The organism is Leifsonia sp. Root1293 (genome assembly GCF_001425325.1).
GTDB lineage: Bacteria > Actinomycetota > Actinomycetes > Actinomycetales > Microbacteriaceae > Orlajensenia.
On the sequence record NZ_LMEH01000001.1, the window covers coordinates 1,262,548 to 1,316,483 of the forward strand.

Genomic DNA, 53,936 nt, shown 5'->3' on the forward strand with positions numbered 1-53,936 from the left:
AGTCTTCGGCCCGGGGTGACGCGCCGAGCTCGACGGGAGTGAACCGGGCCACGGTGGCACCCTGATGGTTCACTCGCTCCTCCCACATCGACGCAGGACGCACCCAGAGGCGCCCGTCGGCCGAGCTGTAGACGACCACGCGCTGCTCCGTCTCGGAGTCGGTCGCCTCGCCCACCACTGTGTAGAGGCCGCCCTTGAAGTGACGATAGAGGCCCGGTTCGATCATGAACCCATCCTCCACCACTCCATCCCGCCGGAAGCCATGCCGGGCGGGCGACACTGAACCGCGGAGGGGAACGGCTGATCAGCGCGGCGCTATTGACAGCGCCTTCGATTCGGGCCTACGGTCCGAATCGGGCCTGCCGGCCGAACAGAGGAGGTCAGGTGTCCACACCCCCGAGCGCGCCGATGGGCAGGCGAGCCCTCATCGTCCTCGCCGTTCCAGCGCTGGCGATCGGGGTGGCGTCCGCGTTGATCCTCTGGTTGCTCAACGAGGTCTCCGGACTTCTCCAGACGCAGATCTGGACCACCTGGCCCGATGCCCTGGGCCTTGAGCCATACAGCCCGTGGTGGACCTTCGGGGTGCTCACGCTGACGGGCGCCGCCGTCGGCCTGGTCGTCTGGCTGATGCCGGGCCACGCGGGTCCCGACTCTGCGACGACCGAGCTGTCAGCGCCACCCCTGCCCCTTCGCGTCCTGCCGGGGCTCATCATCGCGGTCACGCTCTCGCTGGCCGGCGGCGTCAGCCTGGGGCCGGAGAACCCGATCATGGCCATCAACGCGGCCGTCGCCGTTGCGGCAATGGCACGGATCGCGAAGGCCGTGCCGCCGCAGCTCGTGGCCCTCCTGGCCGCCGCGGCGACGATCGGTGCGCTCTTCGGCACCCCCGTCGCTGCAGCTCTCGTCTTCACCGGCATGGTCGCCGCCCTGAAATCCGGCGGATCACTCTGGGACAGGCTGTTCCTGCCGGTGGCGGCGGCAGGCGCCGGAGCGGTGACCATGCACCTGCTCGGCTCGCCGCCGCTCGAGTTCCACGTCGCGCCCTTCGGGACCCCGGAGCCGATCGACCTTGCCACGGGAACCCTCGTCGCCGTCGTATCGGCCGGCCTCGGCATCCTCGCCGTCTACGCCTTCCCCCTCATCCACCGGGCGTTTCACGCGCTCAAGAACCCCGTCGTGTTCACCACCCTGGGTGGCGCCGTCCTCGGTGTGCTCGCCATCATCGGCGGACCGCTGACGATGTTCAAGGGCCTCGCTCAGGCCGGGCAGATCATCGACAACCCGGAGGACTACTCCGCGGGGACCCTGGCGCTGCTCGCGGTCGTCAAGATCGTCGCACTGCTGATCGCGGCCTCGGCCGGTTTCCGCGGTGGCCGCATCTTCCCGGCGGTGTTCATCGGCGTCGCGATCGGCCTCTTCTTCCACGCCGTCATCCCGAGCATGCCCATCGGCCTGGCGATCGCGTGCGGCGCTCTCGGCATCGTGCTCGTCGCCACCCGTGACGGCTGGATCGCCCTCTTCCTCGGTGTCGCGCTGACCGGAGACGCCAGCCTCCTGCCGATCCTCTGCGTCATCGTGCTCCCGACCTGGCTCCTGGTGACGGGAGTGCCCGAGCTGCGGATCATTCCCCAGCCGGAACCGACGCCGCATCCGGAACCCACCGACGCGCGGTGAGCTGAGGGAAGACCTCATTTTCGGATCATCACGCTGAGATTCGCTCATCTCGGTCTATCGTTGACGAACCATGAGTGCTCGGACCCGACGAGTGCGCAGGCCGCTGCTGCGGAGTGCGCGATTCTGGGTGCCCGCAACCGTGGCCGCCGTGCTCCTCGGCCTGGCCTGGCTCGCGTTCACGGTGACGCCGTCAGCGCTGGAGGCGAAGGGGGAACTCGAGAAGGCGATCCCCTATGCCGCCGCGGCGCAGAAGGCGGCGACCTCCGGCGATGCGGCCGCCGCCGCTTCAGCCGGCAAGGAGATGCGCAGGCATACGGCGGGCGCCCGGGCAGCCACCCAGGGTCGCGCCTGGACGATGGCGGAGAAGCTGCCGTGGGTCGGAGAGAATCTCGCTGCGGTGAGGGTGGCGGCGGAGGAAGCCGACCGTCTGACCAGCGAAGTCGTCCTCCCGATGGCGGACGTCGGAGTCGACGCCATCCGGCCCGTCGACGGACGCGTCGACCTCGAGGCGGTGAGGACCCTCTCCACGACGGTCTCCCGAGCCCTGAAGGTTGCCGATCTGAGTGCGATGCGCCTGACCTTCATCGACCGGGGGATCCTCCTCCCCCAGGTCGCGGCTGGAGTCGACCGGCTGGCACACGAGATCGACACCCTCCGGCCGTCCATCGTCAGCGCCGACAACGGCCTCAAGGTGCTGCCTGCCATTCTCGGCGGCGACGGGCCGCGCAACTACCTGCTGTTGTTCCAGAACAGCGGGGAGGTGTTGCCGGGCGGTGGCACGATCGACTCCCTCGCCGAGGTGCACGCCGACAACGGCGCGCTCACCATCACGCGTCAGGCATCGGCATCCGCCGAGGCGTTCCCGGGGTTTCCGGGACCTGTCGTCGGGATGCCGCCCGGCTCCCAGGAGACGTACCCGGGCGACCTCGGTAGTCGGGTGCAGAGCGTGGCGAGGACGCCCAGGTTCGACCTGAGTTCCAAGATCGCACACGAGATGTGGAAGCAGCGAACCGGCGTCGCGGTGAACGGGGTCATCGCGGTGGACACCGTCGCGCTGTCGTACATCATGGCCGCAACCGGCCCCATCGCCCTTCCCGACGGGTCGAAGCTCGAGACCAGGAACGCCGTGTCCATGCTTCTGGGCGACCTGTACGCGACGTTCGAACCCGAGCAGGTCGATGCCATCGGCCAGTCTGTCGTGGCGACGGCGTTCGCGCGGATCGCCTCAGGGGATGTCGACATGGCCTCCCTGACCGCAGCCGTCAGCCGCGCCGGCGACGAGCGGCGCATCCGCCTGTGGGGAACGGATGCCGGAGAACAGGCCCTGCTCAAGGGGTCGCCGTTCGAGGGTGAGCCACCGACGAGCAGCACGACGACGGATGCCTTCGGCGTCTACTTCGTCGATTCCACCCCGGGCAGGATGCAGCGATTCATGACCCAGAGCGTCGACATGGCACAGGCGGTGTGCGCGGCAGACGGCAAGCGCCACGTCAGGGTCCGGATCACGCTCGCGAATACCGTGACTCCGGATCAGGCGCTGACGCTTCCCGACTCCGTGACCGGCGGTGGAGCCTCGACGGAAATCGGGAGCATGCGCGTCGACACGCTCGTGTACGCCCCACCCGGGTCGACGATGGTGGGAGCGTCCCTCAACGGCCAGCCGGCCTCGTCGACCGTCACCACCGATGGCGACTATCCGGTGAACAGGATCGGCACCACGATCGCGCCCGGGGCCACAGTGACGCTCGACTTCGACGTCCTCGCCACCGACGACGAACTGCGCACCCTGTCGGCCGAGGTCACCCCGGTGGTCAGCCCGACGTCGGTCTCCACGTCCGAACTCGACTGCGGCTAGAAGAAGAGCCCTGACCAGCCCATGTTCGTCGGTCCCGATTGCTTTCCGGCAAGCAAAAAGCCCCGAACCTGGCGAGAGGTTCGAGGCTTTTCGTGCACCCCCTCGGACTTGAACCGAGAACCCACTGATTAAGAGTCAGTTGCTCTGCCGATTGAGCTAGAGGTGCGTGATCGGCTCGAAAATTGCTTCCCGAACCGAGTGATGACTCTAGCATCCGATCGACGGTGAACGCCAATCGAGGCCACCTCGGAGCCCCGCCGGGTGACGAATGCCGCTCCCCCGGCGTCGCTAGGCTGGCTGTCGTGACTGCCGAAGCCGCTGCATCCGTGCCCCTCGACCATTCCGCCGATCTCGCGCTCGCGCTCGCGATCGCCGATGCAGCCGACGCGATCGCGCTGGACAGGTTCCGGGCGGCCGACCTGGTGGTCGAGACCAAGCCGGATCGCACCCCGGTGACCGACGCTGATCAGGCCGTGGAGCGGGCCATCCGCGATCGGATCGCCGCCGCACGCCCCGGCGACGGCATCTTCGGCGAGGAGTACGGCGTCGAGGGCGACTCGAACCGGCAGTGGATCATCGATCCGATCGATGGCACGGCCAACTTCCTGCGCGGCGTCCCCGTCTGGGGCACGCTGATCGCCCTCACGATCGACGGCGTGCCCGTGGTGGGGGTCGCGTCCAGCCCGGCGCTGGGACGCCGCTGGTGGGGCTCCCGTGGGGCCGGGGCCTGGACAGCGGATGCCGCCGCCGAGGGCGGTGCGCGTCGCATCGCCGTATCGGGTGTGCGCGAGCTGGCCGACGCGTCCCTGAGCTTCCAGAGCATCGCGCAGTGGCGCGACGCCGGCTATCTCGACCGTCTCCTCGGACTCGCCGAGACCGTGTGGCGCGACCGTGCCTACGGCGACCTGTGGTCGTACGTCCTCCTGGCCGAGGGCCTGGTCGACATCGTCGCCGAGTTCGACGTGAAGCCCTACGACGTGGCGGCGCTCGTCCCGATCGTCGAGGAAGCCGGCGGCCGACTCACCAGCGTGACCGGCGACGTGGAGCTCGCACACGGGAGCTCGCTCGCCACCAACGGACTGCTGCACGACGCTGTCGTGAGCGCGCTGCGCTGATCTCGCCCACCGGGCGCGTACCATCGGCGAGATGCACCGTCGCACACTGAACGCCGCCCAGCTCTCCGAGTTCGAGGGTGTGCTGCTGGCGCGGCGAGCGGACGTCGCCGCCCAGCGGTCCCGGCTCGACGGCTCGCTCGCCGACGTGCGCGAATCCCGGAGCGACGGCATGGCCGACGACGAGCACGACCCGGAGGGTCCCACGATGTCGTCGGAGTGGTCGCGCCTGTCCGGCACCCAACGGGCGGTGGACGAGGACCTCGGCCAGGTGGACGCCGCTCTGGAGCGACTGGCTGCCGGCAGTTATGGAACCTGTGTGCGTTGCGGCGAGTCGATCCCGATCGACCGCCTGCGTGCCCGGCCCGAGGCGTCGCTCTGCATCACGTGCGCTCAGGCCGTAGGGGGCTGACCCGCGAGGGTCGATCCGCCGCCCCGACTCCTGTCCACACCGGGAACATGCAGAAGCCGGCCCTCCCCCTGTCGGGGAAGGACCGGCTTCGGAACCGCTCTGGGCTCTCGAGCGCTCAGCGCCTCGAGATCGCTCGCACGATGGCGATCAGCCCCGTCACGGCGACGACGCCGATGGCGATCACGACGGCCGGGTTGCGGCGGTACTGCTCAGTGGTCTCGTCGACGATGCGGGCCGTCGACGCGGAGACGGTGTCGGCGACATCGGAGCCGGCCTGCTTGATGCGGGTGACGACGTCTTCGGCAGCATCCGAGACGGACCCGACGATGTCGGAGGATGCGCCGCCTGCCTCCGAGCCGACCGCCGAGGCCGACTTCTTCACATCATCGACGACGGTCTCCGCGCTCTTCCGAGCTCCGGCGGCAGCCTCGGACGCCGCCTTCTGAGTCTTGGAGGCTGCATCGGTCGCCGCCTTCTTGGCGCTCGATGCGGCCGACTTCGCAGCATCGGTGGCGTTGTCGGCGGCAGTCGCGAGGTTCTCGCGAGCCTCGTCGAACGCGCCGTCGGTGGAATCCGTGGTGTTCTCTGCCATCAGCTCTTCCCCTTCGCGGCTTTCGCGATCTTCTTCTCGGCGGCCTTGGCCGCGTTCTGGGCGTCCTTCAGGGCGTGCTTGCGCGCCTTCTTGACGCGCGGGTCGTTCCACAGCGCGTCGAGCGATGCCATGACATCGCGGTACGGGCCCTTGCCGGCCTTCGAACCGTAGACGTACCCGACGGCGAGGATCGCGGCGACGAACAGCAGGGTGAGAAATCTGCGCATGATGCCCCCATCTGAATCTGCGCACCGGGATGTCCGGTGTCTGCTCGTCGAGCCTAGGCTCGGGCATGGCTCGCGGGGAGGGGATCGCTTTCGCGCGCGGCATCGTGTAGAGCCGACGAATGCCGCAGCTGAGAAGGATGGGATCCAACAACGTGTGATAGCGACCAGAGGTGGAGATGCCGGGAATTGAACCCGGGTCCACTGCTGAGATTCCATGCCTTCTACGGGCGTATCCTGCGAAGTCGTTCTACTCGGCCCCCACCTTTGCCACAGGCGTCTAGGTGGACGGGCCCAGCCTGAGTGCAAGTCCCACGTATCGCTCGAGGCGTCGATACGCAGCCAGTCCTCTAGATGACGTCAGGGTCCGGGGCGAGGTCTAACCCGGTCTGACGGACTTATGGGCTCTACTGCCTAGGCAGCGAGAGCGAAGTCAGTGCGCTTTGAATTGGCACTTGTGTTTTCCAGAGATCGTTTACGAGATAACCCTGGATCCTCGGCCCGCTTCTCACAGTCTCACAGGCAATGTCGAAACCGATCATCCCCATGAGCACTCGCAGTCGTCCTCGAGAGGTCGCTGCACTGAGTGGGTCGCTGTCACACGCTGTTGAATTACCAAGACCGCATCCGCTCATGGAAGAACCGGATGCAGCCCTCAATCATACATCGCAAGCCCGGTGTTCTCCTACTCCAGTCGCGTGGACGCGGCCTAGAGTGATGGAGGCTCACGTCGACGACCGTGACCGGAGAGGATCCCTCCATGACGACCATCACCGTGGCCGGCGAGGCCGAGATCGAGCGTGCGGCGGAACTGGGAACCGTTCGCCTGAGGGTCACCGCCGAAGGAGCGGATCGGCAGGAGGTCATCAAGCGTGCCGCCGGCATCCACAGCGCCGTCGTCGCCGGGATCGTGGCGCTCCACGAAGCAGACGACGCAGTTCTCACACGATGGGCGAGCGACGGCGTCACGGTGTCCTCTGCGCGGCCGTGGAACCAGGACGGCCGGCAGCTGCCCTTCGTCCACACGGCCGCAGCTGCGCTGACGGTCACCTTCGCCGACCCCGGAGCTCTCTCCGAGTGGCTCGGCTCGGTCTCGATGAACGACGGGGTGTTCGTCGACGGCGTGGAGTGGTCGCTCACCGAGCACACGACCGACGAGGTCACCGCCGATGCGCGTGAGAAGGCTGTGAAGTCGGCCGTGCGCGCGGCGGCGACCTATGCCGCGGCGCTCTCCCTCACCGGGCTGAAGCCTGTCGCCATCGCCGATCCCGGGCTGCTCGACACCGGCGCTCCGCAGCCGGGATTCGCACCGATGGCAGCGTCGCTCCGCATGAAGGGGTCGGAACAGGCGATGGACCTGGCTCCCCGACCGATCACCATCGGCGCGACGGTGCACGTGCGCTTCGAGACCGTCTGAGAGCAGTCAGCTGCGCTCGGACTCCAGTTCGCCATCGCTCGCCGCGATGCTGTCAGCGGATGCGGTCCGGCCGGCTCGCTCGATCCGCTCGGCCTCGATCCGCTCCGCCTCGAGGCGCTCGGCCTCGTCGCCGCCGATCGCCTCACCGCGCGCGACCATGCCGGAGACATCCGAGAGGGGGATCTGCTTCATGAAGACGGCGAAGACGAAGGCGATCACGATGAACGGGATCAGGTACCAGAAGACCGGGGCGAGCGAGTCCGCGTAGGCGTTGACGATGCCGTCGCGGACGGCGTCCGGAAGCTCGCTGAGCGCCTGGGGATCCAGAGTGGCCGTTGCGGTGCCCGCCTGATCCGGGGTGGCACCCGCCTGGGTGAAGACATCCGTCAACTTGCTGGAGAGCGAGTTGGTGAAGATGGCCCCGAAGATCGCGACGCCGAGGGCTGCTCCCACCTCCCGGAAGTAGTTGTTCGTGCTCGTGGCGGTTCCGACCATGTCCGGGCTCACGGCGTTCTGCACGACGAGTACGACGACCTGCATGATGAGGCCGAGCCCGGCGCCGAAGAAGAACAGGAACACGCAGATCAGCCAGATGGGGGTCGCCGCGGTGAGCGTCGTGAAGGCCAGCATGGCCAGTCCGGTGACGATGGTTCCGAGGATCGGGTACATCTTGTAGCGGCCGGAACGGCTGATCGCGATACCCGACCAGATCGACGTGCCCATGAGGCCGGCCATCATCGGGAGCATGAGCAGGCCCGACTCGGCGGCCGAGGTGCCCGACGACATCTGCAGGAAGGTGGGGACGAAGGCGATCGCCGAGAACATGCCGAGGCCGAGCGTGAACCCGATGGCCGTCGCATTGATGAAGATCGGGTTCTTGAACAGGGACAGCGGGATGATCGGGTCGTCGGCCTTCGCCTCGGTCCAGATGAACGCGGCCACCGCGGCCAGCATGCCGACACCCCATGCCCAGGTCTCCAGGGCCTCCCAGCCGTGCTGGGCTGATCCGCCGAAGTCGCTGAAGAAGATGAGGCACGTGGTGGCGATCGAGAGGAACACGACGCCCATGACGTCGATGCGACGCTCGGCCTTCTTGGACGGCAGGGTCAGTGCGAACCAGGCGATGGCGAACGCCGCGATGCCCACGGGGATGTTGATGTAGAACGCCCACTCCCAGGTGAGGTGATCGACGAAGTAGCCGCCGAGCAGTGGACCGGCCACAGCCGAGAGGCCGAAGATGGCACCGAGTGGTCCCATGTACTTGCCACGCTGGTTGGCGGGCACGATGTCGGCGATGATCGCCTGCGACAGGATCATCAGTCCGCCGCCGCCGAGGCCCTGAACGGCCCGGAGCGCCACGAAGGTCCAGAAGTCGGTCGCGAAGAAGGCGAGTCCGACCGAGGCGAGCGTGAAGAGCGCGATCGCGATGAGGTAGAGGTTCCGCCGGCCGAGCACGTCGCCGAACTTGCCGTAGATCGGCATCACGATGGTCGTGGCGAGCAGGTAGGCCGTCGTGATCCAGGCCTGGTGCTCGACACCGCCGAGCTGTCCGACGATCGTCGGCATGGCCGTCGAGACGATGGTCTGGTCGAGACTGGAGAGCAGCATCCCGGCGATGAGGGCCGAGAAGATGATCCAGATGCGCTTCTGCGTGAGCAGAACCGGGGCTGCGCCGACGGCTGTCGAGGCTGGGGAGGACATACTGTTCCTGTTCGTGGGGGTTCCGGGTGGATCTGTGGGTGGGCAGGAGGGATCGAGGCGCCCGGCGGAGGGCCGGATCAGCGCTGTGACGTGGCCGAGCCGCCGAAGAGGGTTCGAGCGGCTGCGACTCGCGGAGCGACGATCTCGTCGAGGGTGAGGGTGTTCTCTGGCGTGAAGTAGATCTCGGCCGAGGAGTGCATCAGAGTCGTGACGATGAGCACGGCGACCGATGCCACGGGGTCTCCCGGGTCGAGGCCCTCGCGCCGCGCGACCAGGTCGCTCAGCTGGTCGTTGCGCAGCATTCCCGCCTGCATCATCTTCTGCAGCAGCTGCGGCTCGGTCTCGATGGCGGCGAGGAGATCGCGCAGCTCCTGATGCGATTGCGCCAGCTGCGCGACATGGGCCATCTCGAGGGCGACGAGGTCATCGAGAAGGGTGACGGAGACACCGTCGCCGGGCGGGCGCATGGCCAGGAACATCTCGACGGCGTCGCCGTCGAACCATTCATGAGGGTGACCGATGATGGCCTGCTCTTTGGCGTCGAAGTAGTTGAAGAAGGTGCGACGCGAGACGCCCACCCGCTCGCAGACCTGCTCGATCGTGAAGCCGTGCAGGCCGTGTGCGGCGGTCAGAGTGCGAGTCGCATGGGAGAGGGCACGCCGGGTCTCGGCCATCCGTCGCTCACGGAGCCCTGTCGTTGCACTCTCCTCCATGCAGTGCATTCTTGCACTACGGATGCCCCAGTGCAATTCAGTGCATCAGCGTTCGACGAGAACCGTCTCCAGGTCGGCCAGCTCGTCGAGGGTCAGACCTGAGGCGAGCAGGTACTGCCGCACCGACCCGTGGTCTCGCTCGATCAGGTCGATGGTCGATGCGAGCGCTGCGGCCGGGCTGCCGCCCATCAGTGTGCGCAGTTCGGGCGTATCGGCCATGCCGTACTCGCCGATCATCGCGATCATGCCCTCGAGCCATGCGCCCGCGAGGTTGGCCTCGGTCGCCGCGTAGTCCTCCAGGACCAGCTCGCGGTCGACGCCGACCGCCAGCAGCGCGAGGGCGACGATGACGCCCGTGCGGTCCTTGCCTGCGGTGCAGTGGACGAGGACGGCACCGTCACGGTGGTGGGCGATGGTGCGGATCGCCTCGATCACGACGGGGGCGTGCTGCGTCACGATGCGCTCGTAGAGCGCCTCCAGGGTGATCGTGTTCTCGGTGTGGGAGGCTCCGGAGCCCTCGAACACCGGAAGGGAGATCGTGTCGACGTCGAGCCCATCGATCGCATCCGGCATCGACGACGTCTCGAATCCGTCGCGCAGGTCGATGATGGTGTGCACGGCGAGGGCGCGCAGTGCGTCTCGCCCGGCGTCGTCGAGACGACCGAGGCCATCCGACCGCAGCAGGACTCCCGACCGCACGACCCCGTCGCGGGCGGGATAGCCGCCGACGTCGCGCAGGTTGTAGGTCCCGGGGACCTTGATGACCTCGTTCGCCGGCATTCTCTACTCCCCCAGGTGCTTGCGACTCGAGATGGCCCGGTCGGATTCGCGCTTGTCCTGGCGCTCGCGGAGCGCCTGACGCTTGTCGTAGTCCTTCTTGCCCTTCGCCACGGCGATCTCGACCTTGGCACGCCCGTCCGAGAAGTAGATCTTCAGCGGAACGAGCGTGTAGCCGCCCTCTTTGGTCTTGTGGCTGATCTTGATGATCTCCGCCTTGTGCAGCAGCATCTTGCGCTTGCGGCGAGGCGGGTGGTTGGTCCAGGTCCCCTGGCTGTACTCGGGGATGTGCACGGCGTCGAGCCACATCTCGCCGCCCTCGATGAAGGCGTAGCCGTCGACCAGGGAGGCGCGACCGGCACGCAATGACTTCACCTCGGTGCCCGTGAGCACGAGGCCGGCTTCATAGGTCTCACCGATGAGGTAGTCGTGACGCGCCTTGCGGTTCGTCGCGACGACGTTCTCTCCGCGTTCCTTCGGCATGATTCCTCCTCCTCGGTGGATGGCACTGGGCGCCCGGCTCGGGCAGCCGTTCAGTCTAACGGATGCGGCAGGCCGCACTCGCGCACGGCCGCCACCGCGACCCGGAGCCGCGGATGAAGCACGCGCTGCTCGTCATGCCAGATGCATGCGGGCGTCAGCCGCGTCGATCAGGTGCGGGTCGTGGGAAGCGACGAGCACGGCCACGTCGGCGTCACGCTGCGCGACGAGCAGATCGATGATGTCGTCGGCACTGGTGCGGTCGAGGCCTGCTGTCGGCTCGTCGACGATCAGCAGCTGCGGCGAGAGCAGCAGGGCTCTGGCGAGGGCGGCGCGCTGGCGTTCGCCGCCCGAGAGCTCGTCCGGGCGTGCCGACGCGCGATCGGCTATGCCCACCATCTCGAGCAGGCCCAGCGCCCGGTCTCCCAGTTCGCGCACACGTCGGGCGGGAACTGCAGGCACCAGAACATTCTCGAGAACGCTCATTCCCCCGATCAACGAGCCTGCCTGGTCGAGGAAGCCGACCCTGTCGCGACGCAATCTGGTGACGGCGTCGTCGTCGAGTTCAGCCAGGTCGACGCCGTCCCAGCGCACCCGGCCCTCGGTCGGTGCGACGAGTCCGGCCGCAACCCTGAGCACGCTGGTCTTGCCGGACCCGCTCCGTCCGGCCACGCAGTGCAGACGTCCGGGGCGCACGGTGATGTCGCACCCGGACACCAGGATCAGGGGCGCGTCGTGTTGCCGAGGGTAGGCGACTGTGACGTCGTCGAACTCGAGGACTGTGCTCATGGGGCTGTGGCTGCCTTCCTGGTGGCGAGGATCAGGAGCGCCACGACGGCGAGCCCGGCGATCAGGGCCGCCGACACCGCCGTGTCGATCCCCGCGAGCCCGGCCGTGTCGAGAACGAACCAGAGCACGTAGCAACCGAGCAGTGCGGCCGGGAGGCCGACGACGAGCACCTCGGACCTCTCGGCACGGCGGATGTCGCTGCCGACCCAGCCGAGCTCTCGCAGTACGGCTCGCGATCGGGCGCGACCCTGCAGCGCCTGTCTCCGAAGGAGGATGGTGAGCAGCACCCCGGCGCCGACCCCCACGAGACCCAGCGCGAGTTGCGGGGCGAGCACCTGCGCCGAGCCGAACGCTCCGACGAGGCTCGCTCCGGCGCCGGTCCTGCCGAGTCCGAGGCTGAGCACGAAGCAGGCCGTCGTCGCTATGACGATGAGCACGGCGGCCGCATTGCCGAGGGCGACGCCGGCATCGCCGCGCACCAGCCGCAGGCCGAAGCCGGCGAGCGATTCCGCGCCGAGCCGCATCCGTCTGCGTGGACGCCGGGCAGCGGGGACGATCGGCTCGTCCGGCATCGATTCGTCGGGAAGCCCGTAGCCGTCGTACTCGTCGTGCGCCGGTGCGTTCGTCCAGCGCACCTCGGGCCGCTCCTGGGGGCGCTCCCGCAGCAGTTCGTCCGGCGTGGCGAGCCGCATCCGTTCTCCCGACGATCCGGCGACCGCGCGGATGACGGCGATCACCACCACCGCCATCAGAACGGATGCGGTCGTCGAGAGCACGAGGGCGTCGTCGGCGGCCAGCAGCACGGCGACACCGCCGGCGAGCAGGAGTGCGGCGAGGACCGGCCACTGCTCGGCGAGACGCCAGCGCACGATGCGTCGGCGAGGCCATCCGACGGCGCGCAGAGTGGCGGCCTCCGACCGGCGCGTCCGCGCCGACGAGAGCGAGGCCACGGCGAACAGGGCCAGGGTCGCGGCGATCACCGTGGCCAGGAGGGAGAGGGTGGCGGCCGAGACGCTCGTTCCGAGGCGAGCGGCGGCGCCCAGGGCCGACCAGTGCTGCTCGACTGTTCCGAGCGGGCCGACGCTCTGCTCTCCGTCGGCATCCGTCGTACCGAAGGCGTAGCCGTCGACGGCCAGCTTCACCGTCTGCGGACTGGAGCCCGCGACGATGGTGGCGGCGAGGCCGAGCTTCTCGATCTCGTCGGCGACGGCGCCGACCTTCGCGACGCCGTCGCGGTCGTAGCGCTCGACCCCGCTCACGCGAACGCGTACTGCGTCGACGTCTCGGTCGTTCAGCGATTCGGAGAGTGCGCCGATGTCGGCGATGGCGGAGGTGCGCGCACCGACGAGACCGAGACCTCCGGCAGCAGGGAGCAGGTCGACGGGGTCGATCTCCCCACCCGTCGCATCCGCGACGAGCGAGGTCTTCGCCGGGTCGTAGGCGCCGAGCGGCACGTAGGAGAGCGGGTCGTCCGGCAGCGCGATGGCGTCGGCGTCGAAGTCCGCGATGGGCAGCATGAACGTCCCGCCGCTGTCGCCGGTCTGCTGCAGTTGCTCTGCCGCGACGGTGGCGTAGGTGGACTGGGCTCCCGGCGTGGTCCCGGGGCCCTTCTGGATCCAGTAGCTCGGGTCTCCGCCCCAGTAGATCTCCATCGAGGTGCCGAGATATCCCGTCGGTTCCAGGGTGCGAACGCCGTTCTTCTTCGTCGGTGCCGTCATCGTCGAGCGTGCGGCCTGTCCGAGGTACGCGCCGGCGTAGCCCTGCTCGCCGGGGACCGGAACGGCATCCGACTCCCCCAGCCACGGAAGCACCAGCGCGTGGGTGGAGAACGGATCGAGCAGCGACCGCACGTCGGCCCTGATGGTGCCGAGCGGCACGCCGGCGACTCCGGCGTCGTCGAGGCTCGGATCCACCCAGTACGCCGACGCCACGTCGGGCAGCTCTCCAGGTCCCATCCCCTCGACATCGACGCGCAACGAGAGCGGCACGTCCTTCACGGGCGCGACCAGAACCGGGACGTACCGCGCCGGAGGGAAGATCTCCTCGGGCGGGCGCGGTTCCTGCCCGAGCTCCTTCTTCTTCGACACGTACTCCTGGTACTCGCCGCTGGACCTCCAGCCCGCGATACTCGCCTGCTGTTGCTCGAGGGCCTTGTCGATGATGCCGGAGAACTCGTCCTCCGGCCGCTGGGCACTCCATTCGGCCAGTTCATCGATCTCGTGCTGCGATCCCGCTCCGACGCTCACGAGCGGGTCCAGGAAGGCGCCCCCATCGCCGAGGAGTTCCTGCTCGGCAACGGGATCGACGAGCGTGATCCTGGTCGGTGGGAGGGCGACGCCCGGAAGCTGGAACACGACCTTTCCGTCGATGACCGTGCTGGAGACGCTCGAGCCTGCTCCCATGTCGACGAGCGCATCGGTCGGCGATTCGTCCTGGATCATCGCCGTGTAGCGCATCTCCGTCGCCGGGTACACGTAACTGCAGTCGACGCTGATGCCGTCGATCTCCGTCGTGCAGCCCTGATCGTCGTAGGCGCTGCGATCGACGGGGATCTCGCGCGGCGCGTTCGAGGTGTCGAGAGTGAGCCTGTAGATCTTCGACAGGGCCAGCCGCTCGCCGAGGCCGTCATCGGTCAGGTACTGCACGCGCAGCCTGTACTGCTGCGGATCGAGCGTGGTCTTCGATTCGTCGACGGGCGCGGCGAAGTCGAGCCTGGTCGAGTCGATGGAGGGCACGACGAGCTGCGAGATCGGCGCCGCCACGTCGACACCGTCGATCGCGCGGATGCGCTCCAGCTCGGCGATCGGCATCCGTTCACTGTCGCCGATCAGCGTGTTCGGCGACAGCAGGTCGTCGTCGGCGGCCTTCGTCGACGTCACCAGGATGTCGTAGGCCCCACGCCAGTGGTCATCGAGGGTCGCCTGCAGCGCGGTCGCGGCGGCACCCTGCAGACCCGCCGTTGCGAGCAGGGTCAGGGCGAGCAGGGCGACGGATGCCGCGAGCAGACGATCGCGCCCGAACCTGGCGAGAGCGCCGGGAACGCGCGGCGGAGAATCCGGTCGCCCTCGACCCGCAGCCCCGCGACCTCCGGACAGGGCCTAGACCTTGAGGTACCGCGTGATCGCGAAATTGGCCGAGAACGCCGCCAGGATGATGCCGACGAGCAGCAGGATCGGCGCGACCACGAGCGCGCTTCCCTCCGTCACGAACGACGTCAGCTGCAGGCGGTCCTTCAGCCAGCCCTGGATGAAGAAGTGCACGATGGCCCAGATGGCCCCACCCGCGAGCAGCGACCCGATGAGCGCCGCGAAGATGCCCTCGAGCACGAACGGCGTCTGGATGAACCTGTTGGACGCACCGACGAGGCGCATGATGCCGAGCTCACGCCGACGGGAGTACGCCGACAGGCGGATCGTCGTGGCGATGAGCAGGGCGGCGGCGACCAGCATGATCGCCGCGATGGCGATGGCCGTGAAGCTGGCGGCGTTCAGCACGGCGAAGATCTGGTCGAGGTAGCTGCGCTGGTCGGTGACAGCCTCGACGCCGGGCAGGGCGGAGAGGCTCTCGACGAGCACGTCGGCTTGGGACACGTCCTTGAGGTTCACCCAGTAGGTCTGGTTGAGCTGATCAGGAGTGACGTAGGCCGAGACCGGGTTGTCCTTGAACTGCTTCTGGAAGTTCTCGTAGGCCTGGTCGTGGTCCTCGAAGTAGAACTTCTTGATGAACGGCGACAGCGTCGGGCCTTCGAGTTCGGCCTTGATGGCCGCGAGCTGCTCCTCGTTCGCCTCACCGCCGACGCAGTTCTCGTTCGAGGAGCCCGAGATGTCGGTGCACATGTAGACGGCCACCTGGGCGCGGTCGTACCAGTAGTCCTTCATCTGGCCGATCTGCATCTGCATGAGCACGGCCGTGCCCACGAAGGTGAGCGAGATGAAGGTGACGAGCACGACGGAGACCACCATGGAGGCGTTGCGTCGCAGGCCGTTCGCGGCCTCAGTGAGTACGAGACCGAGTCTCATCGGGTCGGCCCAACTTCCTGCTCACCGGTGTCATTGGTCTTCGCACCCGGTGCCCTGAGGCCGAGCTTCTCGGCCAGGGTCAACGCGGGCACGTCACTCTCGGTCGCGACAGGCAGCACCGGCCGCGACATGGTCGTGGGCGGCGGCTCGACGGGAACGATGGGGATCGAGCTGGTCGCGGCGGCGGTGATCGCGGCGGCGGCATCCGTCACCTCATCGGTGACCTCCGGCTCGATGTAGAGAGGCTGCGCGTTCTCCATGACCGAGGTCGGCACCTTGGGAGCCGCGGCTGCTGGCGCCTGCTCGACGAGCGGAGTCTGGGCGACGGATGCGGCCCCACCGGCTCCGACCGCGACGGGAGCCTCGGCCGGGTGGACAACCGGCGCAGCGGGCGCTGACTGGCCGTCCTGCACGACGGGAATCGCCGTGGTGGCCCCGTAGCCGCCACGGCGCTCGTCGCGCACGATCTGGCCGGCCGAGAGCTCGATCACGCGGCGCTTCATCTGGTCGACGATGCCGGCCTCGTGCGTGGCCATGACGATGGTGGTGCCTGAGGCGTTGATGCGCTCGAGCAGGGTCATGATTCCGGCGCTGGTGACGGGGTCGAGGTTTCCCGTCGGCTCGTCGGCGAGGAGCACCTGGGGCTTGTTGACGATGGCGCGGGCGATGGCAACGCGCTGCTGCTCACCACCGGAGAGCTCGTGGGGCAGGCGCTGGGCCTTCTCCTCGAGTCCGACCATCTTGAGCGTGTCCGGCACGGCCTCCTGGATGAAGCCGCGCGACTTGCCGATCACCTGGAGGGTGAACGCCACGTTCGCCGCAACGGTCTTGTTCGGCAGCAGGCGGAAGTCCTGGAAGACGACCCCGAGATTGCGCCGGAAGTAGGGAACCTTGCGGTTCGAGATGGAGCCGAGGTCCTGGCCGAGCACGTGGATGGAGCCGGTGCTCGGCTTCTCCTCCTTGAGCATCAGGCGCAGACAGCTGGACTTGCCAGAGCCCGAGGCGCCGACGAGGAACACGAACTCGCCCCGAAGAATCTCGAGGTCGATGCTGTTCAGCGCCGGCCTGCTGGTGCCCGGGTACTTCTTGGAGACGTTGTCGAAGCGAATCATTTCACTCGATGCTAAGCAGAGGACGCCGCAATGTCGCTAGCGACTCGCTCAGTCGGGCGTCCTAGTCTTCGGTCTTCTGCTTGCGCCACCGGATGCCGGCACCGATGAAGCCGTCGATCTCTCCGTCGAACACCTTCGAGGGGTTCCCCTCCTCGTAGTCGGTGCGCAGGTCTTTGACCATCTGGTACGGAGCGAGCACGTACGAGCGCATCTGGTCGCCCCAGCTGGCCGTGATGACGCCGGCGAGTTCCTTCTTCTGAGCCGCCTCGGCCTCCTTCTGGAGCAGGAGCAGCCGTGACTGCAGCACGCGCATGGCGGCGGCGCGGTTCTGGATCTGGCTCTTCTCGTTCTGCATCGAGACGACGGTGCCGGTCGGAAGGTGCGTGATGCGCACGGCGGAGTCGGTGGTGTTGACCGATTGGCCGCCGGGTCCGCTCGAGCGAAAGACGTCGACGCGGATGTCGTTCTCGGGGATCTCGACCTCGCCGGCCTCCTCCATGAGGGGAATGACCTCGACGGCGGCGAAGCTGGTCTGGCGCTTGCCTGCCGCACCGAACGGGCTCATCCGCACCAGGCGGTGGGTGCCTGCCTCGACGCTGAGGGTGCCGAACGCATAGGGTGCCGCGACCTCGAAGGTCGCCGACTTGATGCCGGCCTCCTCCGCGTATGACGTGTCCATGACGGTCACGGGGTACTTGTGCTTCTCGGCCCAGCGCAGGTACATGCGGAACAGCATCTCGGCGAAGTCGGCGGCGTCCACTCCCCCGGCTCCGGAACGGATGGTGATGACAGCGGGGTAGGAATCCCATTCCCCGTCGAGCAGGGTCTGCACCTCGAGCTCGCCGATGACCTTCTGCAGGCTCACGAGTTCGACCCTGGCCTCCTCGGCGCTCTCCTCGTCGCCGGCCTCGTTCGCCAGCTCGATGAGCACCTCGAGGTCGTCGAGTCGCGCGGCGACACTGGTCATCTTGGCGAGCTCGGACTGCCGGTGGCTGAGCGCGCTCGTGACGCGCTGGGCGTTCACCGTGTCGTCCCACAGGTCGGGAACGCCGGCCTCATCGCTGAGGCGGTCGATCTCGGTGCGGAGGGCTTCGACATCGACGACGGAGCTGATGTCACCGAAGGTGACGCGCAACGCGGCGATCTGTTCAGAGAGATCAAGGTCAATCATGTTGGTGCCAGCCTACCGGGGACCCGGCGGCGCCGAGATCGGGCAGACGGCATGATCGGCTCCGAAGTTGCCCCTCGGCCTATTGCCGGTGAGCAATGCTCACTATGCTCGGAGGACGACACCCGAGTCGATGACACGCCTGAAACCGAGGCATTCTGATGCACATTCGCGCCTTCGCCCGATCCATCTCCCTCACCGCGGCAGCGGCGCTGGCCGTCGGCCTCCTGTTGGTGGCCCAACCATCGGCGGCCGACACGTCACCGCCGGTGCCTGGCACTCCTCCGACAGTGTCGACCGACGTCCTCCCGAGCGTGCAGATCGACGGCGTGGTCTGGGACCAGGAGATCGCGGGAAACACCGTCTTCGCCGGCGGCGACTTCCAGACGGCACGCCCGGCCGGCGCCGCCCCTGGTGTCAACACCGTGTCTCGACCGAACCTGCTGTCGTACAACCTGCAGACCGGTGTCTTGAACGCGTCGTGGAACCCCAGCCCGAACGCGCGCATCAGGAACATGGCGCTCTCCCCCGACGGAACACGCCTGTACGTCGTCGGCAGCTTCACGACCATCGCAGGGGCGACCAGGTACCGGATCGCCGCGTTCGACACCGCCACCGGCGCACTGACCTCGTTCCGGCCCGTGCTCAACGGCAAGGTGAACGCCGTCGCCGCAACGAACACCACGGTGTATCTGGTCGGGTCGTTCACCGTCGCGAACGGCGCCGGCGTCTCGGGCGCCGCGGCCTACGACGCGGTCACCGGCCTGCGAGTGCCCACGTGGGCGCCTGCCGTCACCGAAGGACAGGCCATTGCCGTCGCGGTGAAGTCCGATGGCAGTCGGGTCGTGCTCGGCGGCTACTTCCAGAAGGTCAACGGGTCGTCGAACCCCGGCTACGGGCTGGCGATGGTCGACGGGATCACCGGAACGATGCTCCCGTTCAACGTGAACTCCAGGGTGCGCAACGCCGGGAGCAACGCTGCCATCTCGAGCCTGGCCGCAGACGAGGGCGGCGTGTACGGCACCGGGCAGCACTACGGAACAGGCACCTTGGAGGGCACGTTCTACGCCTCCTGGACCAACGGCGACATCATCTGGGTCGAGGACTGCCATGGAGACACGTACTCCGTCTATCCGGCCGGCGACGTCGTCTACACGACCAGCCACGCGCACTACTGCGGGAACATCGCCGGCTTCCCCCAGACGAATCCCTGGGGCATCCACCGCGGGCTCGCGTTCACCAAGACCGTGCAGGGAACCATCACGAAGGATCCACTCGGCTACACGAACTGGGCGGGAACCCCGAGGCCGGGACTCCTGCAGTGGTTCCCCGACATCAACTCGGGAACGTTCACCGGTCTCAGCCAGGGTGGCTGGTCCGTTGCCGGCAACAGCCAATACATCCTGTATGGGGGCGAGTTCACGCAGGTGAACAGCATCAAGCAGCAGGGCATCGTGCGGTTCGCCGTCAGCAGCATCGCGCCGAACAAGGACGGACCCCGCCTCACCGGTGGAAGCTACGTTCCCACTGTGACCTCGCCTGCCGCGCGAACGGCCAAGATCACGTGGAAGGCCAACTGGGACCGTGACAACACCCGCCTCACCTACTCCGTCATCCGGAACGGGAACACGGCATCCCCTGTGTACACCACCACGGCGGACTCGAACTTCTGGACCCTGCCGTCCATGAGCTTCACCGACACCAACCTCACCCCCGGCGCCACCTACAACTACCGCATCCGGGTGACCGATCCACGAGGCAACACCGTGCTCGGCAATCCGGCGAACGTGTCGGTGCAGGGAGCTGCCGCCAAGTTGAGGGCGCCGGACGATCCGCTGCAGGCGGTGACACCGACGCCGTCGGTGACGCCGTCGGTGACGCCGACCCCGCCCGCTGTCGACGAGGAGCCGACGGAGGCGCCGCCCTCCATCGTCCCGCCGGCCGTGGACCCGCTCGAGTCACCGGAACCTGCTCCGACGCCGACCACGGAGACGGAGACGCCCACGCCCACCGTCGCACCGTAGTCAGCGGCCTGCCGGGCGGCACCCGCATCCGTACGCTCGCACCATCCGGCCTGTCCGCACGGCTCGGCGGACGCTCGAGCCGGGCGTAGGGTGGAATGGCCATGACGGATACCGAGCGCCCTTTCAGCCTGCGCTCGGTGGCCCTCGCCGCCTACCTGCCGACCTTCCTGTTCTCGGTCGGTGAGGGCGCCATCATCCCGCTCATCCCCACCGTGGCGAACAACCTCGGCGCCACCCTCGCCGTGGCGGGCCTCATCGCCTCGATGGTGATGCTCGGCGAGCTGGTCGGCGACATCCCGAGCGGCTGGATCGTGAGCCGCATCGGCGAGCGCACGGCCATGATCGGCGGCGCGGTGCTCGCGATCGCCGCGACGATCCTCTGCCTGGTCGCGACGAACGCCTGGGTTCTCGGCATCGGGATCTTCCTCATCGGAATCGCGACGGCGGTGTTCGCCCTGGCCAGGCATGCGTTCATGACGAGCTACGTTCCCCAGCGCTACCGCGCCCGCGCGCTGTCGACACTGGGCGGCATCTTCCGTGCCGGATGGTTCGTCGGCCCACTGCTCTCGGCGGCGGTGCTGCATTTCGTCGATGACACGCAGATCGTGTTCTGGATCTTCATCACAGCGTGCCTCGGCGCCGTCGTGGTACTGCTCGTCCTCCCCGACCCGGAGACGATGTTCGGCCGGGCCGAGCGCGTCACCGCCGCCGACGGAGCGGTCCACACACCGGGCGAGGAGCTCGCCGCCGAGGAATCGCACGGGCTGGGGCGCACCCTGTGGAACAACCGGGCCGTGCTTCTGCGCCTGGGCACGGGAGCCGGTCTCATCGGTGCACTGCGCGCCACGCGCACAGTGCTCATGCCCCTGTGGGCGCTCTCCATCGGGATCACCGAGCGCGACACCGCCATCATCATCGGCCTCGCCGGTGCCATCGACTTCGCCCTGTTCTACGCCAGCGGCCAGATCATGGACCGCTACGGCCGGCTGTGGACGGCGCTGCCCTCGATGATCGGCCTGGGTCTCGGCCTCCTCACGCTGGCCTTCACCCACGACCTATCGACGAATGTGCAGTGGTTCATCGGCATCGCGATGTTCCTCTCCCTCGCGAACGGCATCGGCAGTGGGATCCTCATGACCCTCGGTGCCGATCTCGCTCCACCGGCCAACCCGGCGCCGTTCCTCGGAGCCTGGCGTTTCACCGGCGACCTCGGCGGTGCGGCAGCGCCTCTGGCCGTTGCGGGAATCACGGCCGTCGTCTCGCTCTCAGCGGCATCCGGCGTCATGGGCGTCTTCGGGCTGATCGGCGCCGTCATCCTCGCGCGCTACATCCCCCGCTACGTGCCCCGGCGCCCCCGGCCGGCGCGCACTGCTCCTCCCGCTGATGCGTAGGAGCCTGGCGACGCGCTAGCCGAACACGGAGCGCGCCGTCGATTCCACATCGAGCCGGATGCCGTCCGGCAGAACGAGCACCAGCACCGGCGGTCGCCACCACGCCGACAGCACCACCTCGGCACTGCGGCCATCGGGCGAGCCGGCAGACTCCAGCCGCAGCTGCTCGAGCGACCCGTGGGGCGCTGCGGCGAGATAGTCGGCAGCGACATCCGCCACCAGGCCGCTGTCGAGCGTGGCGCGCAGGCCGTCGTCCGTCGGTGTGACGGCGCTCAGCTCGAAGGCCTCGGCTCCGGCGAGCGCCGCCCCGTCGGCCAGGGTGAGCAGGCGTTTGCGCTCGATGTAGAGGCTCGTCGCGCCCATCACCCCGAGGATGACGACCACGGCGAGGAACATGAAGAAGATCGCCAACGGCAGGGTGGACCCGCTCTCGTCGACGGATGCAGCACGCAGGCGATCGCGCATCCGGATCACCCGACGCCTCCCCGCGAGCCTTCTGCTTGCACTCCGGGTGCTGAATCGGTCCAGAACCTGGAGACCTGCTGGGTGGCGCGCGCCTCGAGGGGGATGCTCGCGACGTCGCGGAGGGCCACCACGTCGGGCACCAGCGGCAGGACGATCCGGAGACGCACCGTCACGGTCACGGTGTTGCCTCGGGAGAGGCATCCGTTCGCCCCATCCGTGCAGCCGACCTGTGCAGATGTATCCGCGGATGCCAACCCGTAGTCGTCGAAGCCCACGGCGAGAGCCCGGTCGATGCGCGCGAGGCCGTCCTCGGGCGTGGTCGCCTGCACGTAGACGCGGGCCATCTGGCGCGCCGTCCCCTCGGCTGCGAGGGATGCGGCCTGAATGGACGACACCGCGAGCACCAGGTAGACCAAGGGCACCAGGAGGATCAGCCCCACCGTGATGAACTCGAGTGACGCCGAGCCCTCCTCTCCGCACCCACCGGGTTCACGGCGCCGATTCGACCGCCGCACGACCGACCACCTCCATGGCGCGATCGGGACCGAGGAGTCCGGCGAGGGGCAGCGGTGTCGTGACGTGCACCTCGGCGCTGGCGAATCCCGCCGTGCGCCCGTAGTTCCCGGAGATGTCACGGGCGTAGTCGGCACCGAGTGCCGTCGTGATGAGCACGCGCGTTCGCTCCTCGCCGTCGGCGAGGGAGTTGTCGGCGAGCGCCGCGTAGCGCGCTCCCTCGGCCGCGGCGTCGATCACGGTGTTGCGCACGTGCAGCGCCAGGGCGAGCTGCACCACGGCCAGGGCGAGCGTCGTGAGGAGGACGGAGACGAGCGTGAACTCGACCACCGCAGAGCCACGTTCGTCGCGGACGAACGGGCCCAGCGCGCGCTTGAAGGATCGGAGCGCCGACGGCCCGGCCATCACGAGGCCGCTCAGAAATCGGAGACGCGGTCGATCGCGTCCTGGAACACGCCCGTGAGGGCCGGCCCTGCGAGAGCCCAGATCAGGACGACGAGTCCGGCCGTCATCAACGTGATGAGCACCCAGCCCGGCACATCTCCCCGTTCCTCGTCCCGCACGCGCACCAGGCGCTCCCGCAGTGCTGTGGAAGCACCGATCATCAGCGTCGTCATCGCCACACCCTTCTCCTGCATTCGTCGTCGAACTCTCCGCCACTCATGTCTTCTGCTCCTCAGCGCTCGCTCGTCGTCTAGAAGCCCGCCTGGAGCACGAACAACCCGGGGAAGATCGCAATGACGACGGTGAGCGGCAGGATCAGGAACACGAGCGGGATGAGCATCGCGATCTCGTTGCGTCCCGCCCGCTCGAGCAGCCGGTTCTTCGCCTCGCCGCGCGCGTCCTGTGCCTGCGCCCGGAGCACACCGGCGAGCGGCGTTCCGCGTTCGAGGGCGGATGTGATCTGATCGACCGCACGGCTCAGGGGCGGCATCCGAAGACCCGTCGACAGTTCGGTCATGGCGCGCCCGAGGGGGACGCCGGCACCGACGCGGGAGAGCACGCCGGCGAACTCGGCTGCCAGCTCGCCCGAGCTCGTGCGGGCCACCCGGCGCAGGGCGTCGTGGATTCCCTCACCTGCGGAGAGACTCAACGTCAGGAACTCGAGCACGGTCGGCAGCTCGTCCGTCATGCGGGAGACGCGAGCCGACGCCGCTCGTCGCAGCACCTGGTCGCGCAACGCAGCACCGGCGAAGGCGGCGAGAACGGGAATGACCACGGTCAGTGCCGGCGGAAGACGCGAGGCAGACAGCAGCACCACGACGATCCCGACGGATGCCCCAAGGAGCGCCGAGATCACCTGTTCGCCACGCAGCCGGTCGACGGATGCCGACGATCCGGCCTGCCGCAGCCGCAACGCGGCAGTCTCGGGCCCGCCGAAGAGACGGGACAGCAGGCTCGAGAAGGCTCCGATCACGGGTGCGGCCAGGGAACCGATCACCGGCAGCGGATCGACGGTACGTCGGCGTACATGCTCACGAGCTGCCGGTGAGACATCGAGGATGTACGGTGCGATGCGGTCGGCGAGCCGGGGGCGCCTGAAGCTCGGCAATGTCGCCGCCAGCGACCACAGGCCGAGGCCGAGAGTGCAGCCGAGCACCAGCGACAACGCCTGCGGCGCGCTCATCGGCTGCTCCGCCGGCCCATCACCGCTTCGACGCCGGTCATTGCGGCATCATGACGTGATCCCGGGTGACGACGCCCGACTTATCCACAGTCATCGGAACCAGCGCTGCTCCTCCGGCAGCTTCCCGACCCGGATCATGAGCAGGTAGGCCAACGCCGACACGACGAGCCCCACCAGGATGAGAACTGCGCCGGCCGGCGAGTTGTAGGCGGCCGCACCCTCCGGACGCGTCGAGAGCATCAGCAGCACGATCCACGGCGCCACGACACCGAGCCTGGCAGCGTTGACGATCCAGGACTGCCGGGCGCGCAACTCGGCCCGCACGACGGCGTCATCGCGCAGGTAGGCCGCGAGGGAGCGCAGCACCTCGCCGAGGTCGCTTCCGCCCACCTCACGGGCCATGCGCAGGGTCTCGAGCAGGCGATCGGCGACGGGGTCGGCGAGATCGTCCTTGAGCTGGTCGATGGAGTGCGAGAAGTTTCCCGTCGCCCGGTACTCCCGCTCGAATGCGGCGAAGCTCGACCGGGTGCCCGCCGGCCCGGTCTGCGCGAGAGAGGCCACGGCATCGGGAAGTGCGATACCGGCACGCACCGCGGACAGCAGATGGTCGACGACGTCGGGCCAGAGTGCCCGATTCGCCACCCGACGGGCTCTGGCGCGCAGCGTCACGACGAGGGCCGGTGCGCAGAAGCCGACGAGTCCGGCGGCGACGGACAGTGCGGCCACTCCGACGATCGCCTGCAGCAGACCCGCGGCGGCGAGGCCGACGAGCCCTGAGATCAGCAGGAGCACGACGGGTGGCACGCCGCCCAGTCCGGCGAGCGCCAGGCGGGCGCGCATCCGTTCTCCGACGGTGTCGGGCCGGCGACGGGAACGCTCATCCGACCGGGGCCAGAGCCACGGTGACAGGAGGAGCAGCACGCCGGCACCGGCCACCAGGGCCACAGCGCTGGCCTGCGCCGAGATCACGCAGCACTCCGCGCGAGGACGATCGACGGATCGAGGCCGGCGGCACGGAACTTCGCGAGCTTGAGCGGGTGGCCTCCTGTGGCATGCAGGAGGCCGTCGCGAAGTTGGAACACCGGGCTCGCCTCGACAACGGACCCCGACACGGCGCCGCTCAGTGCGAGGATCTCCGTCACACGGCGTGCCCCGGCCCGATCGATCTCGCAGTGCACGACCACGTCGACGCAGGCTGCGACGGTGGGAACGACGAAGGCCGAGTCGATGTTGCGGCCAGCGAGCAGAGGAAGGGTGCAGAGTTTCGCCAGCGCGTCGCGCGCACTGTTGGCGTGGATGCTGCACATACCGGGCAGGCCGCTGTTGAGCGCGATGAGCAGGTCGAGGCTCTCGGCCTCCCGTACCTCGCCGACGACCAGCCGGTCGGGCCGCATGCGCAGCGCCTCCTTGATCAGGCGGCGCAGGCTGATCTCGCCGGTGCCCTCGATGCTCGGCTGGCGGCACTGCATGGCCACGATGTCGCGCGCATCGACATCGAGCTCGAAGGTCTCCTCCACGGTCACGATGCGTTCATCGCGCCGCGCACTGGAGAGCAGGGCGCCGAGCAGCGTGGTCTTGCCCGCCTGCGTCGGACCTGATACGAGCATGTTCTGGTCGGCGAGCACGCACATGCGCAGGAACTCCGCGGCCTGCAGCGAGAGCGAGCCCAGTTGCACGAGGCGGCCGAGGTCGCGGAGCCGCCTGGTGAACTTGCGGATGTTCACGGCCCAGTGCTTCTGGGTGATGTCGGGGATCACGACGTGCAGCCGTGACCCGTCCGGCAGGGAGGCGTCGACGAAGGGGCTGGACAGGTCGACGCGGCGACCGCTGGACTGCAGCATCCGTTCCACCAGATCGCGCACAGCACCCTCGGTCAGCACCGTGGGAGTCAACTCGGGGACACCGTTGCGGGCGACGAAGACCCGTGATGGCGAGTTGAGCCAGAACTCACGCTTACCTGTCGACCAATGACGAAAAAGGGCGACTCCCGCCAAAACCCGCGGAAGTCGCCCAAGTTGGTTGATGGCTAGTCACGGCTGGAAACGGTTGTGCTGACGAACGGCTGACGAATCCGCCCGGGCTGCCCGTTGCTGTTGCTGGCTGCCCGAATTGTCGCTCTTGGGGACTAGGTGGGGACTAGCACGTTGTCACGCCACCCGGTGACTGAACCTCCGTCGCGTATGGCCGTCGCCGGCAGTCCAGTGCACCGTGACCATCCGGCTGGGAGGCGAACCGAGGCGCCGAATGAACATGAACTCAACGACTCCGCCCGAGTCGACGTCGACCGGGAACTTCTGAAACTTGATCCACTTTTCGTAGTAGCCCTCAGGAGTGAACAGGTCGACGGCTGTGACATCTTCTCCGGTGGCGTTCGTGACGCTCCAGAGCTGATCCATGTTGGGAGGACCTAGGGCTTCGAAGACCCAAGGAACGATGGGCCGTGCGGCTCGCTCTGCAATCTGCGCCTGCCATTCCAAGGCTGCGGCTACTCGCTCCTGAGCCGCGGCGGCCGCGATCTCGTGCGAACCAGCGCTTCGGTTCGCTCTGCGAGCCTCTGCCGCCTGCCAGATGGCAGCGGCGGCGGCGAGAAGCGCAATGGCGGCCGCCATCCATTCCATGGCCCGCTGAGGCCTATCCGCGACCGCGGGGGTCGTTGCCGGGAGCCACAGTGTCCTTTGCCCTGACTGCACCATTCTCGCCATGAATGAACAGCTCTCCTCCACCGCGAGCCGCAATGTAGGAGCGGGCTGCGTTGATCGCATCAGCTTGGAGGTTGTGCGTCGAAATCACCACACCGTCTTTGACCTGCCACTGAGTACCGCTCGGGACCACATGTGCTGACGCCATCGTCAGCTCCTTTCGTCGAGGATTGACACCGCACACGCTACTCAGCCCTCAGGGGCCCGGATACCACCCACACGGGGGGTGTGGAGAACTCTGACGGCGTCGTCGCAGTGGGGGCTATCCTCGGCGTCGTGGATGAGGTGACAGATCCCGACTGTCCAAACTGTGGCACCCGATGCCGGCCCCGCAGTGCGTCATGGTGGTGCGCGAACTGCCGGGTCTGGGTCGACTGGGCGCTCCTCCCCACCGAGTCATCGTGAGCGGCCGGCGAGCAGTCCTAGTGCTCCTCTTCGCGGCGATCGCCATCCTTACGATCGCGGCGTTCCTGATCTAAGCCAGCCAGGCCCTCGCCGCGGCGTCCAAGCTCGCGAGGGGATGGTCACCCTTGCGCGCCATCTCTTTCAACGCTTTTGTGCGCCGCGGCGAGGGCATGGTGAGTGCGTATGGTGTGATGTGGCTGCCGTCGGGTTCAGTGATCAGTAGATCTCTGTGAAGGTCGTAGCCACTTTCAATTTGCGCAGTCGCGCGGGCCCTCAATGCGTCCAAACTGGCGACCGAGAAGGGCACCTTCTGACCGTCGCGGAACACGATGCGGGCTTCGTCCCAGTCGGCACCATTCCACTGCCGGATGGATGACGCGTGCACGACCGTATTGCGATCCTCGATCACATTGCCTGATGACTTCGTCCATTCAACGAGATCGGGCACAACCACGGTCGACCAGGGTGGTGCGCCATCCGTCTTCAATTTATCTCGGATTGCTCCGAGCATGCTCTTCATAGCCGGCAGCCTCGAGGAATGCTGAAGCAAGCCCATGATCGCTGCGACACCGTAGACGTCGCGCTCGAGCGACCCGACCGTGAGCATCAGTCGACCGAGGGCGAGAGCGATGCTGTCGCGATCGTCCGTCATGGCACGACAATAGATCAATCGACGGTGAAGCCCGCTAGTCAAGCGCTCCGGGATACCACCCAGACGGGGGCCGCGCGCGCCGGTGAAGCACCATAGGCTCCTGATTTATGACCAACCCCGCACGCGAGCTGCTCACCCTCTACGTCGAGTGGCGTGCTGCGCTCGTCAACGGTGACCGGCACATGATGGACCTGGTGCAGCCACATTCTCAGGAGGGAGCACACCAGCTCGAAGGTGCCATGCGGCTGCTACTCCGAATCGATCAAGTTCTCCAGCAGCTCGAGGATGACGGCAAGAGCGTCGCCATCTTCCGCCGGCAATTCCCACAGTGGTCAATGGGCGTGCTCTCCACCGCGATCGGCTGGAATACGAACCTGTCCGGGGAATCCCTCGTGCCGACGATGTACATGGACCAGATCGAAGCATTCGCCAATTTTCTCGACGGCAAAGTGCCAGAGATAGGGCCAGCTCACGTAGAGAATCTCCGAGAGGTATTGGCTCGTGCGCGTACCCTCCTCGAAGAGGATCTGAGCATCGACCCTGAGCTCCAGACCTATCTGCACCGGCTCCTGCAGGAGATGCAGCACGCTCTCGACGACGACGCGATGGGCGCCGGCTATGACTTTTCCGACGGCGCCCAGCGTCTGTGGGTGGCGTTCCAGGCAGCCGAGGCCTCTAGTGCCAAGAAAGAGAAGTGGGCCGACTTGGTCAACAAGATCCTCGTCGGAGTGGTCACCAGTACTGTGATCGAATCCGGTAAGGCCGTGGTCAAGCTCATGCTCGAAGGTTAGGCAGCCGGCGTCGAGCGCGAGCGCCGCACCCCCACCAAGTCGGTCAATCCACCACGATTGGGGGATCGCCCAATGTCGGGCGTCCCGAATAACGTGGCCATGTGCCCAAACGCTCCCTCGCCCGCCGCTCACCAATCGTCGTATACCGAGTGGAGCCGAACCTCGAGCAAACCGACCGCGTGGACATGCGTGCGTGGCTCGGGGACGAATATGGCCGCATGCTTCGACAGCACCCTCTGGGATCAGCCTGGGTCGACGAGATCGAAGGACCACTGCCACGTGGTCAGTGGATCACGACCAAGGAGACCGACAAGATTCATGCGCTCCCCGAGGCCGTGCGGGACGAGCTCTTCGACTTCGACGACGCGATCCGTGAAGCGCTGAAGGCCTAGAGCGTCCCCTGCAAGGGCCGGTGCGTCCACCCAAGCGCCACGGAGCAGCAGTGAGTACCACCTGGCATCCCATCCTTGAGGCCCGCGAACCTGAACCTGGCCGCTGGGTACTCCTCGATTGGATGGACCACGAGTACGCCGAGATCCGCCTCGTCCGACGCGGCCCCGAAGTCGGCTACCGAGCCGAGATGCGCGGCGAGCTCGTCGGATACTTCCGCACCCTCCGCCGAGCCTGCGAGGACGCCCACCACGCCTTCATCCGCGCCCACGCGCCCGGAGGAGCCCCAAACGGTGGCGCCGGGTACCCCGTCAGGCGCTGACCGTTAATTGAGCGGAGCGCGGCTCCGTTCGGCCACCATCAGGCGGTCGCAGGATGAGGAGCCGCTCAGGCCTGCTAGAAGAGATGCATCTCGGCCGGACCCAACGGATCCCTTGGAAGTCCGTCCAGGACATGGTGGAGAGAAGCCGTATTGCGCACCGGAGTCGCTCCGTCAGCCAAGAGCTTCCGATTCCCCGGCGGGGTAGCTTCACCGAAATCGACGACCAGCACGGGTCGACCCAGCTTCATTGCGCCCTCGCCCGCGGCGAGAGTTCCGCCTTTCTCGCCGGCCTCAATCACTACGAGCGCCTTTGACAACCCGAAGATGATGCTGTTGCGAGCCATCGCGGCATGAGCTTGCCAGGTCTGAGACGGGGCGAACTGCGACAACACGAGAGTCCGCGCGGGATCGAAGTCCCTCGTGAATTCTCTTTTCACGCGGAAGTAGTCCATGCCCTCGGCCAGCACGATAACGGTACTGCCACCGGTGCGGAGCGCCGCAAGGTGGGTTGCCGTGTCGACGCCTTTCGCATATCCGGAGATGATGGTGAGCCCGCGCTCGCTGACGGATACTCCACACCGATCAGCCGCCTCGAGGCCCTTAGGCGAAACGTTGCGAGACCCACACATGCCAACACCGTCGGCGTAAAGCAGCGATTTATTGCCCTTATAGAAGATGATCGGCATGAGTGGCTTGCCGTTGGAAACCAGGGACTGCGGAAAATCGGGTTCGCCAAAGACGACCGCGCCTATACCGTCACGTTCCATCTGCTCGGCCTTGACCGTTGCGTCAACTTGGGTGGCGTGATCGAGTCCGTCGAATGCTTCTCGCAGCGCCGCAAGGCCACCGGAGCGCACGGCGGCGGTGATACGACCAGGCGTCCGAAGCGAAGCGAAAGCCCCAACGGCTAGAACCAGTGAGTCAGTCATGGTTGTTGTCATTTGCGGATCGTCCTAGCAACGGCCAAGAACACGACAGTCGTCGCCCCTGCGCGCCGTGCCGCGGCCGCGGCTCCGGTTGCACTCCCGCCGCTTTGGTACACGTCATCGAGGACTATTACGGTCCCCGACAAAGTGCCGTTCACGGTGAACGCCTCGCTCAGATCCTGCTTCGTATCGAATTGCCGTTCACGAGGCCCACCCGGCGACGTGGACTCGACGAAAGAGATGCCAGCCTTGGCCGCGACTTCTCGAGCGAGCTTTTCACCGAAACTGTTGCCATCGGCAAGATGACCGGGAGCGGCGACCATCGCCGTCGCGACAGAGTACCTGGGGTGCCTTTGAATGAAGTCGGCGAGCGTCGCGATCATCTCCCTTCGGCAATTCCGCGAGTTGGAGTAGTCAGGATGGCTGGCATGCTTCGTGAAATTGATCAACTCGCCAGCTCGCGTGTGAATCAACTCATCGTCTTCGTTCGGCACCGTGTACCAATCGAGTGCCATGCACCGATCGACCTGACCAGGCGAGGGGATGCTCAGTGCGAGCTTAAGGAGATCGGCTAGTTCGGTAACCGACGCCGGGACGACTCCGGCGAATCGGAAAGCGTGTGTCCACGTCTTCTTTCCGTCGTCTGAGAGGGCCGCTTCAACACACACCGCGCTGGCGACGATCTTGATCTCGTCAGCCACTTCAGCGGGACCACAGAGGAGGAGAACCTGACCTTCGCCATGCGGATCCTTGATGACCTTGTACTTCAACAGCTTTCCACCCCGGGCGTTGGGAGTGTACGGCCCCAGAAGGGAGGACCAGTCGATCGTCGTCATCACCGAGCCTCCTCTCGTTCTGGAAAGGATACTGGCGCCCAACGACATCCGCCTCTAACGCCTCGCCGTCGGCCGACCCGTCAGGTCGGTCCTCTGCGCTCCCACCCGGGTGAGCCAGGCGGACCCGACGACCTAAGCTCGGGCAAGTGACCGAAGCTACTTGCGCAGTCCTGACCGCGATCTTCCCGCTTATCCTCGTGACAAACACGCTTGAGCGGCGCAGCATCCACATGAACGTACGCCGCATGCGTTTCTTCCGCTACAGCTCACTCTGGACGCTGTCGGCCTGCCTCGTCGGGCTGGTGATCACTGTTCTTGGCGTTCAGTTCCACGGGCTCGGATTCGGCTCCGCATGGGCGGCCTGGGGCGCGGCGCTTGTGGCAATACTCGGCCTTGCCGTCACGCTAGTTGCGGCGACAGCGACCATTGAGGGTGAGGAAGATGCCGGCGCCGTCCCGGAACAGTCTCCAGCTCCAGCTCCAGCTCCAGCTCCAGCTCCAGCTCCAGGTTCAGCCACCGCTGTTGTCGACACGTCAGGCAGTCGGGTGTGAAGCCTTCGCGATGGGGGGGGTAGGTGCCGGGGAGAGAGGACCAGTCAGGCGGGGAGTGGTCCGCACCTCGGGACATCGCTGGATTTTCTGTGCTTCGGGAGTCTCGCCGGCCCCAACCAAGGAGGAGGATCCAAAGGCCGGCGAGAGCCCGTCGCTGCTCCGTGAGGAGCTGGACACGCGGAGCCCCACCCGATGGGGGCGAGTGACCGATCTCCGCGTGTCCACGTTTATCGGGTGGGTGCCGGGTAGCGGGGCCCGGGCGTCAGGAACTCGATGTCATGGAGGTCGGCGTCTTGATCCGCCCGTCCACGCTCGGCGATCTTGCGGCGCACCTCGTCGACCGAGTTGAGGGTGAGTCCCTCCCTAGCAAGGAACAACCAGTCGAGGGAAGCCTGCGGGTTGTGGTCGAGGTGGGCGGCACCGTTGATCGACCAACCTTCACCGACGGCAAACAGGACTGACCAGTCGTTGGGGATCCAGCCCCCGCGAGTCCGTCCGCCGATCGACTGGCGTTCGGCGACGGTAGGCGACAGATCCAGCGACGCCGACAGGAGAGTTCGGATGGCCGCGTAGGGCTGCATGGCCCGGATGAAGCCCGGGACTTCCCTGAACGCCGCGATCGTCGCCGCGTCACGGTCAATGATCTCGTCGGAGGACGTCTGAGACGTGAAGCCGAATCTGGCGACGTGATCGACTAGCTTCGTGGCCGCCTGGTCGAACGGCTTCCGCAGCTGGCCGATCAGGCCGTCGACGTCCCTGACGAGAGCTCGACGAACCTCAGCGAAGAGGTCGTCAAGCACGACGCTGTAGACCTGGCTCCACGCCGGCTCCGAAGCGTCTGGTGATCTCGAGTAGCCGGCTTCGCGGGTGACTCTGTTCTCGAAGTAACGCTCAAGCTCGTCGTCAGGCAGAGTCAGCAGCTCGACCGGTTCCATCACCCGCAGTCGGGTGAGGTTGTCGGCGACCTCGAGACCGCGAACGAGAGCGGGCGGCTTCTCGAGCTTGACCAGGTCGAGCATCGCGGCGAGGGAGGCTGCATCGGTGTGGCGGAAGGTCACGACGCCACCGCCGAGATCGGGCGGATCGTTCCCGCAGCGACCATCTGAGCGATAACGTCGTCACCCACACCTGCCGGCAGTATGCCGTCAGCGTAGACGTAGTGGTTCGTCCACTCGCCACTCGCGTCAGGCGCTAGAACGACCACAAGAGGCGCGGACACCTGGTAGCGGACACGTCCGAAGAGGTAGGTCGAAAGGGCCATCATCGCGGCCTCTCGTCGGGGAAGAGCGCGAGGTACTCCGCGTCATCGTCCCGAGCGATGCGCGCCGGTGCACCAGGTGCTTCATCGGGGAAGAGCGCGTAATACGCTGCGTCTTCTGCCGACACGGGGGCTGCCGTCGCTGCCGCCGCACGCGCAGCGGCCTCGGCGTCGACCGCGGCAAAGATCGTCTCGTTGGACGCGTCTGCAGCCAAGCCGAGACGCGCGGCGATCTTTCGGCGGAAGGTCTGCCAGTTTGATTGGGTCATGATGCTCCGGTGAGTCTTGTCGACTTCACGCGCGAGCACTGCTCAGCGCGCGTTCCCCACCGGGGATCTTGGAACGGGTGGCCCCTGGCTCGATCCGTTCGTATTGTGATCGTACCGACCGTGTCGGCTATTCCGGGGAAGGCGCGCCGAGCTCTGGCCGGCGAAGGAGAAGCATCTCGAGGCGGCGTTCCAGCTCGGGGTAGTTGATCCTCCCGACGGAATCGGTGACGTTCACGAGCCCTATGAAGAGCTCAAAGTCATCGAAGTGGCGCAACCGGCCGCGGAGATGAAATCCGATCAGCTCCTTCTGCATCTCCTTGATGACGACGGCCCGAGCAGCGGCCGTGCGCTTGTTGCGGACGTTGTCGGCGAGCAGCTTCCGCTCCGGATCCCTTCGGTCAGTCATGCTGCCCTCGCTGTCGAATGAAATGGACGCCCTGCTGCATCCGCGATGCGGCTGAGAGATCTACTGAGAGATCTACCTAAGAGATTGAGGGTCACTGTGACCCCACCCCACTGGCGCGTATGACCCCACCCCTGGGGTCATGGTGACCCCACCTCAGTCGAGCGCGGTCTCTGCGATCAGAAGACTCGATCCCGGGATCTGCCGCGTCTCGTCGAAGGACAACTCGAGAGAACCCTCGGCCCAATGGAACGCGCGAACTGGGATCCTCGAGGCGCGTATGGACCGTCGGTCGAACATGGGCAGCAGATACCTGTTCTGGAGGGCGACCGCTGCGCCGCTCATCGCCCAGGGCTCGACGTCCACTATCCCCGCCGTCCGTAGTCCTCTGATCGACCGTTTGACTGTGGGCACGCTCAGCCCCGTCTCGTTGGAGAGCGTGGCCTGGCTTGGCCAAGCGCGGTGCCAGCTGTCGTTGTAGTGATCGGCGATCATGATCAGTACGAACTTCTCGGATGAGCTCAGGCCGGCTTGCTGCTTCGCCCACCGGAATGCCTTCATGCTCATTCACGGCCACTCTCCCTCGTCCTCACGCTGCGGGTTATCACTAGGCCGCCCTCTCGATCGCCGACGACCTGGCGAGTTCTCTCACCGGGACCGTCGTCGAGAAAAGGAAGAGCCGGCTGAACGACTCCGACGAGAACAGGATCATCGCCGCACCCACGAACCCGAGCGACGGCGCCTCTCGCCCGCTCAGGATGCGTCGCAGGCGATCGACGGGCACGAATAGCCGAGCGGCGAGATCTGCCTCGTTGATGCGGCGCTCTTGGCACAGCTCTGTAAGCGCATCCGTGTGCACGGCCATAGCGGAGGTTGCAGGGGCGGCCGTGAGGCACTGTCCGCCTTGGCTGGTAGCGTTGAAATCCACGATCGTTCTCCTTCGTAAGTTGTTGCGGTCTTCGCCCCGGTGTTGTCGCACCGGGGCATTTCATGTCGGTCACTTCGGCTGCGCCGGACGCTGCTCACGCACCTTCGCCCGCGCAAGGATCCCGGCCATCTGTTCTTCGAGCCGGGGCAGAGCCTCCAGGAATGTGTCGGCCGTCACCGGGCCCTTGAGAGTCCGGGTGGTGGCCACGAATCTCGAGGTGCCGGCTTCGACGATGATGCGGGCCTCGCCTTTGCCTGGTCCTGCCATTACTCGGCGTCCGATGCTGCAGCCGCAGCCCGAGCTGCGGCGAGGTCCTCGCGCTCGATGCGCTCAAACTCGGGCAAGAAGATGAGCGCCGCCTTACTCAGGCACTCATCGCGGGTCGGCGGCATCAGGCGGATTCCTCGATCTGCCGCTCGATCCAGGCCTCCACGTCTTCCGGGCGGAACATCCGCCGGCGGCCGACCTTGAGGGACTTCGGCCCGCGCCCTTGTGTGACCCAGAATCGGATCGTGGACGGTGACGCGTTGAGCTGCTCCGCCAGATCACCGACTGTCATCAGCTTCCCCATCTCCACACCTACCTTCGTTATAAGAACGCTATCCGCGCTATTAGGAAGTATCTAGCGCGTGTCGCTATTTGTCAACTACCATCGCAATATGGAAACTGCGCGCCAACGAGGTAATGACATCGGCCCCACCGGAAAGACGGTCGCTGAAAACGTGAAGCGACTGCGCGGCGAGCTCAACCTCAAGCAGAGCGAACTTTCCGAGCGCCTTTCCGCCCTCGGACAGCCCATCCCCACAGCCAGCATCGGCAAGCTCGAGAGTGGCCTCCGGAAGGTGGAGGTAGACGACCTGATGGCGATCGCAGTCGCCCTGAACGTCTCGCCTCTGGCGCTACTCTTGCCCGATACGAGGAGCCCCGAGGCAAAGGTCGACGTGACTGGCGCCGAGAACCAGCGCTCAGGGGACGTGTGGCAGTTCGGGCTGGGCGAGACACCACTCGCCGCGACTGCCCCGCCGGGAGCTCTCGATTTCCAAGAGCGAACCATGCCCTACTGGGCAGGATGGCAGAACCAGGCCCGCGACCAAATGGCAGCCTTTGGAGATGACGATGGCAAGCGTCCGTAAGCTCCCGAACGGCCGATGGCAGGCTCAGTTCCGGGCCGTGCCTGGGGGGAAGCAGATCACTCGGACAGACCTGCGGAAAGCCGTCGTAGAGTCCTGGCTTGACGAGCAGATAGCTGCCAAGGTGACTGGCACCTTTGTGAACCCGCGCGACGGCAAGACAACGTTCTCGAGCTTCTACGCGGAGTGGGCCCCGCGACAGATCTGGACCCACGGCACTAGGCGTGCGATGAATCTCACCGTGAGGTCGGCGAGCTTCCGCGATCTCCCGCTCCGCTCGATCAAACGCGCTCACATCGAGGAGTGGGTGAAGGCAATGCAGACCCAGGATCGCGGCACGAACAAGATCGGCACCATCGTGCAGGGACTCGCCCCGCAGACGATCAAGACGCGCATCGTCAACGTTAGGTCGGTGTTCCGCGCGGCGATCGTCGATCGGAAGCTCACCCACGATCCGACTCTCGGCGTCCGACTCCCCCAGCCCCGGAAAGCATCCAACGCGATGCAGATTCCCTCGAGCGACGAGCTCCGCGCCATCCTCAGCGCGGCTAGCGCACACCAGCGGGCCCTCTTCGCCGTCTGCGCCTTCGCCGGCCTTCGCCTCGGCGAGGCATCCGCGCTGCAGGTCGGCGACGTCGACTTCCTGAAGCGCACGATCTCCGTCCGCCGGCAGGCGCAGAAGACGCAGGGAAAGGTCCTCGAGATCCGCCTGCCCAAGTACGGGTCAGAGCGCACCGTAGCGACCGCAGACGGGCTGCTGCGGCTCCTCAGCGTCCACATCACACTCCTGGGACTGCAGGGGCTTCAGGACGCGTTCCTGTTCCCGTCCGAGAGCGGCGGCCCCGCGGCGCCGTCCACGGTCCACCACGCGTGGGTGAGCGCCCGCGACAAGGCCACGACGGCTCCGTACCACCTGCACGACCTGAGGCACTACTTCGCGTCCGGTCTCATCGCCGGCGGCTGCGACGTCTCGACCGTGCAGCATGCGCTGGGGCACAGCTCCCCCAGCATCACTCTGAACACCTACACGCACCTCTGGCCCAAGGCTGACGACCGCACTCGAGCAGTCGCGCAGACGATGGTGAACGACGTTCTAGGGACTGCTGACGAATATCTGACGAACGGCGTGACCGAATCCGCCTGATTCCGGGCGACAGCGGCTCTACAGCGAGTTGAGCCAGATCTCCTCGATCGTCGGGTCGTCGAGATAGGGCTGCAGCGGACCGAATCCGGTGAGCGATGCGATGACCGCACGCGTGGCCTGCTCCTCGTCGGCGATGAGCGGCCCGGCCCCGGCGACCGAGCGTTCGACGTAGTCGCGCACGGCATCGCGGGTATAGCGCTCGGCGAGGGCGGCATCCGAGGCCAGATCGACGCCGTCGTCGCGCACCCTGGCGCGCACGCGCTCGGTGATGGTGCGAACGGCCTCGGTCATCCGTTCATCGTGCCGCGCTCCCCAGCCGGGGTGCAGGAACTGTCCACAGGGTGGTGCCGTTTACACTGGGACGGCACCGGCGGGAGTGGTGGAATTGGCAGACACGCAGGATTTAGGTTCCTGTGCTTCGGCGTGTGGGTTCGAGTCCCACCTTCCGCACCGTGAGGGCCCACGCGCGACGCGTGGGCCCAGCTGACATCAGGAGACGGGTGCAGACTCCGACTCGGGCTCCGGGCCGAGATCGACGGCCACGACATGGTTCGTGCTCGGCACGGCGCCGGCGCCGTTCGAGTTCGCGGCGAACGTCTGGCCGGCCGCAGCGCCGCCCACGAATGATCCGAGCAGGTCGCGGATGCTGAGGCCCATGGTCGACTTCAGTACTCCGTCGACCTCGGTGAGACCGGATGCCGCGTTCTTCGCGAGCTGCGACGCTCCGTCCGTCGAGATCACCGTGAGCTGATCGATGTTCGACATCGGCGCGGCGAGCTCGCGGGCGATGAGCGGCAGGGCCTCGATGACCTTGAGCTGCAGCAGGGCCTCTGACTGCTGGGCGACGGCCTCGGCAGCGGCCTTGGTGGCGGATGCCTCGGCGTCACCCCGCGCAGCGATGGCCTTGGCCTCGGCGAGACCCTCGGCTTCGAGAGCGTCTGCTGCGGCCTTGCGGGCGTCGCGGGCCGACTGCGCTTCGATCAGCTTGGAGTCTGCCGCGGCCTGCGCGATCGTCTTCACCCGGTAGGCCTCGGCGTCGGCGACGGCCTTGACCTCGGACTCGAGCTCGGCAGCGCGCAGCGAGGCGCGCTTCTGAGCCGTGATCTCCTGCTGGGCGACGACGGCCTGCTGCGACTGGGCCTCGGCGAGCGGTCGGGCGGATGCCGCCTCGGCCGCTGCCTTGTCGGTCTCCTTCTGCAGGTCGGCCTTGCGCAGCGCGAGAGCGTTCTCGGCCTCGGCGATGGCGGTCTCCGCGGCGACGGCGGCCTCGCGGGCCTCCTTCTTGGCACGCGACTCGGCGATCTCCGCCTGCTTGCGCACCTCGGCCTGCTCGGCGCGACCGAGGTCCTCGATGTAGCCGTTGCTGTCCGAGATGCCCTTGATCTCGAAGGAGTCGACGTCGAGTCCCTGGTTCAGAAGCGACTGGCGGGCGATGTCGAGCACGGCCGTCGAGAGCTCGTCGCGCTTGTTGATGATGGTGAGCACGTCGGTGGCGCCCACCGAGGAGCGCAGCGATCCCGAGAGCACCTCGAGGGCGAAGATGTCGATGTTCTTGTCCTGCCCGAGGAAGCGCTGGGCCGCGGCGCGGATCTTCTCGTCGGCGTCGCCCACCTTGACGATCGCCACGGCGTCGACGTTCATCGTGATGCCGTTCTTGGTCTGCGCCTCCGCCTTGATGTCGATGGCCCGCGAGCGCAGCGAGATCTTGTGCGCCTTCTGGAAGAACGGGGTGATCCACACGCCCTGGCCGTGCACGACGCGCTGCCCGGACTCCTCGGCCTCGACGCCGTCGACCACTCGCCGCTTCGATCGCTTCCCCGTGACGACGAGAGCCTCGTCGGGCGACACGTTGCGGTACAGCGCCTTGGCGTAGATGAAGACGACGATGACCACCACGATGACGATCGCGATCGTGCCGAGAAGAGGATTGCTGAACAGGAAGTCGAACACGGAGGTCCTTTCGTCGGAACACTGAAAGTCGCGACCCGCACCGGAGCAGGCAACGCTCCGAAGGCTACTGGAGAGCCGCACCCTGCGCCGATTCCCGTTTCGGGGGTGAGACACACGGCACGGTCGTCCGATACTGTTTAGGTATGCCTAACCTCACTGTCGACGCGACGGATGTCGCCGCCATCGTCCGCGAGCGCACGATGGGCGCCCACAGGTCCGCCGAGAGCAAGCCGTTCATCACGGCCCTGATGAAGGGCGAGCTCGACCTCGCCGCCTACACGCGGTACCTCGCACAGCTCGCGTGGATCTACGAGGCACTCGAATCGCGCCCGGCGCAGCCGAGCGATCCGGCCATCATCGACGCGCACAGCCTCGACAGGTTCGCCGCGATGGAGAGCGACCTCGCCGCCCTCGGGTCCCCGACCTGGCGCACGGATCACCCGGCACTGCCGGCGACGGCCTTCTACGCCGAGCACCTGCGCGCCATCGCTCCCGACGATCTCCCGCGGTACCTCGCCCACCACTACACCCGCTACCTCGGCGACCTCTCGGGCGGACAGGCCATCGCCCGTCTCGTCGCGCGCCACTACGACGCCACCCCAGAGCAGTTGGGCTTCTTCCGCTTTCCGGAGATCGCGGACATCGTGCACTACAAGCGCGCGTACCGTGAGAACCTCAACGCCCTCGGCTTCGACGCCGTGCAGGTCGACGCCTTCGTCACCGAGGCCGACGCCGCCTTCGACTTCAACAGCGCCGTCTTCGACGCGCTCGACGGCTAGACCGTGCTCCGCACGGCGGCACTCGACGGCCAGCTCACCGACCTGCTCGGGCAGGTCGGTGTCGTGGTCTTCTATCTCGTCGTGTGGGGACTCGTCTTCGCCGGTACCGCCCTCTTCGTCGGCGTCTTCGTTCCGTTCGTCACGGGCGACTCCCTCCTGTTCGCCTCGGGGATCATCGCCGCCGGAGCATCCGGAGTCGACATCTGGATCCTCGCGATCGGAACCGGCATCGCCGCCTTCCTCGGCGACCAGGTCGGCTTCCTGCTCGGGCGGCGTTACGGCCGCCCGTATCTCGACAGACGCGGCGGTCCGCGGATGCAGGGGGTCATCGCCCGCACCGAGCACTTCTACCGCACCTTCGGCTGGTGGTCCGTGGTCATCGCCCGGTTCATTCCATGGGGTCGAGTCTTCGTGCCGGTGATCGCTGGCGTCGGGCGCATGGGCTACGCCCGGTTCGTCACGGCGAACATCGTCGGAGCCCTCGCCTGGGGCGTCGGCATCACAGTGATCGGCTACTACGCGGCGTCCATCCCCGGGGTGAGGGTGCTGGCCTACGTGATCGCCGGCGTGTTCATCGCGGCGTCCATCGTCGCCGGCATCAGGGCATGGCGTCTGGAGCGAGCCGATCGCGCAGCGTCTGCACAGACTGACGTCTCCTCGGCCCAGTAGACTGCGGCGCATGCACACCGCCCTGATCCCCTGGCTCGACCCAGAGACCATCATCGCCGGAGCTGGCCCCTGGGCCCTGGTGGTGGTGTGCGCGATAGTCTTCGCGGAGACCGGCCTGTTGGTCGGCTTCCTCCTCCCCGGAGACACGCTGCTCGTCATCTCCGGCCTGCTCACGCATACCTCACTGGTGTTCGGAGTCGACATCTGGTGGGTCTGCCTCGCCATCGCCGTGGCAGCGTTCCTCGGCGGCGAGGTCGGCTATCTCATCGGCCACAGATTCGGGCCACGGGTCTTCGAGAAGAAGGAATCCGGCCTCTTCAGCGTCAAGAACGTCGAGCGCACGAACGCCTTCTTCACCCGCTTCGGCGCGCTCGCGGTCATCCTGGCGCGTTTCGTGCCCATCGTGCGCACCTTCGCTCCCGTTGCCGCGGGAATCGGCCACATGGACTACCGCAAGTACTCGGTGTACAACGCGATCGGCGCACTCATCTGGGGCGCCGGCCTGACCTACTTCGGCTTCCTCATCGGCTACATCCCGCCGGTCGCCGAGTTCGTGCAGAAGTACATCGACATCATTCTGCTGGGCGCGGTCGTGCTCACGCTCATCCCCACCCTCTGGCACTACTTCCACTCCGCCCACCAGGCGCGGAAGGCAGCCGAGGCCGGAGAGGACGTCGTGACGGACGCCGACGAGGCGGCCGAGCTCGCCCTCGACCCCGACGTGTTCGAGAAGCGCCCCGACAGCTTCTAGCCCCGCCTGCGGCATCCGGGGCCATGGCCTCGTCCTGAGAACAGGCCGGATCACCGGAAGCGAGCCGCTACAGGCCGGTTCGGCCTGTCCTCGGTGTTCGGGCCTGTTCTCAGCGGGCGGATGCCGCTAAGCGTGATGCGGCTGCTCGTGCGCCGCGTGCTCCGCGGGCTCGAGCTGGAAGGTGGAGTGCTCCACGTCGAAGTGGTGCGCGAGGCAGTCGCTGAGCTCGTCGAGCAGGCACCCGGAGCGCTCCCCCACGAGCGCCTGCGGCTCCACGACCACGTGGGCGCTGAAGACGTACTCGCCCGAGGTGATCGCCCACACGTGGACGTCGTGCACGTCGACGACCCCGTCGGTGCCGAGGATGTGCTCTCGGATCTCGGCGACGCTCGTGTCCACGGGGACGGACTGGCTGAGCACCCGCACGACGTCGCGCAGCAGCGAGACGGCCCGCGGCACGATCATGATCGCGATGAGCAGCGAGGCGATCGCATCGGCCGCAGCGAACCCCGTCGTGACGATCACGATGCCGGCCACGATCACGGCGATCGAGCCCAGCAGGTCGCCGAGTACCTCGAGGGTCGCGCCGCGCATGTTGAGCGACGTCGTGTCGCCGCGACGCAGCACCAGGTAGGCGACGACGTTCGCGACGAGGCCGATGCCCGCGACGATGAGCATCAGCGACCCCTGCACCTCAGCAGGCCCGGGCTCAATGAGGCGGCGCACGGCTTCGATGCCGACGAACAGCGCAACCACGATCAGGATGAGCGCATTGATGAGCGCCCCGAACACCTCGGCGCGCTGGTAGCCGTAGGTCTGCCGCTCCGAGGCCGGGCGTGAGGCGACGATGGCGGCGACCAGGGCGACGACCAGACCGGTGAGGTCGGAGAGCATGTGGCCGGCGTCGGCGAGCAGTGCGAGCGAGCCGCTCAGAGCCGCGCCGACGACCTCGGCGATGAGCACCACGGAGACGATCCCGATGACGATGAGCAGTCGGGATCTGGTGGAGCTCCGGTGGGAGTGATCGTGGGCCATGGCTCTTCAAGGGTAGGCCGGAACCAAGCCCGATCGGCGTCATCCGCGCAGTTGGGAACGACTCCGGGAATCGTTATCAGCAGCGGCAGCCAGCGTCCCACGCGACCGCGGGTCTGCCGCGATCCGCCTCAGACCAGGCGCTGCAGGATCGGGATGGCGGCCGAGAACGCCCGGGCCCGGTGGCTCTCGGCGTTCTTCACCTCCGGCGCCAGCTCCGCGGCGCTCACGTCGTGGCCATCGGGCACGAAGATCGGGTCGTAGCCGAAGCCGTGGGCACCGGACGGCGCAGCAGCCAGTCGCCCCGGCCACTCGCCGGACGCCACCTCCTCGAAGCCGGGTCGCCCTGCGGCATCCGGGGCCACGATCGCGATGGCACACGTGAAGTGCGCCCCACGGTGCGGCTCGGCGATGTCGCTGAGCTGGGCGAGCAGCAGCTGGAGGTTCTCGGTGCTGTCGCGACCGCCGGCCCAGCGCGCCGAGAAGATGCCGGGGGCACCGCCCAGGATGTCGACGCAGATGCCCGAGTCGTCAGCCAGTGCCACGAGGCCGGTGTGAGCCGCTGCCGCGCGCGCCTTGATGAGAGCGTTCTCCGCGAAGCTCACGCCGTCCTCGACCGGCTCCGGCCCGTCGTAGGCGACCACCGTGATCGACGGCATGACAGCACCGAGGATGCGCTGGAACTCCTCGACCTTGTGCTGGTTGTGCGTGGCCAGCACCACCTCGAGCGTCATCAGGCGGTGGCGGATGCCGCGTCGCCGACGGGAGCGAGGGCAGCGTTCTGCAGGTCGCGCAGGGTGGCGCCGCCGGCGACTCCGAGGTCGAGCAGTGCGTCGAGCTCGCGCCGGTCGAACGGCGCGCCCTCTGCTGTCCCCTGCACCTCGACGAAGAGGCCGCGCCCGGTGACGACGATGTTCATGTCGGTCTCGGCGCGCACGTCCTCCGTGTAGGCGAGGTCGAGCATCGGCGTGCCGTCGATGATGCCGACCGAGACGGCCGAGACGCTGTCGATGAGCGGCTTCGCCTTCTGTCCGATGAACTTGTGCTGGCGGCCCCACTCGATGGCGTCGACCATGGCGACGTAGGCACCGGTGATGGCGGCGGTTCGCGTGCCGCCGTCGGCCTGCAGCACGTCGCAGTCGATGACGAGGGTGTTCTCGCCGAGGGCCTTCATGTCGACGACGGCACGGAGGCTCCGGCCGATGAGACGGCTGATCTCGTGCGTGCGGCCACCGATCCTGCCCTTGACGGACTCGCGGTCCATGCGGCTGTTCGTCGAGCGCGGCAGCATCGAGTACTCGGCAGTGACCCAGCCCTTGCCCTTGCCCGCCATCCAGCGCGGAACGCCGTTGGTGAACGACGCTGTGCAGAGCACCTTGGTGCGTCCGAAGGAGATGAGGGCGCTGCCCTCGGCCTGATCGCTCCAGCCGCGCTCGATGGTGATGGGACGCAGGTCGTCGGCGGCGCGGCCGTCGACGCGGATGAGGTCTGTCACGGTGGATTCCTGTCTGTGGGTGTCGAACGGATGCGGCAGGCGAGGCGGGAGCCTCGGCACGCCTGTCAGCGGATGATGTGCATGGTGCCGGTCTGCACGAGGTCGACGGCATCGATGTCGCGGCCGATGAGGCGATGGGCGAGATCGAGGAAGGCACTGACGCTGGGCCCCGTTGCCTCGTAGTGGTAGCTGGGCGGTGTGCTCGCCGTGCGCTCGAGCTGCTGGGAGACGAGCACGCGATAGACGTCGTTCGCGGTCTCGGTGTCGCTCGAGACCAGGGTCACCTTCTCGCCCATCACGTAGGAGATCGCGCCCCGCAGGAACGGATAGTGGGTGCAGCCGAGCACCAGGGTGTCGATGTCGGCCTCGCGCAGCGGGGCGAGGTACTCCTCGGCGACGGCCAGCACCTCGGCACCGGTGGTGACGCCCGACTCGACGAATTCGACGAACCGGGGGCACGCCGCCGTGAACAGCTCCAGTTCGGGGGCTGCGGCGAAGGCGTCCTCGTAGGCACGCGAGTTGATGGTTCCCGCCGTGCCGATGACACCGACGCGCCGATTCTGCGTGGCGGCCACAGCGCGGCGCACTGCGGGCTGGATCACCTCGACGACGGGAACGCTGTAGCGCTCGCGAGCATCGCGGAGCATGGCGGCGGATGCGGTGTTGCAGGCGATCACGAGCATCTTCACGCCCTGGTCGACCAGGTCGTCGAGCACGTCGAGAGCGTAGCCGCGCACATCGGCGATCTTCTTCGGGCCGTAGGGAGAGTGCTCGAGGTCGCCGATGTAGAGGATCGACTCGTTGGGCAGCGCATCCTTCACCGCGCGGGCCACGGTGAGGCCGCCCACGCCCGAGTCGAAGATTCCAATCGGCGCATCCGTCACGACGTGCAAGCTTAGTCGTGCGGGATAGGGTGATCTTTCGTGACCAGCTCCTCCGCGCTCCTCACGGACCGCTACGAACTCACCATGCTCGACGCCGCCCTTCGCAACGGCACGGCTCATCGCGAGTCGATGTTCGAGGCCTTCGCGCGCCGCCTGCCGGCCGGGCGCCGGTACGGCGTCGTCGCCGGCACGGGCAGGCTCCTCGAGGCGATCAGCCGGTTCCGGTTCACGGATGCCGAACTCGAGTGGCTGCGCGCCGCCGAGGTGGTGCATCCGTCGACCCTGGACTGGCTGGCGAACTACAGGTTCACGGGCACCATCTGGGGCTACCGCGAGGGTGAGGCCTACTTCCCGGGTTCGCCGCTGGTCATCGTGAACGCGACCTTCGCCGAGGGCGTCATCCTCGAGACGCTGATCCTCAGCATCCTGAACTCAGACTCGGCCGTGGCCAGCGCCGCCGCCCGCATGGTGTCGGTCGCCCTCGGGCGCCCCTTGGCCGAGATGGGGTCGCGCCGCACGAACGAGTACGCCGCCGTGGCCACCGCCAGGGCCGCCTACATCGCCGGCTTCAGCGCCACGAGCAACCTGGAGGCCGGTCGCACGTGGGGCGTGCCGACCATGGGAACCGCTGCGCACTCCTTCACGCTGCTGCACGACACCGAGGAGGACGCCTTCAGGGCTCAGGTCGACGCTCTCGGTCCTGCGACGACACTGCTCGTCGACACCTACGACGTCGAGAAGGGCGTCGAGACCGCAGTGTGCGTCGCCGGCACCGGCCTCGGAGCCGTGCGCATCGATTCTGGCGACCTCCCGTCAGTGGTGGCATCCGTTCGCGAACAGCTCGACAGCCTGGGCGCCGTCAACACGAAGATCACCGTGACCAGCGACCTCGACGAGTACCTCATCGGCGCACTCTCGGGCTCCCCCGTCGACTCCTACGGCGTCGGCACCTCGGTCGCCACCGGCTCGGGCTCCCCCACCGCCGGCATGGTCTACAAGCTCGTCGCCCGTCGCGGAGACGACGACGAGTGGGTGTCGGTGGCCAAGGCGAGCGCCGAGAAGGTCAGCGTCGGCGGCCGCAAGACGGCCGTCCGACGCATCGATTCGACCCGCACCGCCCGTGAGGAGATCGTCTACCTCGGCGACGGACCGGACGGCGAGCCCGAGGGCGCCCAGGACGAGTCCCGCGAACGCCCGCTCCAGGTCACCCTCATGCGTGACGGGGTGGCCGATCCCGCCTTCCTCGGCGTCGCGGGCACGAAGGCCGCGCGGGATCACCGGGCGGCTGTGATGCAGGAACTGCCGATCGAGGCGTTCCGGCTGGGTGCCGGCGAAGCGGCGATCCCGACCGTCTACAGATAGGCGTCGAGATTCGCGGAGAGCCCCGTCCGGCGGCTGAAGACGCCTACTCGGCCTTCAGCTTCTCGTAGATCTCCTTGCAAGTGGGGCAGACCGGGAACTTCTCGGGGTCACGTCCCGGGGTCCACTTCTTGCCGCAGAGAGCCTTCACAGGCTTGCCCGACAGGGCCGACTCGAGGATCTTCTCCTTCTTCACGTAGTGCGAGAAGCGCTCGTGGTCGCCGGGTTCGATCGACTCCTGCTCGAGCAGCTCCTCGAGCTCGCGGTCGAGGGTGGACGTGCCGCCTCCGGGTTGCCCCGGGTCGGCGATGCTCGCACGGAAGGTTTCACTCATGGGTTCCAGTGTAGAACGCCCGAGGTCCCATCTGCGGGGTCGGATGCAGCATCGCAGCAGCTCCGCCGGATGCTACGCCCGGATCGCAGACGCCAGGATCTCGGGGCCGCGCCGCGTGAAGGTGTGGGCGCCCCAGGTGACCCCGAGCACGAGCGCGACCACGCCGACCCCGACGCCTTCGATGAGCGTCGCGATGTGCCAGGCGGGGTCGACGAACAGCGCGAGGTATCCGAACACCAGGGCCGGAAGCGTGAGCACCAGCGCCACGAGGAAGGTGAGGGACTGCACCGCCGCGGCGGCCGTGCCCGACGACTGCGGCTGCGCAAACGGGCTCGCGCCGGGCTTCGGCACCGGGTACGGGAACCGGGCCGACGTGTAGCTGGAGCATCCGAGCCCCACCAGGAACAGGCTCGCACAGACGCCGATGAAGGAGGGCAGCACGCTCCAGTCGCGATAGAGCAGCATGCTCACGATCGTGCCGAGGGCGATGAGCGGGATCGAGAGGAAGAACGCGGGTACCAGCCGGCCGATACGATCGGCGAAGCCGCTCACTCCCGACGCCACGTGCAGCCACACGGCCGTCGAGTCGTAGGCCACGTCGTTGTGCACCGTCCATCCGAGGAAGATGCACATCACGGGAACCGGAAGCAGCGCCAGCACTCCTGTCGGGACCTGCACGGCGGCGAGCGGCACGACGAGCAGTACGGGCAGCACCGGGATCATGATGAGCGACACCCAGTACCGGGCATCCCTGATCCAGTACGTCAGCGAGCGGGCAGCGACAGCGCCGGTGGCGCCGGGCAGCATCTTGTCGAACCAGCCGAGACCGTGGTACGCGTGCGACTGGGTCTGGCGCCCGGGGGTGACGAGCGTCTTCGCGACGAGCGCCTGCCAGGCCAGCCAGAGCAGCCACAGCGTCGCGAGGGCGATGAGCAGCTTCAGAACGGCTGCGCCCCACTGGCCGGCGGCTGCATCACCGGGAATCGCCCACATCGCGCCGAGAGGCGTCCAGGAGAGGATGGCGCTCACCTCGCGCACGAGACTCCGGCCCGACGTCGCCCAGTCGACCTGGGCGAGCAGCACGATGATCGGCGAGATGAGTACCAGGACGAGCACGCCGAGCACGCCGCTGACCTCTCGGGCGCGGCGGGTGGCGAGGAACAGGCTGGCGAGCGAGGTCGAGACCCTGGACAGCATGATGCAGGTCGCCAGGGCGAGCACCGCCGCGACGAGCGCGACGATGGTCTCACCGAAGCCGCGCGTCCAGGTGACGACGAAGCCGACGAGGGTGATCGCCAGCACCAGCGCCGGCACGCCGACGAAGGCCGCCAGCGCGAGTCCGAGGGAGAGGTCGCGGTTGCGGAGGCCGAACAGCGAGAACCGCCGCGGATCGAGGGAGTCATCCGAGCCCATGAACAGCGGCACCACGATGAATCCGACGGTGACGATCGACCCCACCAGCACGATGCCGTCGCGGAGGAACTCGACGTCTGGGGCGAAGCGCAGGCCGATGAGCAGTGCCATCAGGAAGAAGGCGATGCCGAGACCGTAGATGAGGCCGACGATGATGCCGACGATCTGCCACGGGCCGCGGCGGAACAGGTTGCCGAAGAGCCGGACTCTCAGTCCGAGAAGCTGTGCAACCATTCCATCCCCTCTGCTACCTTGCGGCCTCCGGCCAGCTCGACGAAGCGGTCTTCGAGTCGTTCGCCGTCGCGCACCTCGTCGAGGGTGCCCGCGGCCAGCACCTTGCCCTGCACGATGATGGCGACGCTGTCGCACACGCGCTCGATGAGGTCCATGCCGTGGCTCGACAGCACGACAGTGCCGCCCGCAGCGACGTAGCGCTGGAGGATCTCGATGAGGTTGGCGGCCGAGACGGGGTCGACGGCTTCGAAGGGCTCGTCGAGCACGAGCAGCCGCGGCGAGTGGATCATGGCGCAGGCGAGGGCGATCTTCTTCGTCATGCCGGCCGAGTAGTCGGCGACGAGACGGTTGATCGCCTCCTCCAGCCCGAAAGCCGAGACGAGATCGGCCGAGCGGGTGCGAACGGTCTGGGCGTCGAGCCCGCGCAGCACGCCGGAGTAGTAGAGCAACTGGGCGCCGGTGAGCCTGTCGAACAGCCGGAGCCTGTCGGGAAGCACTCCCGTCATGTGCTTGGCCTTGACCGGCTCCTTCCAGACGTCGACGTCGTGGACGACGACGGTTCCGGCATCCGGTCGCAGCAGGCCGGTGACCATCGACAGGGTCGTGGTCTTGCCTGCTCCGTTCGGGCCGACGATTCCGTAGAACGAGCCGGTGCGCACCTCGAGGTCGATGCCCGAGACGGCCTGGGTCGCACCGTAGCTCTTGGCGAGGCCCGAGATGCTGAGCACGACCGGGGCGGATGCCGCGGGCGCCTTCGTCGCGGCTGGCAGCTTGCGGGTCGCCCGCTTCTTGCGTGCCGCGGCCTTCGCTGCGGCGGCTGCGGCCTTCGCCTCGTCCTCGTCGATCTGCTCGATCGTGAGCTCCTCGATGAGCTCGAGCTCCGCGATCGCCGCCGCGGTGTCCTCGATGCTGAGCTCTGCCGGTGGGGCGTCGACGATGCCGATGGCGACGAGTTCGTCTTCGGCCGAGATGTCGGGCTCCGTGGGGAACTCGGCCTCCGAGGCCTCGATGACGGCCGTCTCGTCGGAGGTCTCCGGCGATGACGCCGCAGAATCCGATGACCTGGACGCGGACGTGGCCTCGGCCGGTTCGACCACCGTGTCGGTCTGGGCGTCGGTCGTGGCGTCCTTGTCGGTCGCCGACGGATGCCGCGGCTCGGCCGTGGCCGTGTCGCGCGCGACCTGGGCTGCAGCCACCGTCGGCGCCGCCTTCGCCGGCGGAGCCTTGGGCGCGCGCACGGGGCGCTTCCGGGGCGCCGTCGTGGCCTTCGCCGGCGGCGTCGAAGCGTTCACTGTGGCGTCGTTCGCAGCCGTGTCGTTCGCGGTCGTGTTGTTCGCAGTCGCCGTCTCCGCGGTGCCGGCTTCGGTCTCAGCGGTCGCGCTGGAAGCGGCGTCCGTTGCTGCGGCGGCCTTGGCGGCGGCGGCGGCCCGCGCCGGAGTGCTCGTGGAACGTGCGGGTGCCTTCTTGGCAGCAGTGGTCTTGGAGGCAGCTGTCTTCGAAGCGGCGGTCTTCGAAGCAGCGGCCTTCGAAGCGGCCGCCTTCGAGGCTGGAGTCTTCGAGGCTGCTGCTGTTCCGCCGGTCGCCGAGGTCGTTCCGGACGCACCGGTCTTCGGCGCGGCAGGCTTCCGCGGAGTGGCGGCCTTCCGAGCAGCGGGCCTGGAGGCGAGACGGGCAGTCGATTCCGAGGCAACGGCATCCGATGCCGCGACAGATCCCTCGTCGTCGGTCGTCTGCGGGGCCCCAGCAGTCTTCTCAGCGCCGGAATCAGACGCGCCGGACGTCTTCCCGGACGACGCGGGCTTGCGCGCGGCCGGGCGGCGGGCAGCGGGCTTGCGTGCGGCCTGCGATGTCCCCCGAGAGCGTGCGGCGTCGCCGGAATCATCCGTCGCGGAAGCACCCTCGATCACGGCCTCATCGGCCTTCGCCCCCTGGTCGTGCGGGTCTGGGAATCGCTGCGCAGAACTCACGGAGCAAACCTACCAACTCCCCTGCGACAGCCGAACGGCAGATGACGCCCGTCCCTGTGAATACGCTCAGCGACAGGTCACAATCGAGGCACGCCGTCCCCCGTGTCTGGCCCCCGACCGACCCGGCACGATAAGGTGAACCCGGGCATAAAGGCGTGTCTTCACATACACGTGTGGGTGAACCGTGAGTGAACGTCCGATGGAGGATGTTCACGAAACGTACGGTCGACCCGAATTCCATCGAGGAGATCACTATGACCACCCAGGTCGTCATTCTTGCCGCAGGCATGGGCAGCCGCCTCGGCCGCTCCCTGCCGAAGCCGCTGACCGAGCTCAGCGACGGACGCACCATCATGCAGCAGCAGTTCGACAACATCGAGCACGCCTTCGGCCGCAACGCCAAGGTCACGATCGTCGTCGGCTACAAGCTCGAGCACATCATCGAGGCCTTCCCCGACGCGTCGTTCGTCTACAACGAGCAGTACGACCAGACCAACACGTCGAAGAGCCTGCTGCGCGCCCTCCAGGCATCGCAGCCCGGTGGAGTGCTCTGGATGAACGGCGACGTCGTCTTCGACCCGACCGTGCTCGACCGCGCAGCGATGATGATCGCCCGCGACCAGTCCTTCGTCACCGTGAACCACTCCAAGGTCTCCGACGAGGAGGTCAAGTACACGATGAGCGCTGAGGGCTACATCAAGGAACTCTCCAAGACGGTCAAGGGCGGGCTCGGCGAGGCTGTGGGAATCAACTACATCTCCAGCGCCGACAAGGCCACCTTCATCCGCCACCTCACCAAGGTGAACGACCAGGACTACTTCGAGCGCGGCCTCGAGCTCGCGATCGAGAAGGAGCGCATTCTGGTCGAGCCCGTCGACATCACCGACCTCTACGCTGTCGAGATCGACTTCGCCGAAGACCTGGAGCGCGCAAACCACTTCGTGTGATCGCCACGACAGGCCAGATCGGCTGAACGTCACGAAAGCAGGCCCAACGGGCCTGCTTTCGTCGTTCCGGCCTGCTTCCGGCCCCGGATGCAGCTGAGCACCGCGGCGCCGGGCGGTGCGAACGGGAGCACCATGCGCGGGCGCATACGATGGAGCGCGTGAGTTCCTACGCCGAGTCGCGCCCCCAGTGGACCCCGTTCTCGCGCTACCGCCACTCCCTCTGGCTGCTCACCCGCCGCGATCTGCGGGTGCGGTACTCCACGTCGGCCCTCGGCTACGTCTGGTCGATCCTCGATCCCCTGCTGATGTCGGCGATCTACTGGTTCGTCTTCACCGTCATCTTCGAGCGCAGCGTCGGTGCCGAGCCCTACATCGTCTTCCTTCTCACGGCGCTGCTCCCGTGGATGTGGTTCAACGGCACCATCTCAGATTCGACGCGTGCCTTCCTCCGCGAGGCGAAGCTCGTTCGCTCCACCACGATCCCCCGCACCATCTGGGTGAACCGCATCGTGCTCTCCAAGGGCATCGAGTTCGTGGCCTCGCTTCCGGTGCTGGCACTGTTCGCGATCTTCTCGGGCGCTCAGGTCAACATCGACCTGATCTACTTCCCGCTCGCGATCCTTTTGCAGGCGGTGCTGACCGTGGGCATCGGGTTGATCGTGGCGCCCCTCGTGGTGTTCTTCCGAGACATCGAACGCGCGGTCAAGCTCATCCTGCGCCTGCTCTTCTACGCATCGCCGATCATCTACGGCACCACCGACCTGCCAGCCGACCTCCAGGTGTGGGCGGCCTTCAATCCGCTCTCCGGCATCTTCGGCCTCTACCGGGCCGGCTTCTTTCCGGATCAGCTCAACTGGTTCGACGTCGGCGTCTCCGCCCTCGTCTCCAGCGCGTTCCTCGTCGTCGGTCTCCTACTGTTCCGCCGTCTCGAGCGCTCCGTCCTGAAGGAGATCTGATGAGCGACTCCGCCATCGACACCGGCTCCGGCGCCGCCCAGATCGACATCAGAGTGACGGATGCCGGCATCAGGTTCCGACGCAACAAGCGCGGCCGTCGCAACTTCAAAGACCTCTTCGCCGGGCGTGCCCGCCGCAGCAGGCCGGGCGAGTTCTGGGCGCTGCGCAACCTGTCGATCGACGTGCACAAGGGCGAGGCCATCGGGGTTGTGGGGCGCAACGGCCAGGGCAAGTCCACGTTGTTGAAGCTCGTGGCAGGGGTCATGCTTCCCGATGAGGGAAGCGTGACCGTCCACGGTGGTGTCGCGCCGCTCATCGAGATCACCGGCGGCTTCGTCGACGACCTCACCGTGCGCGACAACATCCACCTCACCGCCGGTCTGCACGGCATGACGCGCAGCATGATCGAGGAGCGCTTCGACGACATCATCGAATTCGCCGACATCGGCGACTTCCTCGACACCCCCTACAAGCACCTCTCGAGCGGCATGAAGGTGCGCATCGCCTTCTCGGTCATCTCCCGCCTCGAGGAGCCGATCATCCTCGTCGACGAGGTTCTGGCCGTCGGCGACAAGGCGTTCCGCGAGAAGTGCTACGCCCGGATCGAGGAACTCCTCGCCGGCGGACGCACCCTGTTCTTCGTGTCGCACAACGAGCGCGACCTGCGTCGGTTCTGCACCCGTGGCCTCTACCTCGACAAGGGCAAGCTCGTGCTCGACGGACCCATCGGCGACGTGCTCGACGCCTACAACGCGGACTACGGAACCCCCAAGCCCCCGAAGGCCTGAACCCGCCCGCCGAGATCCCGCGGCCGGCTCAGACCAACGGATCGAGGCCGGCTTCGGCGCGCAGCTCCTGAGCCTCGTCGTCGAGACCGTCGAGCGGCTTGCCCGCGTCGCGTCGCGCCCGGAACCGGCCGCTCAGGAAGGTGAGGTACTGCTCGGTCGGCGCGAGGCTCGCCGTGGATGCCCGCCGAGCTCCGATGGTGTTCCAGCGTTCGGCTCGAGCGAGGTCGCCGTTCAGCTCGAAGGTCTCCGCGATCATCAGCACGATGTGAAGGCCGGCATCCGGAGCCGCTCTCACCTCGTCGGCGAGGGCGACCGCACGATCGGCGTCGCCGCTCGCGAAGGCGAGGGAGATCAGCGTGGGACGCGCTCCGAACGGCTCGGCGGACGGGTGTGCCGCTGCAGTCTCGGCCAGTCGGCGGGCGTCGTCGAGGTCACCGGCCATCTCGAGGTGCTCGGCCCCGACGAGCAACAGGTGCGCCCGCGTGATGCCGTCGTCGACGTCGAAGGCGGCTTCATCCGTCGCCCAGGCCGTCACGGTCTCGGCGACCGCGCGATGCTGGTCAGGCGTCGCGACGGCACGGGGCGCGCGGCGCTCGAGGCCCTCGATGGATTCCCAGGTGATGAGCGTCATGTCTCGAATCTAGTGACACATCATGTGGCCGTGCGCAAGGAGGGGAATCCCCCAGCCTGCGGCAATAGGCTCGTCCCCTATGGCACGCACACCGAAGCCCATCGTCTCCTCCACCGGCGGCACACCCGTCGGCGGCGAGCTTCCGCCGCGGCTGCTCCGCACGATCGACTTCGGCCTCGGCGTGCAGCGACCGGTGGTGCTCGCCCACATCCGCAGCATCCGTCGACGGAATCCGGATGCCACCCCGGCTCAACTCGTGCGCATCCTCGAGCGTCGCTACATGGCCGCGACCACGACCGGCGGCGCGGCCGTCGGTGCCACAGCCGTCATCCCGGGTATCGGCACCGGCATGACGATCGTCCTCTCGGGCGTCGAGACCGCCGGCTTCCTCGAGGCCACCGCCCTCTACGCGCAGTCCGTGGCGGAGGTGCACGGCATCGCCGTGTCCGATCCCGACCGGGCGCGTGCACTCATCATGACGATGATGCTCGGCTCGGAGGGCTCGAACCTCGTGCGACAGCTCGCCGGACAGGTGAACGGCACCGGAGCAGGGCGCAACGCTTACTGGGGCGAACTCGTCACGGCGAATCTCCCGCGTGCGCTCGTGGGGCCGTTGGCCGACAGACTCAAGTCGATGTTCCTCCGCCGGTTCGCCGTGGGTGCGGGGGCCAGCGTATTCACCAAGGCGATCCCCTTCGGCGTCGGTGCCGTGATCGGCGGTGTCGGCAACCGCATCGTTTCCGGGCGCGTCGTGCAGTCGTCGCGGCTGGCCTTCGGCATGGCCCCCGAGAGCCTCCCGCGCGAGCTGGAACCTCACGACATCGTGGTCACGGACTCGCGCGGCAACATCGCAACGCGCGCCATCGGCGGAGTGCACGGCGGTGTCTCGCGCGCGAGCAACGCGATCAATGGGCGGATGCGGGCCATCCGGCCCCGCCGCAAGAGCGCGACGGCGACGGATGCGGCACTCGAACCCGA

The 53,936-nt window shown here is 67.4% G+C and carries 61 protein-coding genes, 2 tRNA genes, 1 other RNA gene and 1 pseudogene (2 of these 65 only partly in view); 22 read left to right on the top strand and 43 right to left on the bottom strand.

Annotated elements, in window-relative coordinates; translation table 11 throughout:
- Positions 1–226, bottom strand: partial view of a DUF1653 domain-containing protein gene (locus ASC59_RS05845; protein ID WP_055819461.1) — the 5' portion only. 2 nt of this gene lie to the left of the window's left edge; only the first 226 of its 228 coding nucleotides appear in the window; the start codon lies at positions 224–226; the stop codon is cut by the window's left edge — 1 of its three bases falls inside, at position 1.
- A 158-nt stretch (positions 227–384) separates the two neighbouring features.
- On the opposite strand from ASC59_RS05845, the gene ASC59_RS05850 reads away from it, so the two are divergent.
- On the top strand, positions 385–1,674 hold the full coding sequence (locus tag ASC59_RS05850) for an ion channel protein (RefSeq protein WP_235492586.1): 1,290 nt from the start codon (positions 385–387) through the stop codon (positions 1,672–1,674).
- A gap of 70 nt (positions 1,675–1,744) precedes the next feature.
- Positions 1,745–3,529 (top strand): DUF4012 domain-containing protein, encoded by a 1,785-nt coding sequence (locus tag ASC59_RS05855; protein ID WP_082513423.1) that lies wholly within the window; start codon positions 1,745–1,747, stop codon positions 3,527–3,529.
- 93 nt (positions 3,530–3,622) lie between these two features.
- Here ASC59_RS05855 and ASC59_RS05860 read toward each other — a convergent pair.
- Positions 3,623–3,695, bottom strand: a tRNA-Lys gene (locus ASC59_RS05860).
- A gap of 136 nt (positions 3,696–3,831) precedes the next feature.
- Between ASC59_RS05860 and hisN the strand changes: the two genes are divergently transcribed.
- Positions 3,832–4,644 (top strand): histidinol-phosphatase, encoded by an 813-nt coding sequence (hisN, locus tag ASC59_RS05865; RefSeq protein ID WP_055819470.1) that lies wholly within the window; start codon positions 3,832–3,834, stop codon positions 4,642–4,644.
- A 31-nt stretch (positions 4,645–4,675) separates the two neighbouring features.
- Positions 4,676–5,053 (top strand): TraR/DksA family transcriptional regulator, encoded by a 378-nt coding sequence (locus ASC59_RS05870; RefSeq protein WP_055819473.1) that lies wholly within the window; start codon positions 4,676–4,678, stop codon positions 5,051–5,053.
- A 115-nt stretch (positions 5,054–5,168) separates the two neighbouring features.
- Here ASC59_RS05870 and ASC59_RS05875 read toward each other — a convergent pair whose 3' ends face one another.
- From ASC59_RS05875 to ssrA, 3 genes are all read right to left on the bottom strand, one after another.
- Complete coding sequence (locus ASC59_RS05875) at positions 5,169–5,645, bottom strand: hypothetical protein (protein WP_055819475.1); 477 nt, start codon at positions 5,643–5,645, stop codon at positions 5,169–5,171.
- Positions 5,645–5,872: a hypothetical protein gene (locus tag ASC59_RS05880; RefSeq protein WP_055819478.1), complete on the bottom strand. Its 228-nt coding sequence runs from the start codon at positions 5,870–5,872 to the stop codon at positions 5,645–5,647. The genes ASC59_RS05875 and ASC59_RS05880 overlap by 1 nt, the downstream gene beginning before the upstream one ends.
- Positions 5,873–6,040: 168 nt before the next feature.
- Positions 6,041–6,415, bottom strand: a transfer-messenger RNA (tmRNA) gene (gene ssrA, locus ASC59_RS16945).
- Positions 6,416–6,629: 214 nt separating this feature from the next.
- Between ssrA and ASC59_RS05885 the strand changes: the two genes are divergently transcribed.
- The gene (locus ASC59_RS05885; protein WP_055819481.1) at positions 6,630–7,286 is read left to right on the top strand and encodes an SIMPL domain-containing protein; all 657 of its coding nucleotides are present in this window, start codon (positions 6,630–6,632) and stop codon (positions 7,284–7,286) included.
- A gap of 6 nt (positions 7,287–7,292) precedes the next feature.
- Here ASC59_RS05885 and ASC59_RS05890 read toward each other — a convergent pair whose 3' ends face one another.
- The 9 genes from ASC59_RS05890 to prfB form a co-directional block, all read right to left on the bottom strand.
- Positions 7,293–8,987, bottom strand: a complete 1,695-nt coding sequence (locus tag ASC59_RS05890; protein WP_055819484.1) for an MDR family MFS transporter — start codon at positions 8,985–8,987, stop codon at positions 7,293–7,295.
- 77 nt (positions 8,988–9,064) lie between these two features.
- The gene (locus ASC59_RS05895; RefSeq protein ID WP_162243176.1) at positions 9,065–9,700 is read right to left on the bottom strand and encodes a TetR/AcrR family transcriptional regulator; all 636 of its coding nucleotides are present in this window, start codon (positions 9,698–9,700) and stop codon (positions 9,065–9,067) included.
- 45 nt (positions 9,701–9,745) lie between these two features.
- On the bottom strand, positions 9,746–10,480 hold the full coding sequence (locus tag ASC59_RS05900; RefSeq protein ID WP_055819490.1) for a tyrosine-protein phosphatase: 735 nt from the start codon (positions 10,478–10,480) through the stop codon (positions 9,746–9,748).
- A gap of 3 nt (positions 10,481–10,483) precedes the next feature.
- On the bottom strand, positions 10,484–10,960 hold the full coding sequence (gene smpB, locus ASC59_RS05905; RefSeq protein WP_055819495.1) for an SsrA-binding protein SmpB: 477 nt from the start codon (positions 10,958–10,960) through the stop codon (positions 10,484–10,486).
- Positions 10,961–11,092: 132 nt separating this feature from the next.
- A complete protein-coding gene (locus ASC59_RS17365; RefSeq protein WP_055819499.1) occupies positions 11,093–11,746 on the bottom strand; it encodes an ABC transporter ATP-binding protein in 654 nt (217 codons plus the stop codon).
- Positions 11,743–14,625, bottom strand: a complete 2,883-nt coding sequence (locus ASC59_RS05915; RefSeq protein ID WP_055819502.1) for an ABC transporter permease — start codon at positions 14,623–14,625, stop codon at positions 11,743–11,745. Before ASC59_RS05915 ends, ASC59_RS17365 begins: the two co-directional genes overlap by 4 nt.
- A gap of 219 nt (positions 14,626–14,844) precedes the next feature.
- On the bottom strand, positions 14,845–15,765 hold the full coding sequence (gene ftsX / locus ASC59_RS05920; RefSeq protein WP_055819505.1) for a permease-like cell division protein FtsX: 921 nt from the start codon (positions 15,763–15,765) through the stop codon (positions 14,845–14,847).
- The gene (gene ftsE / locus ASC59_RS05925; RefSeq protein ID WP_055819507.1) at positions 15,762–16,877 is read right to left on the bottom strand and encodes a cell division ATP-binding protein FtsE; all 1,116 of its coding nucleotides are present in this window, start codon (positions 16,875–16,877) and stop codon (positions 15,762–15,764) included. The genes ftsX and ftsE overlap by 4 nt, the downstream gene beginning before the upstream one ends.
- A 61-nt stretch (positions 16,878–16,938) precedes the next feature.
- A complete protein-coding gene (prfB, locus tag ASC59_RS05930) occupies positions 16,939–18,048 on the bottom strand; it encodes a peptide chain release factor 2 (protein ID WP_055819509.1) in 1,110 nt (369 codons plus the stop codon).
- Positions 18,049–18,206: 158 nt separating this feature from the next.
- Here prfB and ASC59_RS05935 point away from each other — a divergent pair, with 158 nt between their 5' ends.
- On the top strand, positions 18,207–20,069 hold the full coding sequence (locus tag ASC59_RS05935) for a hypothetical protein (protein ID WP_055819513.1): 1,863 nt from the start codon (positions 18,207–18,209) through the stop codon (positions 20,067–20,069).
- Positions 20,070–20,170: 101 nt separating this feature from the next.
- On the top strand, positions 20,171–21,460 hold the full coding sequence (locus ASC59_RS05940) for an MFS transporter (RefSeq protein ID WP_055819515.1): 1,290 nt from the start codon (positions 20,171–20,173) through the stop codon (positions 21,458–21,460).
- A 15-nt stretch (positions 21,461–21,475) separates the two neighbouring features.
- On the opposite strand, the gene ASC59_RS05945 is transcribed toward ASC59_RS05940, so the two are convergent.
- The 10 genes and pseudogenes from ASC59_RS05945 to ASC59_RS05985 form a co-directional block, all read right to left on the bottom strand.
- Positions 21,476–21,925: a pilus assembly protein TadG-related protein gene (locus ASC59_RS05945; RefSeq protein ID WP_055822902.1), complete on the bottom strand. Its 450-nt coding sequence runs from the start codon at positions 21,923–21,925 to the stop codon at positions 21,476–21,478.
- A gap of 5 nt (positions 21,926–21,930) precedes the next feature.
- Positions 21,931–22,365, bottom strand: coding sequence for a TadE family protein (locus tag ASC59_RS05950; protein WP_235492587.1), 435 nt, complete (start codon positions 22,363–22,365; stop codon positions 21,931–21,933).
- A gap of 49 nt (positions 22,366–22,414) precedes the next feature.
- The gene (locus tag ASC59_RS05955) at positions 22,415–22,768 is read right to left on the bottom strand and encodes a TadE/TadG family type IV pilus assembly protein (RefSeq protein WP_327063391.1); all 354 of its coding nucleotides are present in this window, start codon (positions 22,766–22,768) and stop codon (positions 22,415–22,417) included.
- Positions 22,769–22,854: 86 nt separating this feature from the next.
- Complete coding sequence (locus ASC59_RS05960; RefSeq protein ID WP_082513606.1) at positions 22,855–23,043, bottom strand: hypothetical protein; 189 nt, start codon at positions 23,041–23,043, stop codon at positions 22,855–22,857.
- Between the two features lie 89 nt (positions 23,044–23,132).
- Positions 23,133–24,065, bottom strand: a complete 933-nt coding sequence (locus ASC59_RS05965) for a type II secretion system F family protein (protein ID WP_055819522.1) — start codon at positions 24,063–24,065, stop codon at positions 23,133–23,135.
- A 90-nt stretch (positions 24,066–24,155) separates the two neighbouring features.
- Complete coding sequence (locus ASC59_RS05970) at positions 24,156–25,034, bottom strand: type II secretion system F family protein (protein ID WP_235492588.1); 879 nt, start codon at positions 25,032–25,034, stop codon at positions 24,156–24,158.
- A pseudogene (locus ASC59_RS05975) lies at positions 25,031–26,014 on the bottom strand (CpaF family protein); the annotation flags it as partial. The pseudogene ASC59_RS05975 and the gene ASC59_RS05970, both read right to left, overlap by 4 nt.
- Before the next feature lie 198 nt (positions 26,015–26,212).
- Positions 26,213–26,683, bottom strand: coding sequence for a hypothetical protein (locus ASC59_RS05980; protein WP_157487927.1), 471 nt, complete (start codon positions 26,681–26,683; stop codon positions 26,213–26,215).
- 13 nt (positions 26,684–26,696) lie between these two features.
- Positions 26,697–26,912 carry a DUF2188 domain-containing protein gene (locus ASC59_RS17785; protein ID WP_082513427.1) on the bottom strand — a complete coding sequence of 72 codons (216 nt, stop codon included), beginning with the start codon at positions 26,910–26,912 and terminating at the stop codon, positions 26,697–26,699.
- A gap of 327 nt (positions 26,913–27,239) precedes the next feature.
- The gene (locus ASC59_RS05985; RefSeq protein WP_055819528.1) at positions 27,240–27,821 is read right to left on the bottom strand and encodes a hypothetical protein; all 582 of its coding nucleotides are present in this window, start codon (positions 27,819–27,821) and stop codon (positions 27,240–27,242) included.
- Positions 27,822–27,928: 107 nt separating this feature from the next.
- Between ASC59_RS05985 and ASC59_RS05990 the strand changes: the two genes are divergently transcribed.
- The 3 genes from ASC59_RS05990 to ASC59_RS16955 all read left to right on the top strand — a co-directional run bounded on the left by ASC59_RS05990 (position 27,929) and on the right by ASC59_RS16955 (position 29,324).
- A complete protein-coding gene (locus tag ASC59_RS05990) occupies positions 27,929–28,612 on the top strand; it encodes a hypothetical protein (protein ID WP_055819530.1) in 684 nt (227 codons plus the stop codon).
- A 101-nt stretch (positions 28,613–28,713) separates the two neighbouring features.
- Positions 28,714–29,004 carry a hypothetical protein gene (locus ASC59_RS05995; protein WP_157487928.1) on the top strand — a complete coding sequence of 97 codons (291 nt, stop codon included), beginning with the start codon at positions 28,714–28,716 and terminating at the stop codon, positions 29,002–29,004.
- A 122-nt stretch (positions 29,005–29,126) separates the two neighbouring features.
- Positions 29,127–29,324 (top strand): hypothetical protein, encoded by a 198-nt coding sequence (locus ASC59_RS16955; RefSeq protein ID WP_235492589.1) that lies wholly within the window; start codon positions 29,127–29,129, stop codon positions 29,322–29,324.
- A gap of 74 nt (positions 29,325–29,398) precedes the next feature.
- On the opposite strand, the gene ASC59_RS06005 is transcribed toward ASC59_RS16955, so the two are convergent.
- Together ASC59_RS06005 and ASC59_RS06010 are read right to left on the bottom strand one after the other, a co-directional pair.
- Positions 29,399–30,265 carry a DNA-processing protein DprA gene (locus tag ASC59_RS06005; RefSeq protein ID WP_055819539.1) on the bottom strand — a complete coding sequence of 289 codons (867 nt, stop codon included), beginning with the start codon at positions 30,263–30,265 and terminating at the stop codon, positions 29,399–29,401.
- The gene (locus ASC59_RS06010; RefSeq protein ID WP_055819543.1) at positions 30,262–31,086 is read right to left on the bottom strand and encodes a hypothetical protein; all 825 of its coding nucleotides are present in this window, start codon (positions 31,084–31,086) and stop codon (positions 30,262–30,264) included. Before ASC59_RS06010 ends, ASC59_RS06005 begins: the two co-directional genes overlap by 4 nt.
- Positions 31,087–31,232: 146 nt before the next feature.
- Between ASC59_RS06010 and ASC59_RS17170 the strand changes: the two genes are divergently transcribed.
- Entirely contained in the window at positions 31,233–31,637 is a 405-nt protein-coding gene (locus tag ASC59_RS17170; RefSeq protein WP_157487929.1) for a hypothetical protein, read from the top strand.
- Positions 31,638–31,864: 227 nt separating this feature from the next.
- Here ASC59_RS17170 and ASC59_RS06015 read toward each other — a convergent pair whose 3' ends face one another.
- The 7 genes from ASC59_RS06015 to ASC59_RS06050 all read right to left on the bottom strand — a co-directional run bounded on the left by ASC59_RS06015 (position 31,865) and on the right by ASC59_RS06050 (position 35,054).
- Positions 31,865–32,695, bottom strand: a complete 831-nt coding sequence (locus ASC59_RS06015; protein WP_055819545.1) for a hypothetical protein — start codon at positions 32,693–32,695, stop codon at positions 31,865–31,867.
- 202 nt (positions 32,696–32,897) lie between these two features.
- On the bottom strand, positions 32,898–33,164 hold the full coding sequence (locus tag ASC59_RS06025) for a hypothetical protein (RefSeq protein ID WP_157487930.1): 267 nt from the start codon (positions 33,162–33,164) through the stop codon (positions 32,898–32,900).
- 127 nt (positions 33,165–33,291) lie between these two features.
- Positions 33,292–33,570 (bottom strand): hypothetical protein, encoded by a 279-nt coding sequence (locus tag ASC59_RS06030; protein WP_055819556.1) that lies wholly within the window; start codon positions 33,568–33,570, stop codon positions 33,292–33,294.
- A gap of 153 nt (positions 33,571–33,723) precedes the next feature.
- Positions 33,724–34,134 carry a helix-turn-helix domain-containing protein gene (locus ASC59_RS06035; RefSeq protein ID WP_055819559.1) on the bottom strand — a complete coding sequence of 137 codons (411 nt, stop codon included), beginning with the start codon at positions 34,132–34,134 and terminating at the stop codon, positions 33,724–33,726.
- 40 nt (positions 34,135–34,174) lie between these two features.
- Entirely contained in the window at positions 34,175–34,495 is a 321-nt protein-coding gene (locus ASC59_RS06040; protein WP_055819562.1) for a hypothetical protein, read from the bottom strand.
- Positions 34,496–34,564: 69 nt separating this feature from the next.
- Positions 34,565–34,762 carry a hypothetical protein gene (locus ASC59_RS06045; protein WP_055819565.1) on the bottom strand — a complete coding sequence of 66 codons (198 nt, stop codon included), beginning with the start codon at positions 34,760–34,762 and terminating at the stop codon, positions 34,565–34,567.
- Between the two features lie 124 nt (positions 34,763–34,886).
- The gene (locus tag ASC59_RS06050) at positions 34,887–35,054 is read right to left on the bottom strand and encodes a helix-turn-helix domain-containing protein (protein ID WP_200942343.1); all 168 of its coding nucleotides are present in this window, start codon (positions 35,052–35,054) and stop codon (positions 34,887–34,889) included.
- Positions 35,055–35,154: 100 nt separating this feature from the next.
- Between ASC59_RS06050 and ASC59_RS16960 the strand changes: the two genes are divergently transcribed.
- Positions 35,155–35,628 carry a helix-turn-helix domain-containing protein gene (locus ASC59_RS16960; RefSeq protein ID WP_157487932.1) on the top strand — a complete coding sequence of 158 codons (474 nt, stop codon included), beginning with the start codon at positions 35,155–35,157 and terminating at the stop codon, positions 35,626–35,628.
- 226 nt (positions 35,629–35,854) lie between these two features.
- Positions 35,855–36,769, top strand: coding sequence for a tyrosine-type recombinase/integrase (locus tag ASC59_RS06060; protein ID WP_200942344.1), 915 nt, complete (start codon positions 35,855–35,857; stop codon positions 36,767–36,769).
- Positions 36,770–36,787: 18 nt separating this feature from the next.
- On the opposite strand, the gene ASC59_RS06065 is transcribed toward ASC59_RS06060, so the two are convergent.
- Complete coding sequence (locus ASC59_RS06065; protein WP_055819573.1) at positions 36,788–37,060, bottom strand: hypothetical protein; 273 nt, start codon at positions 37,058–37,060, stop codon at positions 36,788–36,790.
- 79 nt (positions 37,061–37,139) lie between these two features.
- On the opposite strand from ASC59_RS06065, the gene ASC59_RS06070 reads away from it, so the two are divergent.
- Positions 37,140–37,219, top strand: a tRNA-Leu gene (locus ASC59_RS06070).
- Between the two features lie 39 nt (positions 37,220–37,258).
- On the opposite strand, the gene ASC59_RS06075 is transcribed toward ASC59_RS06070, so the two are convergent.
- Positions 37,259–38,719 carry an SPFH domain-containing protein gene (locus tag ASC59_RS06075; protein ID WP_055819577.1) on the bottom strand — a complete coding sequence of 487 codons (1,461 nt, stop codon included), beginning with the start codon at positions 38,717–38,719 and terminating at the stop codon, positions 37,259–37,261.
- A 143-nt stretch (positions 38,720–38,862) separates the two neighbouring features.
- Between ASC59_RS06075 and ASC59_RS06080 the strand changes: the two genes are divergently transcribed.
- Genes ASC59_RS06080 through ASC59_RS06090 form a run of 3 tightly spaced genes read left to right on the top strand, consistent with a single transcriptional unit; the run spans position 38,863 to position 40,918 of the window.
- On the top strand, positions 38,863–39,498 hold the full coding sequence (locus ASC59_RS06080) for a biliverdin-producing heme oxygenase (RefSeq protein ID WP_055819580.1): 636 nt from the start codon (positions 38,863–38,865) through the stop codon (positions 39,496–39,498).
- Positions 39,499–39,501: 3 nt separating this feature from the next.
- On the top strand, positions 39,502–40,167 hold the full coding sequence (locus tag ASC59_RS06085) for a DedA family protein (RefSeq protein ID WP_055819583.1): 666 nt from the start codon (positions 39,502–39,504) through the stop codon (positions 40,165–40,167).
- A 10-nt stretch (positions 40,168–40,177) separates the two neighbouring features.
- Positions 40,178–40,918: a DedA family protein gene (locus ASC59_RS06090; RefSeq protein WP_055819586.1), complete on the top strand. Its 741-nt coding sequence runs from the start codon at positions 40,178–40,180 to the stop codon at positions 40,916–40,918.
- A 126-nt stretch (positions 40,919–41,044) separates the two neighbouring features.
- Here ASC59_RS06090 and ASC59_RS06095 read toward each other — a convergent pair whose 3' ends face one another.
- The 4 genes from ASC59_RS06095 to murI form a co-directional block, all read right to left on the bottom strand.
- Entirely contained in the window at positions 41,045–41,953 is a 909-nt protein-coding gene (locus tag ASC59_RS06095; RefSeq protein ID WP_055819589.1) for a cation diffusion facilitator family transporter, read from the bottom strand.
- A 128-nt stretch (positions 41,954–42,081) separates the two neighbouring features.
- Positions 42,082–42,684 (bottom strand): RdgB/HAM1 family non-canonical purine NTP pyrophosphatase, encoded by a 603-nt coding sequence (gene rdgB, locus ASC59_RS06100; protein ID WP_055819592.1) that lies wholly within the window; start codon positions 42,682–42,684, stop codon positions 42,082–42,084.
- On the bottom strand, positions 42,684–43,445 hold the full coding sequence (rph, locus tag ASC59_RS06105; protein WP_055819596.1) for a ribonuclease PH: 762 nt from the start codon (positions 43,443–43,445) through the stop codon (positions 42,684–42,686). Before rph ends, rdgB begins: the two co-directional genes overlap by 1 nt.
- 65 nt (positions 43,446–43,510) lie before the next feature.
- Positions 43,511–44,329, bottom strand: coding sequence for a glutamate racemase (gene murI / locus ASC59_RS06110; protein WP_055822911.1), 819 nt, complete (start codon positions 44,327–44,329; stop codon positions 43,511–43,513).
- 39 nt (positions 44,330–44,368) lie between these two features.
- On the opposite strand from murI, the gene ASC59_RS06115 reads away from it, so the two are divergent.
- A complete protein-coding gene (locus ASC59_RS06115) occupies positions 44,369–45,691 on the top strand; it encodes a nicotinate phosphoribosyltransferase (RefSeq protein ID WP_055819599.1) in 1,323 nt (440 codons plus the stop codon).
- 43 nt (positions 45,692–45,734) lie between these two features.
- Here the strand turns inward: ASC59_RS06115 and ASC59_RS06120 are convergent, their stop codons facing one another.
- The 3 genes from ASC59_RS06120 to ASC59_RS17580 all read right to left on the bottom strand — a co-directional run bounded on the left by ASC59_RS06120 (position 45,735) and on the right by ASC59_RS17580 (position 49,636).
- Positions 45,735–46,022 (bottom strand): DUF3039 domain-containing protein, encoded by a 288-nt coding sequence (locus ASC59_RS06120; RefSeq protein WP_055819602.1) that lies wholly within the window; start codon positions 46,020–46,022, stop codon positions 45,735–45,737.
- 72 nt (positions 46,023–46,094) lie between these two features.
- Positions 46,095–47,669: a hypothetical protein gene (locus ASC59_RS06125; protein ID WP_055819605.1), complete on the bottom strand. Its 1,575-nt coding sequence runs from the start codon at positions 47,667–47,669 to the stop codon at positions 46,095–46,097.
- Positions 47,645–49,636 carry an ABC transporter ATP-binding protein gene (locus tag ASC59_RS17580; RefSeq protein ID WP_235492590.1) on the bottom strand — a complete coding sequence of 664 codons (1,992 nt, stop codon included), beginning with the start codon at positions 49,634–49,636 and terminating at the stop codon, positions 47,645–47,647. The genes ASC59_RS06125 and ASC59_RS17580 overlap by 25 nt, the downstream gene beginning before the upstream one ends.
- Positions 49,637–49,890: 254 nt before the next feature.
- Between ASC59_RS17580 and ASC59_RS06135 the strand changes: the two genes are divergently transcribed.
- The 3 genes from ASC59_RS06135 to ASC59_RS06145 all read left to right on the top strand — a co-directional run bounded on the left by ASC59_RS06135 (position 49,891) and on the right by ASC59_RS06145 (position 52,327).
- Positions 49,891–50,583 (top strand): phosphocholine cytidylyltransferase family protein, encoded by a 693-nt coding sequence (locus ASC59_RS06135; protein WP_055822918.1) that lies wholly within the window; start codon positions 49,891–49,893, stop codon positions 50,581–50,583.
- 149 nt (positions 50,584–50,732) lie between these two features.
- Positions 50,733–51,539 carry an ABC transporter permease gene (locus ASC59_RS06140; RefSeq protein ID WP_055819609.1) on the top strand — a complete coding sequence of 269 codons (807 nt, stop codon included), beginning with the start codon at positions 50,733–50,735 and terminating at the stop codon, positions 51,537–51,539.
- On the top strand, positions 51,539–52,327 hold the full coding sequence (locus ASC59_RS06145) for an ABC transporter ATP-binding protein (RefSeq protein WP_082513431.1): 789 nt from the start codon (positions 51,539–51,541) through the stop codon (positions 52,325–52,327). Before ASC59_RS06140 ends, ASC59_RS06145 begins: the two co-directional genes overlap by 1 nt.
- Before the next feature lie 28 nt (positions 52,328–52,355).
- Here ASC59_RS06145 and ASC59_RS06150 read toward each other — a convergent pair whose 3' ends face one another.
- Positions 52,356–52,958 (bottom strand): hypothetical protein, encoded by a 603-nt coding sequence (locus ASC59_RS06150; RefSeq protein WP_055819612.1) that lies wholly within the window; start codon positions 52,956–52,958, stop codon positions 52,356–52,358.
- A 79-nt stretch (positions 52,959–53,037) separates the two neighbouring features.
- On the opposite strand from ASC59_RS06150, the gene ASC59_RS06155 reads away from it, so the two are divergent.
- A protein-coding gene (locus tag ASC59_RS06155; RefSeq protein ID WP_055819615.1) for a hypothetical protein crosses the window boundary here: on the top strand, positions 53,038–53,936 show its 5' portion. 46 nt of this gene lie beyond the right edge of the window; 899 of the gene's 945 nt are visible here — the first part of the coding sequence; it begins with the start codon at positions 53,038–53,040; its stop codon lies off the right edge, out of view.

Excerpts from the sequence above, each read along its gene's own strand:
- ASC59_RS05965 (WP_055819522.1), bottom strand. The coding sequence starts at position 24,065 with ATGAGCGCGCCGCAGGCGTTGTCGCTGGTGCTCGGCTGCACTCTCGGC.
- ASC59_RS05895 (WP_162243176.1), bottom strand. The coding sequence starts at position 9,700 with ATGGAGGAGAGTGCAACGACAGGGCTCCGTGAGCGACGGATGGCCGAG.
- ASC59_RS05935 (WP_055819513.1), top strand. The coding sequence starts at position 18,207 with ATGCACATTCGCGCCTTCGCCCGATCCATCTCCCTCACCGCGGCAGCG.
- ASC59_RS16960 (WP_157487932.1), top strand. The coding sequence starts at position 35,155 with ATGGAAACTGCGCGCCAACGAGGTAATGACATCGGCCCCACCGGAAAG.
- ASC59_RS16955 (WP_235492589.1), top strand. The coding sequence starts at position 29,127 with ATGGACCACGAGTACGCCGAGATCCGCCTCGTCCGACGCGGCCCCGAA.
- ASC59_RS06050 (WP_200942343.1), bottom strand. The coding sequence starts at position 35,054 with ATGACAGTCGGTGATCTGGCGGAGCAGCTCAACGCGTCACCGTCCACG.
- ASC59_RS05990 (WP_055819530.1), top strand. The coding sequence starts at position 27,929 with ATGACCAACCCCGCACGCGAGCTGCTCACCCTCTACGTCGAGTGGCGT.
- ASC59_RS06120 (WP_055819602.1), bottom strand. The coding sequence starts at position 46,022 with ATGAGTGAAACCTTCCGTGCGAGCATCGCCGACCCGGGGCAACCCGGA.
- ASC59_RS05940 (WP_055819515.1), top strand. The coding sequence starts at position 20,171 with ATGACGGATACCGAGCGCCCTTTCAGCCTGCGCTCGGTGGCCCTCGCC.
- ASC59_RS06045 (WP_055819565.1), bottom strand. The coding sequence starts at position 34,762 with ATGGCAGGACCAGGCAAAGGCGAGGCCCGCATCATCGTCGAAGCCGGC.
- ASC59_RS06060 (WP_200942344.1), top strand. The coding sequence starts at position 35,855 with ATGAATCTCACCGTGAGGTCGGCGAGCTTCCGCGATCTCCCGCTCCGC.
- ASC59_RS06140 (WP_055819609.1), top strand. The coding sequence starts at position 50,733 with ATGGAGCGCGTGAGTTCCTACGCCGAGTCGCGCCCCCAGTGGACCCCG.
- ASC59_RS05870 (WP_055819473.1), top strand. The coding sequence starts at position 4,676 with ATGCACCGTCGCACACTGAACGCCGCCCAGCTCTCCGAGTTCGAGGGT.
- ASC59_RS06035 (WP_055819559.1), bottom strand. The coding sequence starts at position 34,134 with ATGAGCATGAAGGCATTCCGGTGGGCGAAGCAGCAAGCCGGCCTGAGC.
- ASC59_RS05985 (WP_055819528.1), bottom strand. The coding sequence starts at position 27,821 with ATGACGGACGATCGCGACAGCATCGCTCTCGCCCTCGGTCGACTGATG.
- ftsX (WP_055819505.1), bottom strand. The coding sequence starts at position 15,765 with ATGAGACTCGGTCTCGTACTCACTGAGGCCGCGAACGGCCTGCGACGC.
- ASC59_RS05980 (WP_157487927.1), bottom strand. The coding sequence starts at position 26,683 with ATGGAATGGATGGCGGCCGCCATTGCGCTTCTCGCCGCCGCCGCTGCC.
- ASC59_RS06005 (WP_055819539.1), bottom strand. The coding sequence starts at position 30,265 with ATGACAACAACCATGACTGACTCACTGGTTCTAGCCGTTGGGGCTTTC.
- ASC59_RS06095 (WP_055819589.1), bottom strand. The coding sequence starts at position 41,953 with ATGGCCCACGATCACTCCCACCGGAGCTCCACCAGATCCCGACTGCTC.
- ASC59_RS05945 (WP_055822902.1), bottom strand. The coding sequence starts at position 21,925 with ATGCGCGATCGCCTGCGTGCTGCATCCGTCGACGAGAGCGGGTCCACC.
- ASC59_RS06030 (WP_055819556.1), bottom strand. The coding sequence starts at position 33,570 with ATGACTGACCGAAGGGATCCGGAGCGGAAGCTGCTCGCCGACAACGTC.
- smpB (WP_055819495.1), bottom strand. The coding sequence starts at position 10,960 with ATGCCGAAGGAACGCGGAGAGAACGTCGTCGCGACGAACCGCAAGGCG.
- ASC59_RS06065 (WP_055819573.1), bottom strand. The coding sequence starts at position 37,060 with ATGACCGAGGCCGTTCGCACCATCACCGAGCGCGTGCGCGCCAGGGTG.
- ASC59_RS06080 (WP_055819580.1), top strand. The coding sequence starts at position 38,863 with ATGCCTAACCTCACTGTCGACGCGACGGATGTCGCCGCCATCGTCCGC.
- ASC59_RS06145 (WP_082513431.1), top strand. The coding sequence starts at position 51,539 with ATGAGCGACTCCGCCATCGACACCGGCTCCGGCGCCGCCCAGATCGAC.
- ASC59_RS06010 (WP_055819543.1), bottom strand. The coding sequence starts at position 31,086 with ATGACGACGATCGACTGGTCCTCCCTTCTGGGGCCGTACACTCCCAAC.
- ASC59_RS06150 (WP_055819612.1), bottom strand. The coding sequence starts at position 52,958 with ATGACGCTCATCACCTGGGAATCCATCGAGGGCCTCGAGCGCCGCGCG.
- ftsE (WP_055819507.1), bottom strand. The coding sequence starts at position 16,877 with ATGATTCGCTTCGACAACGTCTCCAAGAAGTACCCGGGCACCAGCAGG.
- ASC59_RS05890 (WP_055819484.1), bottom strand. The coding sequence starts at position 8,987 with ATGTCCTCCCCAGCCTCGACAGCCGTCGGCGCAGCCCCGGTTCTGCTC.
- ASC59_RS05960 (WP_082513606.1), bottom strand. The coding sequence starts at position 23,043 with ATGATCGGTGCTTCCACAGCACTGCGGGAGCGCCTGGTGCGCGTGCGG.
- ASC59_RS06025 (WP_157487930.1), bottom strand. The coding sequence starts at position 33,164 with ATGACCCAATCAAACTGGCAGACCTTCCGCCGAAAGATCGCCGCGCGT.
- ASC59_RS06125 (WP_055819605.1), bottom strand. The coding sequence starts at position 47,669 with ATGGTTGCACAGCTTCTCGGACTGAGAGTCCGGCTCTTCGGCAACCTG.
- ASC59_RS17785 (WP_082513427.1), bottom strand. The coding sequence starts at position 26,912 with ATGGCGTCAGCACATGTGGTCCCGAGCGGTACTCAGTGGCAGGTCAAA.
- ASC59_RS05885 (WP_055819481.1), top strand. The coding sequence starts at position 6,630 with ATGACGACCATCACCGTGGCCGGCGAGGCCGAGATCGAGCGTGCGGCG.
- rdgB (WP_055819592.1), bottom strand. The coding sequence starts at position 42,684 with ATGACGCTCGAGGTGGTGCTGGCCACGCACAACCAGCACAAGGTCGAG.
- ASC59_RS05880 (WP_055819478.1), bottom strand. The coding sequence starts at position 5,872 with ATGCGCAGATTTCTCACCCTGCTGTTCGTCGCCGCGATCCTCGCCGTC.
- ASC59_RS05900 (WP_055819490.1), bottom strand. The coding sequence starts at position 10,480 with ATGCCGGCGAACGAGGTCATCAAGGTCCCCGGGACCTACAACCTGCGC.
- ASC59_RS06135 (WP_055822918.1), top strand. The coding sequence starts at position 49,891 with ATGACCACCCAGGTCGTCATTCTTGCCGCAGGCATGGGCAGCCGCCTC.
- ASC59_RS05875 (WP_055819475.1), bottom strand. The coding sequence starts at position 5,645 with ATGGCAGAGAACACCACGGATTCCACCGACGGCGCGTTCGACGAGGCT.
- ASC59_RS05855 (WP_082513423.1), top strand. The coding sequence starts at position 1,745 with ATGAGTGCTCGGACCCGACGAGTGCGCAGGCCGCTGCTGCGGAGTGCG.
- ASC59_RS17365 (WP_055819499.1), bottom strand. The coding sequence starts at position 11,746 with ATGAGCACAGTCCTCGAGTTCGACGACGTCACAGTCGCCTACCCTCGG.
- ASC59_RS06090 (WP_055819586.1), top strand. The coding sequence starts at position 40,178 with ATGCACACCGCCCTGATCCCCTGGCTCGACCCAGAGACCATCATCGCC.
- prfB (WP_055819509.1), bottom strand. The coding sequence starts at position 18,048 with ATGATTGACCTTGATCTCTCTGAACAGATCGCCGCGTTGCGCGTCACC.